Origin of the sequence: Microcoleus sp. PH2017_24_DOB_U_A (assembly GCF_020738205.1) — a bacterium.
In the GTDB taxonomy this organism is placed as follows: domain Bacteria; phylum Cyanobacteriota; class Cyanobacteriia; order Cyanobacteriales; family Microcoleaceae; genus Microcoleus.
On sequence record NZ_JAEQCT010000107.1, the window covers coordinates 27298 to 76905 of the forward strand.

Sequence of the window (49608 nt, forward strand, 5' to 3'; positions counted from 1 at the left end):
GCTTCAGCGCTCTTTCCTAGATCTCAGCAAAGAGTGCTCCCATCCCAACAACATACCAAAATTATCGATCGAAGATTGGCTCGTGCTTGGGCCAAGGTATGTAGTTGCGCTTCAGCGCTCTTTCATAAGATCTAAGCAAAGAGGGCTCGCATCCCAACAACGTACCTAATTTGTGTAATGACTGCTGATTTTTGGGACGGGTTCTGGGGATCTTCCCAGCTATTTTTGCAATTTTGTATAGGCTTGTTGCAACCAGACACTCAATCAGCAACCGGGTTTCTCGGGCTTGGGCGCAAATCTTGGAAAAATGCCGGTGCCCTATTGGTGTTGGTTTATTGTAAAAAATTGTAAACTGTAACGAGTGCTTTCTGCATCTAATATTTTTTCGAGGAGTCCCATGAAGCAACTTTTGATAGCTGAGCGCTTTTGCCTGATTGCCCACGTCTTGTCAATGGCCTTTGGATTGGCAGGGTTGCTGCTGATTTTACCCCATCCCGAATTCGTGATGAATTTATCGCCCGCCGGACAAACTTTGTTCCAATGGGGGATGGCTGGGGGTGGAGTAGTTTATATCATTTTTGGCGCAGCAGCGGTTGCTCTCTATGCCTATCGGACGTTGGGGCTGGGTGCAACTCTGACATTTTTGCTGCCTTCTGTGTTTTTATCTTTGAGTAGCGAGTTGTTGGGAACGAGTACGGGTTTTCCCTTCGGCCATTACCACTATTTAAGCGGGTTGGGCTACAAAATTGCAGGGCTGGTGCCGTTTACAATTCCCATGTCGTGGTTTTATCTAGGACTGGTTTCATATATAATTGCTCGCGCTGGGCTGGCTGGTGGTAAAGGCGAATTGAATTGGGTGCGCCAAATAGGCGCGATCGCCCTTGGCGCTCTATTATTGACAGCTTGGGATTTTGTACTAGATCCGGCGATGAGTCAAACTTCTGTACCTTTTTGGGAGTTTGAGGAACTTGGCGCTTTCTTTGGGATGCCTTACCGCAATTTGGCGGGCTGGATGGGTACCGGGGCGCTGTTTATGTCTGTAGCAGCTTTCTTTTGGAGAAAAACTTCGATAAAATTAGAGCGATCGGAATTGAGTTTGCCTTTAATTGTTTATTTGGTAAACTTTGCTTTCGGAGCGATTATCACTGTCACTTCCTTGGATTCTCGGTTCTGGTTCCCGACATCGCTAGCTGTGCTTCTGGGTGTAGTTCCGGCGATCGTATTAAGCTCGATCGCTAAACCCGCAGCAGATGACATAACAGAAGCAATTCCGTCTTTGGAATCTGCTCTCAAAGCTGAAATTCCATCTCAGCGCGTAGGCGCTTTGCGGAAGTAAGCGGCTGATGAGGAATCATATCGTTTCCGGTCGATTGACTGCAATAATATTCGTTCGTAGTGCGGACTTAAGTCCGCAGCCTGAGTGCGGACTTAAGTCCGCACTACGAACCGTTTTTGTTATGGTAATTGAGCGGACACGAGCTCACTGCTGATTTGGCAAAAATTCACAGGAAATTTTGAGCTAATTTAAAAACCCGGTTTTAACAAGAAACCGGGTTTTTCAGCAATTATATTTTCATGCCAAATTCCTGTAATATGTTTGAGGTCATATCGTGTCCGATCGTCAATTAACCGCAATAATATTCGTTCGTAGTGCGGACTTTAGTCCGCTCCGATCTTGAGGACTAAAGTCCGCACTACGAACCGTTTTTGTTGTGGTAAGCGACAGGACATGATATCAAAAGTTGATTAAATTTTTCAAATTGACACCAGCCGTAATTCCAAATTATTCAATTGAAAATCTAAAATCTAAAATCTAAAATCCTATGATCGATCCTAACCACCTGACAATCATCATCCCTGCCGCACTTTTGCTGTTGCAATTACCCGCTACCGCCCTTTTAATGTCGCGGTTAATTAAAGGCCCCTCGCGCATCCCGCCCCTGGAACCAGATTCCCCGACGCTGGACTTGTTGGGTGCTTGTACTGCGGTGGTGCCGACTTTGAACGAAGCAGAAAGAATTGCACCTTGTTTGGAAGGATTGAGTCACCAAAGTTACGAGCTCCGAGAGGTGGTAGTTGTTGACAGCTATTCGGTAGATGGAACAGGGGATTTAGTCAAAGCTGCCGCCGAAAAAGACCCCCGGTTTCGCTTAATTAACGACGATCCGTTACCGCCTGGTTGGGTGGGGCGTCCGTGGGCGCTGAATTGGGGTTTTTTGGCAACTTCCGAGAAGTGCGAGTGGATTTTGGGGATAGATGCGGATACTCAGCCGCATCCGGGTTTGATCGCAAGTTTGCTCAAAACTGCTGCTGCTGGAAATTACGATTTGATTTCGCTATCGCCGCAGTTCATCCTCAAGTATCCGGGCGAGTTGTGGCTGCAACCTGCGCTGTTAATGACTTTGGTGTATCGCTTCGGCCCCACGGGAACCGGCGGGGATGTGCCGGAACGGGTGATGGCAAACGGTCAGTGTTTCCTCTGTAAGCGCGAGGTTTTGGTGGCTTTAGGGGGCTATGAAGTCGCAAAAGGTTCTTTTTGCGATGATGTGACTCTGGCTCGCTATGCTGCGGCTCAGGGCTTTAAGGTGGGCTTTTTGGATGGGGCGAAAGTCTTGAAGGTGCGGATGTATGAGGGGGCGATCGAGACTTGGAATGAATGGGGGCGATCGCTCGATCTCAAAGATGCTGCTTCTAGCGGTCAAATTTGGGGCGATTTGTGGCTGTTGTTGGCGGTTCAAGGTTTGCCGGTGCCGATCGTCCTTTGGTATTTGCTATCGGGTTCCCTACCTGCGATCGCTGTATCTGGGCAGTTTGGGCTGTGGGGATTGAATGTATTTTTGGTTGCGGTGCGATCGGCTTTGTGTTTTGCGATCGCTCCGAGTTACGATCGCACCCAAGCTTCTGGTAAATGGCTATTTTGGCTGTCACCTTTAGCCGATCCGTTAGCGTTTGTGCGGATTCTAATTTCTGCGTTTAATCAGCCGACTCAGTGGCGCGGCCGCAAGTATAGTTAGCTTATGAGAGGCGGATCGCGATTGGAATGGGCGATCGAATTTACATTTGTGCGATCGGCTGATTTGATATTACACTCGCGACTCAGTTTCAATTATAATAGTATGTATCGATATGCTGCCAATCTGGCGATCGAAAAGTATTTGTTCTAGACTGAGGGTCGGAGCTATGATCGACTGTCTCAATTTGGCTCGCTACTTCATTATCAGAGCTTATGAAGATGGTATAGAAGCTGACATGACTAATATGAAGATTCAGAAGCTTTTATACTACGCACAGAGCTTGCATTTGGCACTCTATGATGAGGCCTTCTTTGGAGAAGAAATCCAAGCATGGCGCTACGGCCCTGTTTGTCCTCCTGCTTATAGGTTTTACAGTGAGTTTGAAGCTAGCCAGCTACCTATTCCTAACAAAGAATCCTTATTGCAGCTTACCTCTGATAAGCAAGAGCTTTTAGAAGAAATTTGGGGATATTTCGGTGGTTATCATGCTTATGGATTAAGCAATATGACTCACGGTGAATTTCCTTGGAAAAAAGCTCGTAAAGGTCTACTTCCTGAAGCAAGTTCAACGGAGCCAATTCTTCTCGAAGACATGAAAGCATTAGGTTATCAGAAGCTCGATTTGATAGAGCGCAAGCACCCCGCATACGAACTAGCAATGTCTGAAGTTTTGAAGGATACCTTTGATTCCGAATCATCAAATCGTATTGAAAAAGGAGAAGTCCATGAGTGGCTCAACTCCCTTCTCGATTGAAGCTTCCGACAATTTCAACCGTTCCTTTAAAAAACTTGCAAAAATTCACGGAGCTAGCTTTGTTGAAATAATTTCAAAAGTTTTGGAAGAATTAATTGATTACCAATATCCAAACAATTCCCGTAATGAGCCTTTACCGGGAAAAATTAAGTTGCCAGAAGAATGGACATTTCACAAGATAGATTTTAGGATTGCTAAAGGAGCTTCGGGACAGATTAGACTAATGTACTTAGTTAACGCAACTACTTGTATTATTAAACTCGTTTGGATTTACAGTCACGAGCAGTTTTCAAAACGTCCTGCTGATGCGGATTTAAAGAGTGTACTTAGAGAAATTTTAGAATTTTAAATCAACAAACTGAACAAGACTTCGGAGAGTTTAATTGCCGCTCCAAAGATAGCTTTAAACCCGGTTTCTACGAGTTTTGCGTTGACGATAAATCTACAAAGAAACCGGGTTTTTGAGGTCAGGAATGCCCACCGATTGCGATCGGGGCGCACTGCATTCTCCCTTTTTCAAGCCTTCAGCAAAGCTTTAGATGCCGATTCCCCAGCGATTCGGAGTTGCCTCCTCAATTGCAGATTCAGCAGCACCAACACAGTCCACTGGCAGAGTATCGAGACACAAATGTCATATATTGACTGGTCTCTCAAGGCAGATGAAGATCCAAAGATGGGAAATACTAAAGACAGCCAAATGAAAGGAGCTTTTGCTGGGTAGAGGGAAAGCACAGACAAAATAATTGGTGGTAAAAGGATAGCCCCTCCGACTGTACAAGTCGCCCAAACTGCTTGATTTCGGATTTTTGCGAACATGAATAGCTGAGTGAGGCCGGCGTAAATCAGGATAAGATTGATAAACGCAATCATCGCAGGAAAAGCGGTGTGATTCACCAGCAGCCAAGGTGTTAAAATCACTGTCGAACTGAGGAGATTGATTGCTATTGCAATTGGTGCTGGACTTTTTTCGCTCCAAATTAAATCGAGTATTGGGTATTTGCGCCACAACTTCTGACTACTCGGAACGATTTGTTTCCGATACCTCGCCCAATCATACAAAGCTTGTCTTTCCGAGGTTAAAGCCGCAATCAAAGCTAAAAAAACCATCAAATTTGGGATCGACAAACAGACGATTTCATCAAGGGAGTATTTATTTGATTGGAGTGCAAATCCTAAAATTATTGACTGATAGGAAATCACCAGCAAATAACTTTGTCGCTTGCTCAAAACAGTGGCGGTGGGGTTGGGAAAGCGACGCTGCCATCCCTGGTATATCCAATAGGTTGCCACTGCACAAATCAATAAAGATAAGGCGGTAGAAGACACAAGATTTTTGCCAATCTGCAAATGGAACCATTCCAGACTATCGAACTCCTCAGTTAACCAGTTAAGGTTAGAATGGGATGACTCATTAACTTGATAAGCTACCTGTTTCAAGACAGCAGCCGGAGAGAAAAATGCTAACAAGTCCGCAGCATTGCCGACTGATGGTGCCTTAAAAGCTGTGCTAATAAAACCCAAAACCGCAGCACTAGCCAGCCAAGGCTGAAACCCTCCCAACCAACTGGTTGTTAAACCAAATAGCATTGCACCGCTGTAAAATAAAGCACAGCTAGCTACCATTGCTATGTCGAAACATAAAATATGATGCAGAGGTATTTGAGCTGCTAATCCGCTGTACAGGTGCAGCGGTACAGCAAGAATTGCTGCCAGATACAGTAAAATTGGGACGCCGAGAATTTTACCCAGAAAAATTGTGTTGGCAGATTGGGGGCTGAGGCGAATAAAGTTAAGTGTGCCTCGGCGTTCCTCTTTGTCTAAGTCGCTCACCAGCATATAAGTGCCGGCTACTAAAAGTGCGATCGCACTAAATATGCTCAGGTAAACGAATATTTCTAGCCACCAAGAGGGCCAGTTAATGATGAAATTTCCTGCCGCATCTTGGATACACTTGATTGCATCACTTTTGGGATTGCCATCAAATCCAGTGCAGAATCTGTGATGAATGGGGTACTTGTAATCGCTGGGAAGAGGCGCAACGGGTATCTGGCTCCTCGACGACAAAAACAGCACCAGTTGACTGCTGAGGGAAAGGACGCTGGCGATCGCAATATTGCCCATTTTCAGCCGGCCTTTAAGTTCTCGAAATAACTGGGAATTCCAGTTACCGATTGTGTCTAGCAAGTTGAGAGTCATAGATAATTGTTTTGAGTTGTGAGTGAACAATTGGAAATCGGGTGATTTATTTAATAGTCTTGAACTGGGTGCAGCGACCTGTGCAAGGCAAATATGTTTGTAGGGGCGAAGCATGACCGCAGTCAATATGGGATTATAACTAATAACTTATATGCGGTCATGCTTCGCCCTCTTCAAAACCCAGATGCACCCATTGAACGCATTTAGACCACAGAAACCGGGTTTTTTTGTGAGTCTCGTGGCTCCGATGAAAGATTTTGGTAAAAACCAGGTTTTTGACCGCCCGTGCGTCCAAGGCTATTTAAGATGCTTGTTTGTGTCCCATTTTCAGAAAGATAGTTTCTAAGTCTTCTTGAGTGCAGTGAAATTCTGTGAGGGGAATATTGGCATTGACGAGCGATCGCAATAAATTCGCTGCATCTTCCCGGCTTCCTGAAAAATGAACGCACACCTGCTGAGTTTCCGGCACTATTTCCCAACTTTCAACCCAAGGAAAGTTCTTGAGTTCGGATGTCAACCCTTCTAAATTGCCCAAAGTTGACAGGAAAATTTGCTGTTTCCCGAGGCGTTTGTAAAGTTCTTGTAAAGGGGCGCTTTCCACAAGATAGCCCAATTCCATAATCCCTACCCAGGTGCAAAGTTCGGCTAAATCGCTGAGAACGTGGGATGATATGACTACGGTCATGCCGGCTTGTTGCAAGGATTTGATGATTTCGCGAAATTGCGATCGCGCGATCGGATCTAAACCCGAAACTGGTTCGTCTAACAGCAACAACAGCGGTTCGTGAATAATCGTGCGCCCCAAACTCAGGCGCTGCTTCATTCCCCGCGACAGAGTGGAAATTAAGCTGTTGCGCTTGTTGGTTAATTGCACGAGTTCTAAAACTGCATAGATGCGCTCTCTGCGCCGGGGTTGTCGCAGGTTGTAGAGTCTGGCAAAGTAATCTAAATAATCGCAAACAGTCAAATCGTCGTAAAGCGGAAAATCGTCGGGAAGAAAACCGATGCGCTGTTTGAGAGTGGGATTAGATCGATCGCGCAACAAGCGTTTGCCGTTGATGTAAATCTCCCCTGTAGTAGGTTCTTCAGCGGAGGCCAACATTCGCAGCAAGGTAGTTTTGCCCGCACCGTTGGGGCCGATGAGTCCGCAGATTTCGCCAGCGGCGACTTGCAAGTCGATGTCATTGACGGCAATATGGCGATCGAATTGTTTGGTAAGTCCGCGAGTGTCTATTGCTAATTCTTTTGCCATAGTTAAAAGGCGAGTGAAATTGGCTGCGGTTTGTCTCTAGAAAAGGAAGTTTAAGCTTGTATCTAGCTTAGCCTTTTGATACAGCAGTTGTCAGGGGGATTGCGGAAAATTAACTGTTAAATTTTAAAAAGATTACGATTTATGTTTAAAAATAAGCTCGCTCAGTATTTAAACTAAATCTCAAAAATAATCCAACTTTTGTGGCCTGGGGACGCGAGTCAGTCCAAAATGTAAAAACTAAAACAGCTTATTATTATACCAGCCAAAGATTGCTAACGCGATTCCATAATTTAGGTTGGTTAGCGAAATCACAGACAGTAATTTTAGACGATCTATAGACTTGTAAGTAAGGTGCGTCAGACTTAGGCTGCGTGCGAAATAATTAGATTGTGGGCTTGACGCACCCTACAATATATGTGTTCGTTGTGTAAGTCATCAACTACAAAACTGCCATAACAATTAAGGCTAACAAGCAGCTTAACTGCATCCCTAAGCTTAATACCCTAAACATGGGATTGAGACTGGCGATGTGAATCATTGAATGCAGCAGCCGAAATACAATGTAGGCAACAATCAGCGAATCTACGGCTATTCCAGAGACGCCCCTAACTGTTAGCATAAAAAAAACTCCCAAATACAAAGGCAGGTTTTCTATCAAGTTAGATTGTACTCTAAATAGTCGCCACAGCAAGCTTTCATCGTTTTGTGTACCAAAATCTTTGGGAGATCCGCCCGCAGATAGATGCCGAATCCTGACTGCTATGAGGGCGATGACAATTGCGATCGTCCACAGGATGAAAATTACCAAACCCCAGAGAGGGAGGGTCATATTTGTCGTTTGAATTTGGATCATCTTTCTACCTGGCGAAACTGCTGCTAATACTTTAGAAAAGTTACCACTCAGGAATCTAGGAGAAAATTGCAGAATTTTAGTAAAAAATTGCCTTCGCCTTGCACTTATTGCAGCAACAGCAGGATCTCGTCACACCAAGCTAGCCAGCCTGTTTCGTAGTGAATCCCGCGCAGTAAAGTCATGTACTGAAATTTTAGGCTGTTTGACAACTTTTGGGGATTTGTAAATTCCTGGGTTTTAATTTGTTGATAAATCATTAATCGCTGCTGATGTTGCTGGCGGTGCACTTCGAGTTTTGCCACGATTATCTGAGGAGACACCAGATAGCCAGCATAGAGTTTGACGAGTAACTCATCTTTGATTGGTGCCATCTCCTCCGACTCAGCAATCCATTGGCACAACTGCTGTTTGCCCAATCCCGTCACGGTATAGATACGTTTGTCGGGTCGATTTTCCTGCTGTACGGATTCGGCTTGCAGCCACTGCTTTTCTTCGAGGCGGCTCAATTCTCGGTAAATCTGCTGGAAGCTGGCACTCCAAAAAAAACCAACCGATCCTTCCACAGAGGGATTGAAGCGCTTGGCTAGGTCGTAGCCACTGCTGGGGGCGCTTACTAAGACTGACAGAATGGCATAGCTAAGAGACATAGGCTAGGGGTTGACATACTCACTAAGTTGAATATATCATAAATTGTATATTCAATTTAGTGAATAATCGTGAGATTGAATATGTAATTTCCAGGTAGTAAGATTTTCAAGGAGTTTGAAGATGGCAAATGCAAACAGATATTCGATTTACCAGATCGATTTGCCCGATCGCGCGGAAGCAGTGGTGTTTGTCAACGGCTTTGTGGCACGCGATCGCGCGGGGTTTTTCTGGATGTGGAAAAATCTAGTGTCGATCGGCACTTCGACTGGTAAAGCTGAAGGCTGCGTGCAAGTGAAAGCAGGAATTTGTGGGCCAAAGGAAGTGATTATGGTGAGTTACTGGCGTTCAGAAGCCGATCTGAAACAGTTTTTCCGAGGTGAAGCCCATCGGCGGATGATGCAGTTTGTGTTGAAAAATCCTGATAGCCTCTGTTTGTATAACGAGACATACACACCTTCGCAAAGTGGGAAATACAGCCACGAACCGCAAGGGATGGCAACGCTTTATCCTAGTTTTGCAAAATGAGCAATAACGTGCCAAGTAGCTTGATGTTCGGGCAGCATCCCAATTTGGTAAAAAGCATTTTTTACGCAGTGCGAGCGTCTCGCTCGCGTGCTTTATAAAGCACGCGAGCTCCCGACAGCACTACAAATGCAAAACTGAGATGCTCCCGCTGAGGTAACAGAAAATCTGATGTCAGTTCTCGGCTAAAATCAATTAGCTCGATCTGCTTTTGCTGTGGTATTCTCATCTTTCGCTAAAAAAAAGTAAATCTAAAATCTACCAGAAAGAATTGGTTGAAAGCCGGAACCATTTGAGGGAGAAATTAAAAAGACGATTCATTACTCCAATTCTCTGACTTAAGGGTAGAGGTAGCTCTCAAACTGTCAACTGTCAACTGTCAACTGTCAACTGTTGAAAATCTACAATCGACTGAGGGCCGCACCATTCGATCGAGCAAATGTTCGATCGCACTTGGGAGATTCTCGCAAAAACCAGTGTGTACCGGTTTTCTTGAGGAATTACCGTAATCGCGATCGCAAGTGCGATCGACTCGTCATTCGTCTGGGCGATCGAATCATAATCTTCTGGATTCACAAGATTTGACATGATTTTTAAATCACCTAAAGTAACCAAAGAGAGATAGAAATCGATTTTGGAAAATGAGCCGATTCTACTAAGAAGCCGGAATTCTTATCCATCCTAACAACTCCTTTGGGAATACAATCAGTAAATTCCCACTTTAACGAAGTTTCCCAAGCTGTTTCAAAGCACTTACTACCGCCTCCGCACGAGTTTGTACTCCCAGCTTTGAGTAGATATGTTCTAAATACTTTCTGACTGTACCAATGCTCAGACTCAGTGTTGCCGCAATTTCTGGATTAGTCTTACCTTGCGTCACCTCAAACAATACTTCTGTTTCCCGCTTGGTTAATCCTAGGAATTCCAAAGATACGGATGATAGAGTTAAAAACTCCTCTTCTTCAAGCAACAATAGATATCTTTCCAGCGGTTGCTCAGTCAGAAAGCGTACAATTAATTGTTTTCCTGCTTGTTCTAATTTCAGCGGTAAATGAGGTGCAGGGATTTCATCACTTGGTGTTACCAGCGACAACTGATATTTAACCCATCTCTGCAAATTGTCTGGCAAACATTTTGTTGAAAAATGTGAGTCTTGAAAATACTGTTTCAGCCAATGCAAAGCTCGTTCGCTCATGAATTGAACTTGCCCATCTCCGTTGAGAGAAATAATTCCTAATGCCTCCAGAGTATGACGCTGTTCTACCCACTCCTGTTCTATTTGGGTAAACTGATTCATGTTTTGCTGGGCTTGTACCAGATGAGGGTGCAGTAAATTGAATAAATAGCGATCGCGCTCAGTAAAAATCCGATCTCCCAAAAGTGTAATCGCAATAATATCATCTTGTCCAGAGTAGAGCTTGCTCGCAGATTTAGCAGCCAAAGCAAGAGGTAGTGAAACTGCGATCAGATCCTTGATTCCTCTAGGCTGCATCACCTTTCCATACAATCCTTCCAGACGGTGCAGTTGCTGCTCGTTTAAGAAGTCTGAAACCTTATGCGCTCGATTGTCACGAGTTCGGAGATAATTACCGACTAGAGGGTTTTCGTAAAAATGCTGGTGAGCAACTTTCTCAAAATTCACTGTATCAAGGCGATCGAACCCAGGGGCGGGTTTATAGTCGAGGGAGGTAGTCTTGCTATTCTCGAAGGAGAGGGTGGTGTAGGTGTAATCTACTGCGGAAATAACCTTCGAGACGATCGCCAGCAGATGAGATGAGAAATCCTCAACGCTACAAGTTTTGTATAGTTCCTGTAGGCATCCTGAAAAAATTTGAAAATCATGCTGAGTTAAGTGTTGCATTGTCCCTGATAAAATAGTCGCTAATCATTCGGACTCGATATAGAGTAAGACGAGTTGCGAGGAGAAATAGATGCTTTTGTATCTTTTTTGTAACAATTGACTACGGCAAATGACGGGTTGAATCTAGATTTGAGATATGACAAGCTTTAAAAACAGTTGACAGTTGACCTGGGACAGTTGACAGTTGACCTGGGACAGTTGACAGTTGACCTGGGACAGTTGACAGTTGATTAACATAACAAAAACGGTTTGTAGTGCGGACTTCAGTCCGCAGCTTGAGAGCGGACACTCCCGACGCACGCGCGATCGAATCTTATAGCGGTTAAATGACACTACGAATGTAACAACAAGTCCTAAGTTCAAGTTGGAATAGTTGAAATAGTTAAAATGTCACTAACCCCTGCCTTAAGGCATGGGGCTTGAAAGAGGGAGATTCACCAACTTCTTAATTTGAGACTAAAATAGTGTCTAGACGCCAACCGCATCGTTGGGACAAAAAACTGAACAGCCTGGGCGTGGTAGCTCGAAATACGTCAAGAATGCCTCCCTAGTTTTTAACCTCTATAGCTGTCAGTGTCGAAGGGAAATATATACTCGCAAGAGACTTACCGTAAATGTTTGTACCAGTTCTAGATAGTGAAAACAGACCGCTAATGCCTACTACGCCAAGTCGTGCGCGGCGTTGGATTAAGGCGGGCATCGCCACCCCATTTTGGAAAAAAGGAGTGTTTTGCGTTCGACTCAATGTAGAACCATCAAACACGCACCGCCAACCAATAGCAGTTGGTATTGACCCAGGTTCAAAGCGAGAAGCTTTTACAGTCAAATCCAAAGCTCATGCCTACCTCAACGTGCAAACCCACGCCGTCGATTGGGTGAAAGACCATATTGAGACACGGCGAAATATGCGACGCGCCAGACGTTTTCGCAAGACGCCATGCCGCCAAAACCGAGCAAACCGACTGGTCAACAAACATCGCCTGCCCCCATCGACTAAGGCGAGGTGGCAGTGGAAATTAAGAATAGCTAAATGGCTAACCTTGATGTTTCCGGTATCAACTTTCGTCGTCGAAGATATCAAAGCCCGAAAGAGGAAAAACGCACGCAAGTGGAACGTGTCGTTTAGCCCTCTGGAAGTAGGCAAACGCTGGTTTTATCGGGAACTTACTCGTATTGCACACCTTGAAATCAAAACGGGTAACGATACCTACAATCTGCGTCAAAGTCTGGGACTCAAGAAATCAAAGCAGAAATTGTCAAACAAATTTGAGGCTCACTGCGTTGATTCTTGGGTGCTTGCTAATTGGTATGTTGGAGGACATTTTGAACCCGATAACACAGTGTTGATAGAAGTGATGCCTCTGGAGTTTCACAGAAGACAGCTACATCGATTGCAACACGCTCCCGGTCATATTCGTTCTAGATATGGCGGTACGATTAGCGCAGGGTTTAAACGCGGCTCAATCGTCAAACATCCCAAGTATGGGTTTTGCTATGTCGGTGGCTGGCAAGCGTCACCAACGAAAAAAGACCCAAACCGGAAAACAATTAGTTTGCACAGTTTAGGGACTGGCAAGCGGTTGTGCCAAAATGCGTTGCCGGGAGATTGTAAGTTTTTGTCCCCGAACTCGTGGCGCATTGCCAATTAATTGTAAAGCCGTCCTATAAGGACGGGGTTTCACACCGATTTTTCTGATGACTAAACTGCCGCAAAAGCGCAAGCGCCGAGGCGTGATTCTTTCAGATTGGGGTTTGCAGCGTCTACAGAATACCCAGGAACAATTAGCCATTGCTGAAAATGGCGGTTCTGCTTACACATTAGAGCGATTAAGCAATTTGACAGGGCTCAGTGCTCGATCGATCGGACGGCTGCGAAGTGGCAAAGCAGCAGTCGATCGCCAAACCCTAGAAGAGTTATTTCGCGCCTTTAACCTGACTATAACCGAGCAAGACTACATCCAGCCAGAACCAACAACCGCAGAACGCCAGCCTGTAAAGTCGATCGCCCAAAATTGGGGAGAAGCCATAGATGTTTCCCGCTTTTACGGGCGTACCGCAGAACTTACCACCCTCACCCAATGGATTCTGCAAGATAATTGTCGGTTGGTGTGTATTTTTGGGATTGGTGGCATCGGGAAAACCGCTTTATCTGTCAAATTAGCAGAACAGCTACAAAACCAATTTAGCTACGTCATTTGGCGAAGCCTCCGCAATGCCCCGCCGCCGGAAATTTTCTTAGCAGAATTAGTCTCATTTCTCTCAGGACAACAGGATACAAAAGCAGAAATTAGCAGCTTGATTCAGTGTCTGCGGAATCATCGCTGTCTGATCGTTATAGACAATACCGAAAGCCTGTCACAACCAGGGGATCAGAGTGGACAATATCGTCCCGGCTATGAAGCTTACGGAGAAATGTTGCGCGCGGTGGCCGAAACTCGCCATCAAAGCTGTTTGGTGTTAACCACCAGGGAAAAATGCCCTCAATTTGCTCAATCGGAAGCGGGCGACTTAGCAGTACAAAGCTTGTCCTTGGGCGGTTGTCCAGAAGCCTCCGAAGCATTGATTGAGGCGACGGAATTAACTGGATCGGACAGTCAAAAACAGGATTTGTGCGATCGCTATCGATGCAATCCCCTGGCCTTAAAAATCGTTGCCACCACCATTCGAGATTTGTTCAGCGGCAATATTGGTCTTTTCCTAGCACAAAATGTTACTGTATTTGGCGATGTTGCAGATTTAATTCAACAACAATGCAATCGTCTGTCAATCTTAGAGACTCAAGTCATGTGCTGGTTGGCGATCGATCGCGAATGGGTTTCCTTTACCGAACTTCGAGAAGATTTGAATGCTGGCGTATCCCAAACGCAGTTGATGGAAGCCCTGCAAAATTTGAAATGGCGATCGTTGATTGAAACCAACGCAGGTCAGTTTACATTACAACCTGTGGTGATGGAATATGTCACGCAGACACTGATCGATCGCATTTGTGACGAAATTGCCGATCGCTCATCGCCGACTCCATTGTCAAATTCTTCCCTATTGCAAACCCATGCCTTAATCAAAGCACAGGACAAAGACTACATTCGCGACAGCCAAAATCGCATGATTTTAAAGCCACTGAGCGATCGGTTGCTGAGTCAATTGGGTTCTCAAAAAGACATCGCATATCAACTAAAACAAATTCTATATCGCCTGCAAACCGAGTGTCCGAATCAGGCTGGATACACTGGTGGCAATATTATCAATCTATTACGCCACCTTCAGATTGACCTAACTGACTACGACTTTTCCTATCTCAGCATTTGGCAAGCCGATCTTCAGGATGTGAACCTGCATCGAGTCAATTTCACCCATTCTGACCTATCAAAATCGCGGTTTACCCAACCGTTAGGCAGTATTTTAAGGGTTGCATTTAGCCCCGACAGTCAACTGCTAGCAACTGGAGATAGCAATAATCTGGTGTCCCTATGGCAAGTTTCTAACGGACAATCCAGAGCCATATTTAGATCGCATCACGGTTGGGTTTGGGCGCTGGCTTGGAGTCTCTTTCCCTTGCCTCTTAACGGGGGAAACGAAGCAGGGTATGTCCTCGCCAGCGGCGGTGCCGATCGAACTATCAGACTGTGGAGTATTGAATCAGAAAGTTGTTTGGCAATCTTGCAAGGACATCAGACTACCATCAGAACCCTAGCATGGCAGCCGCACGGACACATCCTTGCTAGCGGGGACGATCGCCAGATTCGACTGTGGGATACTCGTACCAAAGAATGTTGCCAGATTTTGCAGGGCCACAGTAATTGGGTGATGTTTGTTGCTTGGAGTCCCGACGGTCAAATCCTCGCCAGTGCTTCCTTAGATGGAACGGTTCGAGTCTGGGATATACAGAATGGTGAGTGCCTGAAAATCTTATCCGAACATACTAATGGAATTTGGTCAATTGCTTGGAGTCCCAACGGAGAACTTCTCGCCACAGGGAGTCAAGATCGAACCGTGAAGATTTGGGATGCCGACAGCGGTAAATGTCTCAAAACTTTGCAAAGAGACGATCGGGCAGTCTTTTCCCTCGCCTGGAGTCCCGATAGCAGAATGCTCGCCAGCGCTAGCGGAGACCAGAATATCGCGATCTGGGATATAGAAAGCAGTCAATGCTTGCAAACCTTACAGGGAGACAGCAATTCGATTTGGAACGTGACTGTAGCTTGGAGCCCAGATGGGAAAACGATCGCCAGTGGTTCCCACGATCAAACCGTGCGACTGTGGGAGGTCGATCGCAGTCGATCGAATCAGTGCCGAAATTTCAAAACATTGCAGGGATACAGCAATTCTATGTTTGCGGCGGTTTGGAGTCCCGATGGTACGATCCTTGCCAGCAGCAGTGGCGATCGTCTGGTTCGGTTGTGGAATCCTCGCACAGGTCAATGTTTGAAAACATTAAAGGGTCACACCAATTGGATTTGGGGTTTAGCCTGGAGTCCCGATGGCACTACCCTTGCTAGCGGATCCGATGACTGCACGGTTCGACTCTGGGATGCCAGCAGCGGCCAATGTTTGGCAACCCTCGAAGGACACGCAGCCTGGGTTTGGGCTGTCGCTTGGAGTCCCGACAGTCAAATTCTTGCCAGCGCGGCGGGCGGCCTGAATATTCGGTTGTGGGATGTTAAGCACCGGAAATGCCTGAACATCTTGCAGGGAAATGACAGTTGGGTTGGGAGTTTAGCCTGGAGTCCCCACGGCAAAATCCTTGCTAGCGGTTCCCACGATGGAAATCTGCGACTCTGGGATAGCAGCACCGGTCAATGCGTGGATGTCTTGCAGGGACATGAAAGTTCCATTAGATATGTATCTTGGAGCCCGGATGGCCAAACCCTTGCTAGTGCTTCCCAGGATCTGAGCATCCGACTCTGGGATAGCTGTACTGGCAAGTGTCTGAAAATTTTGCAGGGACACAGCGATATGGTAAAAGCAGCAGTCTGGAGTCCTGACGGTGAAATGCTGGCCAGTTGTTCGCACGATCGAACTATTCGACTCTGGGATGCGGGCACGGGAGAATGCACGAAAATTCTACAGGGACATACAAGTCAAATTTGGTCTGTTGCTTGGCGTCCTGTTGTCTCGAATGAGGCAGAAAATCGCGACTTTGTTCTTGCAAGCACCAGCGCTGATGAGACGATTAAGCTGTGGGATGTCAACACAGGTGAATGTTTGAAAACTCTCAGAGCCGATCGCCCCTATGAAGCTATGAATATTACCGGAGTCACGGGTATTACACAAGCTCAGAAAGCCACTTTGGAGGTGTTGGGGGCACACAGTTGACAGTTGACAGTTGACAGTTGACAGTTGACAGTTGACAGTTGACAGTTGACAGTTGATACCCGGTTTCTTAAAGAAACCGGGTTTCTATGTACCTCACTTACCACCAAACCAGATTTGGGATCTAAACCAAATTGTTAGCTACCGAACTGTCTACTGTATCGTTGCCTCCGAGCATCGAAACTCCCAAAGGAAAATTATTGGCATCTGCGATCGACAAAAAAACTGTTTCGGATGTATTGTCGCCAATTAAGCGGCGCGGTTCGGATGGATCTGTTTGTAAAGCCATGATGTCTTACCTGATAAAAAATCTCGGTTTTGATGCAGAATTTTTGCTAGAAACAGGGTTTCTATGTACCTCACTTACCACCAAACCAGATTTGGGATCGTGGCAAATTAAAATCCTTGAACCGAGATGATATTGCCTTGAACCTGGGCTGGAGTTACACCATCAACAAAACCCAATATATTGCCGGAATTTTTAACTTTGATGAGAGTTCCTGTCGTTACAATAGGGCCAGGATTTAGTAAACTTGTCAGACCTTGGTCTTTTAAAACTTGTGGCCCGTCAAACCCCAATATAATTGTCACATTTGTCAGGTTTTCCAAAACTACATCGCCAGCAGTCAAACCCCCTGCTAATCCAATTCGATCGAAACCAACTCTGAAAAGGCTAATCAGATCCGCATTATTGATATCTGTAACTCCGGGTTCTGCTTGCAAGACATACAAGTTGCTGCCGATTTTAGGCCCAGAAATATTGTCATCAAATCCCAATAAAATATCTCGTCCCAAACCCCCAATAAGAGTGTCATACCCATTACCGCTAACTAAGAAATCATTGCCTCTACCGCCCAATAAAATATCGTTTCCCCCAAACCCATAAATCAAATCTGCATCTTGCCCTCCGCTGAGATAGTCATTTCCAGCCTCTCCACCTAGTAAGTCTTTCCCCCTGCCTCCAAATAAGGAATCATTACCCGAGTTTCCCCTGAGAACGTCTTCTCCTTCATTGCCATACACCAAATTGTTAGCTGCTGAAATGTTAACTGTATCGTCACCTTCGAGCATCCAGACTCCCAAAGGAAAATTATTGGTATCTGCGATCGATAAAAAAACGTTTTCGGATGTATTGTCACCAATTAAGCGGCGCGGTTCCGATGGATCTGGTTGTAAAGCCATGATGTCTTACCTGATAAAAAGTTGTCATTGAAATAATGAACCTAGAATTGTTTAACAACAATTAAAATTCAAATAATTACAATTTTTGGAGTTAAACAAATAGGTAAAGTCGCATGAAATTTGCAAGCTGACTATTTATGGGTCGCAGTGCCTATAAACAGACTCAAGCTTTTGATTAAAATTCTTACAAATTTAAACAGTGCTGCGACTTATCAGCACATTAACAAAATAACTCAACTCCATGAATCATGTCCAGGACAGTTAGCCACTTAAGCTAGCCACTTAAGAAAGGCTACCAAACAAAAGATTTTTTAATTTTCAAAGCGCCGATGTTAATTTTTTATGTTCCGGCACACAAATAATCAAAGACCGGGTTTTTTACCAAAATCCTTGGTTGAAGTCCATAGATTAGGTAAAAAACCCGGTTTTTTTTAGCTAATTTGTCCAGGAATGTCCTAGCAAGCGCGACAAGTCCTAAGGAACAAAGACGATATCCGAATCGGGACGAAATCCACCCGGTATTTTGGCAAATTGCTGGTTTTTAAACGACAGCGCACCAGTGCTGTTATTGTATTGAAATTCACTGACTGAAGACACTCCCATTCCACTTACCGAGACTTGGACTTTATCACCTTCCCAGTAATGAAAGTCTTGGATTAAATCAATGCCTTCATAGGCGGGGGTGGAGTAAAAAATGAAATTATCTGCTCCACCACCACCATAGAGAGTGTCATTTCCTGGTTCACCAGAAAGATTGTCGTTGCCATAGTCACCGTCGAGGTAGTCATTACCGAAGGAACCAAGCAAAAGGTCGTTGTCATATCCACCGTAAAGGGTGTCGTTACCAGTCCAACCATCTAAGGTATCGTTACCCCCCTCGCCGTAGAGTTTATCAGCAGAATCGGTACTATTGAATAAACCATTGCTACCGTTGATATAATCATTACCTGCACCTCCCCAGACGGTATCCGCGCCTTGTTCGCCATAGAGGTAGTCATTATCCTCTTCACCGAAGATCAAGTCATTGCCCGAGTATCCCCACAAGGTATCATTTCCAGACCCTCCATACATCGTATCGTTGCCCGCCCCGCCAGATGAAGAGTCGTTACCCGCCAAGGCATAGATAGTATCAGCCCCGCTAGTACCATCCAAATACGTATCGTTGAATGATGTACCGATAATTGGCTTTGCCATCGGAATTTCTCCTAAAATTTGTAGTTTGTTTGCTTGTTTTCTCTGGTTCTCAAAGTTCAGAACCAATCTGCAAATTGCGAATTAGATTCACAATCGATCGATTTTGCGATCGCACAGATACAAGCTGTCGCGATAGGTGAGCGTCGCACTAAACACATTGCTGTGAATCTGAGTTGAATGCGAATTAGAACAATCGGAAATGCCACAATAATTAAACATTATTTAGGTAATTTCCTGATTGGTTGAAATCTAACGCTGCACGCTGATATATCTACTTTGTCCTGAGTGACAGCTAATGTCCAGGACATTTAGACAGTTAAGCTAGCCACTTAAGCTAATATCAAAAAACTACCTATAGATTAAGATTGAAAGATAAATATTACTAAGATTTAATTTTTTTTTAGCAGGGTTAGATTCAGCCATTCAGTCAGTTATGCTGTCATCTAAACAAACAAAAGAGTGCCCAATGGGTACTCTTTTGTTTGCATCCGGTATTGTAACTAGCACGCTACTATAGACTTGTAGGGTGCGTCAGATTTTTATGTTTCCCAAAAGGTACGTTGTTGCGCTTCAGCGCTCTTTCTAAATATAACACTGCGAGCGAAAGATTCGCGGACGCTGTTGGGATGAACTCACTCCTGAGAGTTATTGTGTAGCAAGGTATGCGCCTAACAACTCGATTTACAGTCATACCTCATCTATCGCTCGAAAGGCTATATAAAAGAGCGCTTAAGCGCAACTACGTGCCTTTCCGGAGCGCTGAAGCGCAACTACGTGCCTTTCCGGAGCGCTCAAGCGCAACTACGTGCCTTTCCGGAGCGCTCAAGCGCAACTACGTGCCTTTCCGGAGCGCTCAAGCGCAAGCGCAACTACGTGCCTTTCCGGAGCGCTCAAGCGCAACAACATACCTTTCCGGAGCGCTCAAGCGCAACAACATACCTTTCCGGAGCGCTCAAGCGCAACTACATACCTAAGATTTAGTGGGGGCAGAACATCCTGTCTGCCCCGTAAATTGCTGATTGAAAATGGTGTAATATCTGAGTTAAACGGACTTAATGTCAAGTCTGTTTAACTCAGATACAATTCAATTCATCCTCATGGCAATAGCACAATATCTCGGGATACTAAGAAGTCTGCTGGCTTATTCTCAAGAGTGGCAAACTTAACTTGACCGAAGAATAAATCACCAGTAGTCTTGCTATAGCTGAATTGGTTTAGGGAAGTAGCACCAAAACTGCGGTGAATTTCAATTTTGTCAACTTCACTTTTCTGGAAGTCTTTGATGGTGTCAATGCCTGTGGGAGCAAAATAGAATCTGAATCCATCCGCCCCTGCACCACCCCAAAGAATGTTGTTGCCGGCAAGGTCAATATCGCCACCACCAGCTAAGACATCATTGCCATTACCACCATTGAGGATGTCGTTACCACCACCACCAAAAAGTTGATCGTTATCATCGTTGCCGTAGAGGATATCGTTACCTTTCATGCCTTGTATGTCATCATTTCCAGCATCACCTAAAAGCGTGTCAATTCCATTACCACCAAGAATGATATCTCTGCCACCTCTACCATTGATTAAATCGTCTCCATCCTCACCTTTGAGGAAGTTCTTGCCAGCGTTACCCAGCATATAATTATTCAATTCGTTACCAGTGCCATCGATATCAGCAGCATCACTCAAGGTGAGGTTTTCGACGTTTGCACCCAAAGTATAGCTGATAGTGGAAGTGACTACGGTATCAGTACCTTCGGCAGCTTTCTCGGTAACTAAATCAGCAACATTATCAACCAAATAAAGGTCATTACCGCTACCACCATTCATGTCGTCGGCACCAGCACGACCATATATGATGTCGTCGCCTGCACCACCATAGATTTGGTCATCGCCATCACCACCATCTAGGAAGTCGTTACCACCTCCACCAAATAAGTAATCGCGATCGCCTAAACCATAGAGAGAGTTGTTCGCATCATTACCTAGAATAGCATTGTGCGCGTTGTTTCCCGTCGCATCAATGGCAGCGGTTCCCTTCAAATGCAGGTCTTCGACGTTCACTCCTAAAGTGTAGCTGACGGTAGATTCTACCAGATCGATACCTTCGGCAGCAGACTCAGTAACTACGTCAGCAATATTATCGACAATGTACTTATCATTACCGCTACCACCATACATTTTGTCTGCACCAGAACCACCATCAAGCTCATCATCTCCTGCTTTACCGTAGAGAGTGTCGTTGCCTGCTAAACCTGTGAGAGTATCGTTATCAGGAGTGCCATGTAGTAAGTCGTCTTTGGGAGTACCTGGAATCTTAGCCATGTTAAATTTCTCCAAAAAAAATGATGAATTTGTCTGAACTGTATCGGGCACTAGAAAGTGTCGCGATACGTTAAGAACTTATCTACAAATTGCAAATCTAATTGGCTATTTGCAGATGCCAGATGCGGCGATAGGTGAGCATTGCACTCAAGACTTTGCTGTGAATTTGAGTGAAATGTGAATTGAAATAATAGGACAGATCGCCATACTTAAATAGCATGGGGTTGATTGCCTGATTGGTTGAAATCTAACGCTGCACGCTGATATATCAACTTTGTCCTGATTTATGGTGAACGTCCAGGACAGTTAGACAGTTAAGCTAGCCACTTAAGAAGTAAAGTAAGAATATCTAAAAATCTCTAAGTTATTTTAGGATTGAAATTGAGGGCTGATGTACAAGTTTGCGGCGGCTGCGGAGGATGAATTAGTTGTGTTTGGTGCGGCCAAACCGGGCTACCGCGATGAGGAAGTTGCTGGCTGGATTGATTTTATGCGGCGACAGAAGATCGATCGAGTTTGTTGCTTGCTTCCCCAGACACAACTCATCGGCTATGGTGACTTGTTGGGAAGCTATGGAAATGTTTTTGGGTGCGATCGCGTTTGCTGGGCTCCGATCGCAGATTTTGAATTGGCCGATCGCGAAATTTTAGTCGATCGCATTTTACCGTTTTTGACATCTGCAAGTCGATCGGGCGATCGGGTGGTGGTTCACTGTGCTGGCGGGATTGGGCGCACAGGACAGGTTTTGGCTGCTTGGTTGGTTAGCGGGCGGGGTTTTTCTAACCAAAAGGCGATCGCGGCTGTGAAAAAAACTGGCAGAAATCCTTATGAAGCTGCGATCGCTGCTGTTTTCAAGGGTCGAAATCCGTGGAAAGTCGCTGCTGAACTTGATGCTTTGTTGGATGATTGTCGTTGACAGTTGACAGTTGACAGTTGACAGTTGACAGTTGACAGTTGACAGTTGATCGCTTGAGTGCACTTGATAAAGGAAGGAGGAGGATTGGAGTAATGATATCGTTTCCGGTTACATCGATATTGTTTAAACAGTCACCGGAAAAGGGTTCCGGCTTTCAACCAATTCTTGGTGGTTAAAAAGTCGGTTTCTGATCTCGCAAATGCCTAAATGGTGTTCAACATAGGAGATCGATCGCCTTCAATGACTATTGACTATTGACTATTGACTGCTGACTACCCTTCGGCTTCGCTCGGGGGGCGAGCTGACTACTGTCAACTGACTACTGTCAACTGTCAACTGTCAACTGTCAACTGTCAACTGATTTGTCACTGCTTCGGCGAAGGGAACCGGCGCATCAAGCTGCAACCAGTGGCTGGTTTCTGGTATGACTGTGGTGGCAATTTGGGGGCGCAGTATGTGGAGGCTGAAAGGCCAGGAGTTGGCCGGCGCGAGGACTGCTGAGATTTGGGTGCCCGGAGTTGCAAGGATGCGATCGATCGCACCAACTGCATCGTAAGCAAACATACCTTTGTACATACCGATGAGACGATCGCGCGGCGTGGCTGCGAGGCGTGCGATCGTGGTTTCGCGCGTCGCAGTTGTACCGCCGTCGAGGGCTTGGGAGAACTTTTCCTCTGCCGCAGCGCGGTAGCTGTCGCCCGCTAGCGCTGCGAGGAAGGGAACCATCTGTTCTTCGTACACGGAGGGCGGCAGGTAGTTAAAGTCACCGGGGGGATCGGCTAGGATGACGCGGGTGATGCGAGTTGGGGCGCAGTCGGCGGTGGCGAGGACGACGAGGGAACCGAAGCTGTGTCCGACGAGGGCTACTTGGGGGATATTCAGCGCGTCGAGGATGGCGATGATGTCGGTGGCGCAGCTATCGGGGGTGTAGTCGCCGTCTGCGGGCGGTTCGGAGGCGCCGTGGCCCCGGAGGTCGATCGCCAAAATGCGCTGGTTTTGGCCGAGATTGGCGCGCAAAAGTGCGATCGTCTCGTCCCAGACTCCGAGGTGGTATGCCATACCGTGTACGAAGAGGACGGGGATGGGTTCTGCTTCTGCGCTGCTTGCTGCGCCCGTGTCGGTGAGATTGAGTCGCCCCGCTGGGCCGGTGACAGTTGCAATGTGCATAAAATACCTGGACTTTAACGTTGTTCGGATTGGTTCGTAGTGCGGACTTCAGTCCGCATAATGCTACGGACTGAAGTCCGCACTACGAACCGTTTTTGTCATGGTAATCGACCGGAAGCGATCTGCGCGATCGCAAATATGAATCATAATTGGAACCTGCGGCATGAATAATTTGCAGTCGCCCCTCAACTTGTTTTACTCAAAGATAGCCCCATCCAAGCAAGCTTTTTTCAAGTCTACTTTACCTAAAGTTGCACCTCTTAAATCAGCATTTGTTAAGTCAGCATTACTTAAATCTACATTAGTCAAATCGGCACCTCTGAGATTAGCATTGCTTAAATTTGCCCCAGCTAAATTTGCCCTCACAATTTGTGACTTATGCAAGTTGCAGCCACTCAAATTAGCCGATTGCATCTGTGCTGCTGCTAAAATTGCTTTATTTAAATTAGTGCCGCTCAGGTCAGCCAAATTCAATTTGGCATAACTCAGATCGATGTTTTCCAAACAAAGTTGGCTCAATTGAGCGCATCTCAAGTTAGCATTAACAAAATATCTGTCTCCCGCCGCATAACGGCGCAGCAATTCGTCAACTCCCAGCCGAGTTAAAACCGGTTCGGCCGCCTTTTGATAGCACCACGATGTCTCCAGCAAACTCGCGGCTGTTTCAATTGCTACCTTGTCGGATTTAGGTAGAACCAAGCTATTGCAGCCATCCCACTCGCCGCCTAGCATAAATGCCATTTCAGAAGCTGCTGCAATTGAGTCGCAAAGCAAAACGGTTTCTGGTTTGGGTGGCAGCCAGTTCATTAAAGCGATCGAACTCTTGTTTTTCACTGTTTATTCAGGATTTGTTCGCGTTTCTTAAATTATAAGTTAAATTATTTTTCCTCTCTGGAAACAGGTAAGGTGCGCTGCGCGCACCTACCGTTTGAGTTCTTGCAATTAGTCCTAGATATTGCAGCAGTCAGAAGGCCTTTGTCACAATCTGACTGAGGACTTATGACTGATGATTAATCAGTCGTACTAACGTGGTCGATGCGCTCTAATTGCCAGAGAATTTGGTTGCCCTCGCGGCGCACGCGAGAAACTACCCAGTTGCGCCAAACCCAGTTGTCTCCGCGGCTGGTGACAGCGCTGGCATTTACATCCATCAAATCAGCCAGTTCAGAACTGGTAATCAAGTAGCCTTTGGTGGCAACTTCGTCAGCTATGTGCAACGTCTCGATCAGGTTGCGGAGTTCCTGAACCCTCACCTCGCGGGGTAAGTTCTCCAGGGTATCGGCAGTTGAATCCATCATGGTAGAGTTGGAGATCGGAAGGTCAGAAGTTATGACATAGGATTCTATCGTTTTGTTACCAGTTGTGTCCGTTTCTTCCAAAACAATTGGGTTTTCAATGTCTAGCGGCGATGACCCAGACTCATCTGTTGTTGGTCGATGCTGTTGCAGGGCGGGAGTGCGATTGTGAGAGAAGCTGCGGGCAATTTCATCGCATCTGTCGTTGTAGAAGTCGCCGGAGTGGCCGCGGACGTGTTCCCACTTGATTTGTCGGGAATTCAGCTTGTCTAGCAGGTGCCAAAGGTCTTGGTTGACGACATCTTTGCCTGTTGAGGTTTTCCAGCCTTTGTTTTTCCAGCCTTGAATCCATTTGGTGATGCCGTTTTTAACGTATTCGCTGTCGGTGTAAACGGTGACTGGTTCGGTTTGACCGGAATTGGCAAAAAATTCTAATGCAGCGACGGCCGCCTGCATTTCCATGCGGTTGTTGGTAGTTTGAGGGTCTGCACCTCCGAGTTCGTGACATTTGCCGTCGGCGAAGCAGATGACTGCACCCCAACCGCCGGGGCCTGGATTGCCGGAACAAGCGCCGTCTGTGTACAAGCTTTTGATTGTGGGAGTTGTCATGAGTTAATTAATTTGTTATTTACGATTATTTTGTTCGCGGGTGCGATAATTGAGGGAAATTGCGATCGACTGTAGATGCCCATGAAAAACGTCAACTTAAAGATTAAAAAGGTCGGGCTATTTGTTTGTCCGTTTTCTTTGTTAATTTTTAATACTTTCGCCCAGGCGCAAACAGTTGTGCCTGCTGCTGACGGTACTGGCACTGCTGTCATCCGCAATGGTAACCGCTACGATATTAACGGTGGCAGTTTGTCGGGAGACGGGGCGAATCTTTTTCACAGTTTTGGGCAGTTCGGCTTGAATGAAGGTCAAGTTGCTAATTTTCTGACTAATTCGGCTATTCAAAATATATTAGCTCGCATTGCTGGTGGGAACCCTTCGCTAATTAATGGTTTAATTACGGTCACGGGTGGCAATTCTAATCTGTTTTTAATTAATCCTGCGGGGATTGTGTTTGGCCCGAACGCGAGTTTGAATGTGCCAGGTGCTTTTACTGCGACTACTGCTAATAATGTGGGTTTTGGTTCTAATTGGTTTAATGCGGCAGGTACAAATAATTTTAGTGCCTTAGTTGGTGCGCCAAATGCTTTTTATTTTGGGGCGAATCAACCGGGAAGTATTGTTAATGCTGGCAATTTGGCTGTGACTCCGGGCCAAAGTTTGGCTTTGCTGGGCGGTACGGTTTTGAGTACGGGGCAGTTGTCGGCACCGGGCGGGCAAATTACTGTTGCTGCTGTTCCGGGCGAGAATGTTTTGCGGATCAGTCAACGGGGGCTTTTGTTGAATTTGGAAATACCAACTGACCAGAATTTGCGTAATTCTCAACAAAGTTTAAATCCTGTTTCTTTGCCGCAGTTGCTGACAGGTTCTGCACAAAATCAGGCGACGGGTGTTGCTGTTGCTGCTGATGGTAGCGTGCAGCTTGTGGACTCTGGTTTGCAGGTGAATTCTGGGGATGTGGCGATCGCTGCTGGGAATATATCTGTACTTCCGCAGGTGAATGCGGGAAGTGCGACTGTTTCGGCGGCGGGAAATCTGACGTTAGCGGGGGCTAGGCTGCAAACTGCGGGGGATTTGAACTTGCTGGCACGGGATGCGGTGCGGGTTCGCGATCGCGTGCAGAATCCTTTTTTGGCCCGGGCTGGGGGGAATTTAGAGATTCGGGCCGATCGCGCGATCGACATTCTCACCTTAAACGCTACCGGCGGCTTATCTCTTCCCCCGCAATTTCAAAGCGGTGGCTTCAAGGGGCAATTTTTTGGTGCGGAATCTGTCGGGAAGGCCGGGAAATTTTGTCAGTTTATTTGACCCGATTATCAGTTCCGAAGGTGATGTTTTATTGGGAGATTATACTGGGGTTTCGCTGAAAGTCGAGGCGAGGGGTAGCATTGTTGCGGAGGATATTACAATTACCGGCCCGGATGTTGGATTGCGGACTGAAAATGCGACTTCAGATCCAGATATTGCTATTTTAACTAGCAGTCCAGCCTTAATTCTCCGGGCGGGAGTAGCAAGTTTGGCAAATCCGGTGAGTATTTCTTCTGACAGTGTAGATGATGATAGTATTTTCACTTCGACGCCAATTTTGAGTGGCAGAACTTTGATTTCTGTGGACAACATTTCCGCAGGCGGGCCTGTGATTTTGTCGGCGGCGCAAGAAGTGGTAACTAGAAATATTAATGGCGGTCAAATTAATCTCGAAAGCAGGGAAGGGGCTGTGATAGTTGGAGGCAGATTAACGTCTGCTTCGACGATTAATATTCAGGCTGCTAACAATATTAATTTGACAAATGACATCGTTCCGGCTGATATCAACGGCAATATTACTCTGAATTCGACTGGGGGCAATATAGTAACTCGCGCGATCGACACTGGGAATTCTGGGGCGATCGCACTTACAGCATTCGGCAATGTCAATTTTGGGAATTTGCGGGGTTCTCAAGTTAATGTTATCAGCAACTCCGGCGCTCTGGGAGTGTTGAACGATCCCAATACAATCGTCCCAAATACTACACCTGCCAGCGTTACAGCAACCGAGAATGTCACTTTGGCAGCTCCTGGGGACTTAAACGTGGGGAACCTCACGGGTTCGACTGTCGGAGCTACCAGCCGCACCGGAAATGTCGCTACGGGTGCGATCGCCTCTACGGGAGATGTCAGAGTTGTAGCGGGACAGCAAATCATTACAGCGCCAATCACTGTTAATCCGATCGCAGCAAATCCAGTTAATCCTACTACTCCCACAGTCAATCTGGACGCGAACACTAATATTAATGTAGCATCGGTTAATGCTCCCACTGCCACCGTTGCTTTGAGAGCAACCAACAACTTAACTGCCGGAAATTTGCAGGGGGGAGCAGTGGATGTTTCCAGCACCACGGGGAATATTACAACTACTAATACTGCATCAACAGGAAATATCAATATCAGGGCTCCTGGAAATGTAATAAACTCAGGAAATTTGCAGGGTATCGGAGTTAATGTTGCCAGCAATTCGGGAACTGTTACCACTGGTAATACCAACGCTACAGGTAATGTAGATTTGACAGCTTTTGGCAATTTAAATGCCGGGAATTTGCAGGGAGTTGGGATTAATCTTAACAGCACTACCGGAAATGTCACCGCTGGTAATCTCACCGCTGCCGAACAAGTTGGGATTTCGGCGGGCCAGCAAATTCAAACCGGGACAGTTAATATTACTCGCCCTACCACACAGCCAGTTAATCCCCTGTCGGCGGTAACTCTCAATGCTGGAAATAATATTAGCGCGATCGGGATAAATGCTCCTGCTACAAGGATTGTTTCGAGAACACCGACTAACTTTACTGCGGGAAATTTGCAAGGAAGTGCAGTTGATGTTAATAGCGGTGGCAATATTGCGATCGGCAATACTTTGTCAACGGGCAATATTAATTTAAATGCGGTGGGAAATGTGACTGCGGGTAATTTGCAGGGAGTAGGAATTGATTTAACTAGCCGTAGGGGAAATGTCACTACTGGTAATATCAATGCTACGGAAGTTGTGGAAATTTTAGCGGGAAGGCAAATCAGAACCGGGGCAATAAATGTTAATCCTGTGGTTGTCGATCGCACTTCTGGAGTAAATCTTAACGCTCAAAATGATATTAGCATTGAATCTGTTAATGCTCCGGGCGGTACGGTGAATATCCAGACTCCGGGTTTGGTGCGGGTGACGGGTACTTTTGACCAAAACGGTACTCCTGTGAGTGTCTCGACTGTTGGCGGCACTCAACCGGGTACAGTGAGGATCGCCCACGGCGGCGGTGATGTCAATCCGCCGACACCTTTTGTGGTGGGAAATCCGATGAATAATGGAACGGCTGGGGCGATCGCGAGCAATGCGGATGGTACGATTACTGAGGGACAATCTTTCATAAATTCTTACACTCAGGGCAATAGTGCGATCGTCACTACCAACCAGCCAATTAATCCCAACCAACCAATTAATCCGAATAATCCGAATAATCCCAACCAACCAACTAATCCCGAGAATCCAATTAATCCGAATAATCCCGAGAATCCAATTAATCCGAATAATCCAATTAATCCGAATAATCCCGAGAATCCAATTAATCCGAATAATCCAATTAATCCGAATAATCCCGAGAATCCAATTAATCCGAATAATCCGAATAATCCGAATAATCCAATCGATCGCAATAACCCAAATTCGTTGCCACCATCGCTAATCGATAGATTTCCATTAGATAAATCGCGATCGATTTTTCCCGATTCCAACCAACCCTTTAACCCCGAACAGCGGCAGAATCAAAACAGAATATCGCGAGATATAGGAAAACCCGGAGACAGGCTGCCACCCGAAAGAATGCAATCTCCGAGAGGACTCAGAAATTTCATCGTTGGAAATCCCAGAGAACCAGTTTTTGAGGCAGCATTTCGCAGCGACATCGGCAGGAACTTGGATGCAGGGAAATTATCAGCAGCTTTACCTCTGCTGGAGAAATCTTTTGGTCAAGAATTCGAGGAATATTTCGGTCTTAACATCAGCAAGGATTTACTATCGGTAGACGACATCAAGAAAAAATTAGTATCGGTGGGCGCAGAAACGAAAACGAAACCCAGCTTAATATATCTGTTTTCGCGATCGGAAAAATTAGATTTAATGTTAGTAGATTCTTGCGGTGCAGTAGTTCACAAAACTGTGCCGGAAGCGCACCGGGAAGAATTGCTGAAAGTTGTAAAGGAGTTCAGGAATGAGATTACTAATCCAGCCAGACGTAATACTACGAGTTATCTATCATCTGCCCAACAGCTTTATAAGTGGATGGTTGAGCCTTTGGAGGAGAATTTGAAGAAGTGCGAAACAGATACTATTTCTTTTGTAGTCGATCGCGGTTTGAGAGGTATGCCCTTTGCTGCTTTGCACGACGGAAAGCAATTTTTGATCGAAAAGTACAATCTCAGCCTGATGCCCAGCATTAATTTAACAGATACTCGCTACGTGGATATCAGGAAATCTGAAGTTTTAGCAATGGGTGCGGATCAATTTTCGGAATTGAATCCTTTACCAGCGGTTCCTGCGGAAATAGCGGCTATTTCGCGAGAATGGCCGGGAATTAGTTTTCTGAATGAGGGTTTCACTTTCGATAATTTGAATCAACAGCATAAAAGCCGACCTTTTGGGATTATTCACTTAGCTACTCACGGCGAATTTCGTCCGGGACTGCCGAATAATTCTTTTATTCAGTTGTGGGATAGTCGGTTAAGACTGAATCAATTGCGTGACTTGAGATTGAATAATCCGCAGGTAAATCTATTAGTTTTAAGTGCTTGTCGGACTGCGGTGGGTGATGACAGTGCGGAGTTGGGTTTTGGGGGTTTGGCGCTACAAGCTGGGGTGCAAACGGCTTTGGGGAGTTTGTGGTATGTTTCGGATGAGGGTACTTTGGGATTGATGGCTGAGTTTTATCAGCGTTTGAAGATTGCCCCAATTAAGGCGGCGGCGCTGCGAGAAGCGCAAATTGCGATGTTGCGGGGAGATGTGCGTTTGGAGGGCGGCAAGTTACGGGGTTCGAGTCGGGGTGAGGGAGTGGAGTTGCCGCAATCTTTGCAAGGGTTTGCAGATTTGAAGTTGTCGCATCCTTATTATTGGTCGGCTTTTGTGATGATTGGGAGTCCGTGGTGACTGGTAATCGGTAGTCAAGCCTTCAAATCTGAAAACCAAATAGAAACCTCAGCATCTGGATTTTCGGGTAGCCGAGTCCATCCAGTTGATTGGGCAAATCTCTGCTTGACTAGCGCCAGTTGATTTTCATTTTTATCCAAAGCATTGGAGACAACAAGTATGACTCTCAAATCTTGCGCTGTTGTAATTTTACTCTTAGCTTCTTCACCGTCAACTATTGGGAGTGAGAGGATTCTGTGTCTCATTTCCAGCCACGAACCAAAACGCAATTCATCGGTATCTTTAGTTAAAACGACAACATCTTTAGGTGATTTAACGGCAGATTTTATCTGAGTAACTACCGATTTAACATTCTTTTTTGACAAGATATCGACATAGAGAAAATTCTCTGTTGTTGCGTAATTTTTCCGCAAAATTATAGCCTCAGCCCAATCAACTATATAATTGAGCGGGGGCAGCAATACAAAGAATACCAATACAACAGACAATACAATTTTTGACAGTATAGATTTTTCATGATTTGAAATCCAGTAAATGTAGTAAGAAATCACAAAGAAGACAGTAAGTATAAAGAAAGGATTGCTGTAACGACCGATGCCTGCCATTAATAGATTTATTCCAGTTTTATAAGATATATATGCAATGAATATAAAAGGAATCGTTGTAATGCAGCCCCAAAGAATAATAAGTTTTTTATTGTATATATTTTTGCGAGCAGACTCTGCAACAAACCAAAAAGCTGCTAAGGTTCCTGCCAGACCTACAAATATTTTAAAAGTTTCTGCTTTCCGTGAAATATCTAAGGTAAATAACTGTTTAAGAATAGTGCTTGTAAACGTCAACAGCCTACCTTGAGTAAAAATTTCTGAATTGAATAGACCTAAACCTGGAGCTCCTATTAAACTCAATAAAAAACGCATTCCTCTTGTAGAAGGCGATGCCACAGGAATAGCAGCTTCAAATTGGTCTATAGCACTATTGACTCCAGAAAGTGCATGGTGAATAGCGCTCAGACCAATTACTGGCAAAAGGGTGAATACCGTACAAACTGCTAACAGGATAAAACGGTTTTTCAAGGTATATTGTTTGCTGAAAAACCATAAAAATACAGCTAGATATGCGAGAATTCCTAGAGAAACTAAAAAAGCAGAGTATTTTAACCAGTAAATTCCTCCTAAAAGTAGACCTAGTAGAGCTGCATGAACTAGAAAGCGACTGTCAAATTTATTCCCTGAGTCTAAAATTGAGCACAGATACATTGCGTACAGTAATACCCAAGGCATGACTGCCCAAGGAATCACATCTCCTGCTGTACAAACCAATAATGAGCCAATTTCTATATAATAGATAGATAACAGGACAGCTATAATTATTTTGATTTTCTGGTCAGAGGTGAGAGTATCTATTACCTTTATCCACCCCAGACCGCCTGAAACAAACAAAAAGTATGCGGTTGTTCTGACTGCGATTCCTAAAGGCAATCCGAGGGCGATTAAAGGTAAAAATGCGAAGGTGACGCCGGGAGCGTGCCAGACTATCCAGGTTTGTATATCTTGAGAGATATCTTTTTGATTTACTGTGACAACTGAGTTGATCAAACTAGATCCTCCGCTTAACCACTGGTTGATTCCTTTGATTTGAGGGATTGGATCGAACTCTATTTGGTAAGGAAATACTGAGGCGATCGCAAAAAAGACAGTGACTATAAATAGAAATATTAAATATGGCGCTAATTTCTGATAACGAGAATTTGTTAAATTCATAATTATAGTTTTAATTAGGTGAAAAATAAACTATAAGTCACCTGTCTAAAAACTGGCGATAAATGTGATATTTCTTAATAGTTATGAAAGTTTTCGCTGGTAGGTATGTTCGCCAGCAAGAGGTGGGAGTGTTGGGTGGGACGATCGCACTTGTTGTCGATCGCGCTTATTGTCGATCGCACTGCGCTATCATTCGGATCTAAGCGGATTTGAGATCGATGATTTTTTGGGAAAGGTCGATCGCCCTTTTGACCTATTTTTTCGGTTTGGTGCGCCACCAGGTGATGCCGGCTGCGAAAAGGGCGATCGCGCAACTCAACAAAAAGGAGAATGCAAAGGGATGCAGGTGCATTACAACTGGGATGTGATGGTTTTGCACTGTCTCGAAGAGTTTGTCTGTACCGCTGGATGCGGCGATGCCTCCGGCTGCTAAACCTACGCCGATCGCCTGTACTGTGCTCTCTAGGCGATCGTCCCGATCTTTCTCTTTGTCCTCGCTGTTGCGGAGTGCGAGTTGATTGGTGCGATCGCTCCTAGCTTGTTCTATTTCTACTATGCCGCGTATTGAGGCGATCGCCTGGTCGATTAAGTTGGTGCCGTGGCGGAAATATCCTAAGTCTCCGGCTATTTGCGATCGCATATAAAGAGCACTTTTTCTACTGAAGTGATTTAATATAGATAGTTCTTCCTTATCGATTCCTAGTATATCACAAATTGTTTGCAAAATGTCAATGTAATTGTTAAGATTTAGGACGATTGTATTGTCATAATCTTCGAGTTTCCGCAGCAGACAAGTATAAGTTACAGCTTTACTGAAGAGTTGCTTTAGCTGTTCCTGAAATTCCTGCAATTGGGCGGCAGTTAAGACGGTTCCTCTGGAAAATTGAGCCTGCAATATCTCCACATTTTTCTCAATAATGCGGTATTCGCGATCGAGTTCGCGGTAAATCAGGCGGCTGTCTTGAAAAACTTTGATGATTTTGTTGCGGTAAAATAGTAGGTCAAATATTTCTTCTTGGCAAGTGTTAAAATCCTTGTCGGTTTGTTTGTCAGCCAGCAGCCAGACAAGCAAATGGCGGTAATTTGCTATATCGGCAATTGAACCGTATTCAAAAATCGGACTACCAAATAATTTACCTGAACGATAAAATACAGGTGGCGAGTCGCCTTGGAATAAAGCATTGCGACATTCATCGGCGAGGGGTTTGAGGGAATCTAAATTATCTGAAGAGTTTTCGGGAAGCCCGGTGGTAATTAGGAGAGTTTGACCTAAAAAGTTGTCGTCGCCGTTGATAAGTAAGACTCGATTGGGGTTGAATTTCTGGATGAAATCGACACCTAAATTATTAGCGGTGCCGTCTTCCGGGCAACCTATATTTAAGCATAAAGCATAGCTGTCTTGAATTTGTAGCGGTTGGGCAAAACCTTCTATGGGTTGATTGCTGTTGAATTTTAGTGCGACATTTGGCAGTAAATCCTCGCGGTAGCTGTGAGAATTTGGCGGAAAAACTAGATTTGGTGTCAGCTTTTTATCGGTGAAGTTGGCGAGGATGTTGTCGCAGTGTTTCCAGAGAGGATTATGGCGGCCCTGACTGTCATCGTGCAGTTGGAAAGCGTATAGATAAACATTGGGGGCAGAAATTTTGTCGCTCATATTATTGGCGCGGGGGCTGTGAATTGGGAAGGCGTTTTTTGAGGTTTTCGGGTAACTCTGGATAGCGGTTTAATAGCCTTGGTTCTTGCTCTTCTTTTTTGGTGGGTTGCGGTTCTGGTTTTCTCTCAAATTTATTGATTTCATCTGTTATTTTAGGATAGTTTGCACACCAATCGCCAATGGCATCAGCTACTTCGTTGTTCGATTTATCAGCCATCTGGGATATTGTATTGCTGAGATTTGCTAAATCCTCAACCGCCCCGACTTGTTCAAATACTTCGGGTTTAGTTTCAAAGACTGCTAGGAAACCAGAAATAAATTCTTCATCTGTCATTGCCAATTTCTCCTTTGATTGTATTGTAGTTAGCCGGGGCGGGTTTTTGGGATTTACGGTGTGGTTTCACAGATAGTCGCGAACCCGCCCCTACAGCAATTATATCTGTTTCATACAAGATTAAATTCCCAATTTCAACAATTTTGTAGGGGCGGGTTCGCAGAAATTTATGACTCAAAACCAACCAACTAATAAACCCGCCCCCACCCCATGAAAAGACAGTTTATATTATTGCCCAACTGCACAGAAAGCCGCCCAGTATACGGGAGACTCATAAGGTTGATAATCCTGTTTGTAACCGCGCCTGTATTTGCCTTGAATTTTCTGTTTGTGTTCGCGACTCAGCAACTGCGACGCTTCCACCCATTCTAGCAAACTTTTAACAGTCAAACTCCGCAGCCACAACTGAGACTCCCGCAAAGCAACAGCCACAGGCGGGCGAGTTTTAGACAAGAAAATCTCATAAAACTTAATCATCAAAATCGCCGTAGATACATCATTGACAGCCCACAAAGTGCTAATCACATTCGTGGTTCCGGCGTACAAAAAACCGCTAGGCAATCCGATATACTCATCTGTGCTATCTCTAATATCCGTTAACCCAGTTTCGCAGGCGGAAAGCGTCACTAAACTGCACTTACTCAGGGGCAAATCAAAGATTTCTTCCAGCGTCAGACATTTTTCAATATCCCACAATTTGTCTTGAGGGGAACGAATATAACTTTTGTTCTCGGAGTCCACGTTATCGGTGGCATTTTTCGCACCAGCTAAGATTAAAGCTGATTTCCGAGGATTGTTAAAGTCGAAAAAGCCGTGACAGGAAAAGTGGGCGATCTCGGCATTTTGCAACGCTTCAAGCTGTTGCTGCAATCCTGTCTTACTTGCCTTTTCCCGAATCAAAACTTCCGCTGGATTAAAGGATTTGGCAATTGCTTCAACTTCGATGTCGGTGAAGTCTAAATCTTCTGTCGGGTTTTGAATGGCAAACAATCTTGTGGGTGATGACTCTTCCCCAGTCGGATTTACCCGCTGAGATAATTGTAATAGCTGACAACTGGGAGTATATCTCACGCCGCCAGGGAAAAGATCGAGGAGACATCCAGTTTCTTCTATATTTTGTCTTAGTCTTCGGCTGGTTAATGCGTGAAGCGGTAACAAGTGCAAATATCGGAAGGGAACTAATATTAATTTTTGGCATTTTTCTGGGAGGCGAGAGATTATTTCATCGAAATGCAAGATTTTAGCTAATTTTTCCAGGCGGGTTTTTAGCTGATTTCTCCAGTTTTCAGGTTGATTGATATAGTCACCGATATATTCATTCATAAACTCCACTAATGCTTCTGAGTCTGTATCGGAAGATTGCCAGACATCAGGTTGGGTGGAGTCGCGGGTAATAATGAAAACTTTAAAACCGTTAGAGGTGATGTACCATTCCAAAATTGCCTCATCTTCACCTAACAGACTGCGAATTTCCTGAAAACTAATCTGCTGCACATTTTCCGGGAGGCTGCGGGCCTTGTGAAACAATTCTACTAGGTTTCTGGTTTTGCTGCGTTCGAGGTATTCTAGGGCGACAGTGTTGTTTTCCATTTCCAGGCAAACTGCTACCATATTATGATAAAGCATATCCCATTCTTCGGCTAATTTCTGTCTGTCTGCTTCGCCACCGATAATAATTTCACTCCGCATTAATTCTACTGTATTAATGGCGGATTTAAAGGTATTGTAAGCTTCTGGTAGTTGGGAATTATCCCAGTAAGCAAGTCCGAGATTAGATAGGCTTACAATATTATCTATAGGAAATGCCTCGCGGGTGTAAACTGATAATGATGCTTGAGAAGCAACGATTGCGATTTCGAGATTATCGGCTTTTTCACCTCGAATTCTGTTGCGGTAGGCAAGCCCCAAATTATTTTGACTCCGGGCCCATTCAAAGGGAAATGCCTCACGGGTATAAACTGATAATGATGCTTGATAAGCGGCGATCGTGAGTTCGAGATTATCGGCTTTTTGGCCTCGGATTCTGTCGCTGTAGGCAGCCCCCAAATTATTTTGAGTCCTTGCCCAATCAAATGGAAATTCCTCAGAGGTATAAACTTCTAATAATTCGTCAAAAGCAGCGATAGCCAGTTCGAGATTCTCAGCTTTTTCGCCTCTGATTCTTTTGCTGTAGGCAAGCCCCAAATTATTTTTACTGGTTGCCCATTCAAACGGAAATGCCTCGCGGGTGTAAACGGACAAAGCTGCTTGTGAAGCGGCGATCGCCATTTCGAGATTCTCAGCTTTTTCGCCTCTGATTCTACTACAGTAGGCAAGCCCCAAATTATTTTTACTCATTGCCCATTCAAACAGAAATGCCTCGCGGGTATAAACGGACAAAGCTGCTTCTGAAGTGGCGATCGCCAGTTCGAGATTCTCAGCTTTTTCGCCTCTGATTCTGTTGCTGTAGACATTCGACAAAATATTTTGAATACCTGCCCATTCGCTGGGAAATGCCTCACGGGTGCTAACTTCTAAAGCTGCTTGAGAAAACTCGATCGCCCTTTCAAGATTATCGACTTTTTCCCCTCTAATTCTGTCAAAATAGGCAACCGCCAAATTATATTGAGTCATTGCCCAATCCTCTGTATATTCTTGACGGTTAAAAACAGTCAGGGCAACTTCATAACCTGCAATGGCAATTTCCAAATTACTCTCTCTGTTTAAGGAAAATTGCCAGATTGCATTACTAAACTGGACAACAAGTAATATTATAAAAATGCAGTCTTGTTTCCTATCTAAGTTTTGCAAAGTTTGCTTCGCCCAATTTCGGAAAACTACAGCAAAATTATCATTAATTAAGTTGAGATTATCCCGCAGCAGGGGATAGATTACATTACGATAGTCGCCACTTTCTGCCGTACTTTTTGCCGTACTTTCTGCCGTTACCTGCAATACTTGCTTCAAAAATTCTAACTGATCATTAAAAGAGGGCAATTTTAATATGAGATAGCTTGCCCAATTCATTAAAAAATCTGCTTCATTCTCATTGCCTTCCTCGCGTTTAATTTCTGCCAGCCATTGCGTTACCTGCACCAACCCCGCATCAACTAACTCGGGGTTTGCCTGCAAAATTTGGTTTCTTTCCCCGCTGGGGCAATTCACTAGCGATTGAATCAAATTGAGATAAGCTTGGATTCGTTGTTCGTCCATATCTGGTGGCGGGGATTGCGCGGCGAGGGTATTATTATTTAGCCGGATGTAGCACAATACTGAGTCCGACTTATAATATCCGCATAATTTCTCAGTCTCGCGTTGCGGGAACTTCGTTTGTATAGATGCGATCGCAATCGCCGAATTCTCTGGGGCAATTCAGTAGGGATCGAATCAGATTTTGAGCTAATTCGACAAATTGTTCGGGTTTCATAAAACTATTCCCTCTTTACGAATGTTCCTCAACAAAGGCCCGTTGTAGTGCAAAAACCGATTTTCATCCATAAACAAACAGCTAATCACTTCATCATTTTGGAGAGACAAGTCAGCCCGAATATGGCTAATTCTTTTGATTTCTTCGCCGGGATTGACTTGTCCTTTGAGAACTACCAAAACATCAATATCTGAGTCGGGATCTGCGTCGCCCCGCGCTTGGGAACCGTAGAGTACCATTTGGGTGAGCCGATCGCCGTAGAGTTGCTCGAAGTGCGATCGCAACTGAGTTAAAATAGTCTGGAGCTTATTGTTGACGTTCATATTCGTTGTCGTGGATGCTGGAAGGGCGATGGGGCTTGTCAATCTACGTACATAGTCTAGTCTAAATGCACAAAACTCGGCACAAAACTCCGCACTCTTCAACCCGCGGAGGCGGGTTTCGTATGTGTAGACGCGGTTTCAACCGCCGTCTCAACCGCCGAAAAAACCCCGCACTCTTCAACCCGCGGAGGCGGGTTTCGTATGTGTAGACGCGGTTTCAACCGCCGTCTCAACCGCCGAAAAAACCCGCCGAAAAAAACCCGAATTATCTACGAGAAATATCCCAACATTCCCGCGCAATCTCCCAATCTTCCTGAGTATGAATCACCAAAACCCGCACCGCAGAATCAACCGCCGCAACATCATCATCAACCGGCCAATTCAAATTCTTCTCCCCATCCAACCTTAACCCAATAAACCCAAAAACCTCGCACACAGCAGCCCTGACAGCAGCCGAATTTTCCCCAACACCAGCCGTAAAAATCAAAGCATCCAACCCTCCCAAACTCGCCAACATCGCCCCAATTCCGGCGCGCAAACGGTGGATGTAAATATCCAATGCAAGTTGAGCCCGAGAATTGCCATTTGCGATCGCCTCCGCAACCAGCCGCATATCGCTAGAAACCCCAGAAATCCCCTTCAAACCAGAATTTCGATTGAGAATATTATCGAGTTCCTCAGCAGTAAAGTGCGATCGCCTTAACAGATGAATTATGATACCAGGATCGATCGCACCCGATCGACTCCCCATCATCAAACCATCCAAAGGAGTAAAACCCATCGTAGTGTCAACACTCAGGCCGTCGCGAACCGCCGCCAGAGAGCATCCGTTGCCCAAATGACAGCTAATCAGCCGCAAATCGGCAGAATCGCGGTTCAGAATTTCGGCAGCCCTGCGAGCGCAATATTGATGGCTAATGCCGTGGAAACCGTAGCGGCGAATCCCGTCTTCCAGCCATTCGTAGGGGCCCGGATAAACAAACGCAGCGGGCGGCAAATCCGAGTGAAAAGCTGTATCAAAAACTGCAACTTGCGGCACATTACCGAGGATTTTTTCAACGGCTTCGATACCTTCCAAGTTAATCGGATTGTGAATGGGAGCAAACTCAGATAAACGGGCGATTTCCTGTTTTACTTCCGGCGAAATTCGCGTACTTTGCTGATAGTTTCCCCCCCCATGTACGACGCGATGACCGACAATATCAATCTCGTTTAAACTGTTAATAACTTGAGTTTCACCCTGCCACAGAGTCTCTAGCATTCGAGCGATCGCCCCAGCGCGATAATCCGAGGCAATTTCTTCCTCAAACCTATGACCAGCAGCAGTTGTGACTTGCAACTCCCCCGCACCTTCGCGGTGAGTCCAGTCTATTTTTGCTTCCCAGAGAGGTTGTGGCGGGCGATCGGGAAGCGTGTCATTTAGTTCGTAAAAGCAGCTTTTTTGACTGCTAGAACCTGCATTTAAAACTAAGATTTTCATGGTAATTGGTAATTGGGAATTGGTAATTTAGGACTTACTCACTCCAACCTCAGAAACCGGGTTTTTACCTTTTCTGCTGGTTGGAACCTGTGTATTTTGCTCAAAAACGCGGTTTCTGGCTACCCGTATTGATTGTTAGCTATTCACTAATGACGACTTTATTAAGGAATTTATCAAAATGTTAAGTATTAATGCAATCTGTAGTCAAGCGTTACGGTTATTTGATATATCTTCGTCATCAGATTTTCATTGATTAAAGTTTAAGGAGCCGATCGCCATGTTGACAACTATTTTATTAACCGTTGCGCCTCGTACCGTAGAATGGAGCCCCACCATTGGGCTGATTATGATTGTCTGCAATATTCTAGCCATTGCTTTCGGCAAATTAACAATCCAGCATCAGAGCACAGGTGGGGCAATGCCTTCAGCGAATATGTTCGGCGGTTTTGGTTTGGGTGCAGTCTTGGGAACCACCTGCTTTGGTCATATTTTGGGCGCAGGTACGATTTTAGGATTGTCTTACATTGGCGCGATTTAGAATCTAGGTGGGGACTGCACACCTTTTCTAAGTACCGGGTAAATTGCGGAGGTTTTCATCCAAGTGCGATCGATCGCCCAAAACCTCCAGCATCGGCCCGCGCACATCAAACTTAACTATACTAATAGAAGCGGCTAAAGCAGCAATGCGATTGCGATAACTTCCCAAATCAATCCCCAACAAACCGCACAGAATAATCCGAATAGTCGCCTTGTGGGAAACCACCAAAACATTTCCGCTCTTGTATTTTTCCTGAATTTCTGCAATAACTAAGGAAGCTCTACTAGAAATCTGCACAGAAGTTTCCCCCTCAGTCGGTGCATTCCAAGCCGGTTCCGTCAACCAATTCATGTAATCTTCAGCATATTTTTCGCGAACATATTCAACCGTTTCGCCTTCCCACTTGCCGTACTTAATTTCCTTAAGTCCGTCGCGAAGCTGCATTTCAATCCCCACAGTATTGCACAAAGGTGTTGCAGTTGCGATCGTGCGCTTCATCGGGCTGACATAAACAGCATCCCAAGGCAATTTTGCGTAAGTTGCGCCAAATTGTTCGGCCATCATAGAACCTTCGGCTGTCAATTCTGGATCGAGGTCGCCGCAGAAACCGCCACTTTTGCTGTAAACTGTTTCACCGTGGCGCAGAAAGTAGATTTTTAAGCTCATATCAATATCTTATTTGATTGCTGAACAGGATTTTTTTTATTAACCACAGAGGGCGCAGAGGGCGCAGAGTCAGAGAAGAGAGAGATGAGTAATTCCGATACCTACGGATTTGATATGAGATCATCCCGTTTTTGTAGGGGCGAAGCATTCGCGCTAAAAATCTCTCATATAGTCGATAGGATACAGGCGCGAATGCTTCGCCCTTGCGGATATGTTTGCATTGTATGTGAATTTTATCATTTTAACAAAAAAGCCTAAAAAAATCTTTCAAATCATCAAGAGCAGAATTATCCCAATCCCAAATATCTTTTTTGTGTTCCATAACATAATCAAACTCAGACATACTGCATTTCCTTCCAGCTTGTTTCTGTTCCTTATTTGAGCAAGTATCAAATCTAATATAGTTGCTAACCCAGAATTTATCAAACTCTTTCTGGTTGATTTTCTTTCCCTGACTTTCAAGGCAAGTTTTCCAGCTATCCAAACAATCAGCATAGGTCGAATCTTTAGCTTTTATTGCCTTTAAAAGTGTTTCCAGTTCACCTTTACCTCCCACATTTGTAAAGTAACAAGCCAATTTTGCATTTGTTCCATGATCTGTTGTACAAATATCGATAAATTGTTTAGTGCTTGACAAGCTTTCAGCTTCAAACACTTGTTTTATACATCTATCTACGAATTGCAGCCGTTCTTGCTCTGAATAGTTATCAATATCGATAATAATCCCTATTTTTTCTATATCTCTTTTTTGCAGGTCGGCTTCTAAAGCTTTTAATGTAGTGATTAACTTGGTTTCGCTCAAACCTTCCAAACATTCATAATCATCTATATAGATAGGTGGTTCTACCTGGATATCGCAGTTAATAAAATCAACCATTGCCTTCATAAAAATTGCATCATTTTTACTTTCTACTATGACAATATTACTCACCTCTCACTCCTTTTTGATGCTCTAGTGCGTAATTCAATGTTTCCAAATCGCGTCGGATACCGATTATTTGATTTGTTTTGGGTTTCTTTGCTAGTTCAAAATAGGCGCTGCTGCATTTCTGATTAGGTTCCAAACCAACATCAGCAAATGCTTGAAGCATCTCTAAACTGTGAGTTGTCGCAAAAATCTGGGTATCCAGTTCAACCGCTAATCGGAATAACATTCTCCAAAACTCTCGCTGGTTTGTATAGTGTATGCCATTTTCGATTTCATCGATCAGGAGAATTTTATGCTCGCTATTTACCAGTTTCAAGATAATGTCTGCAACTCGGTTAATGGCATCTCCGAATAATGGAAGAGGCAAACGCTTTTCGCCTTTTCTTCTCAAGTATAGTGTTGGTTCCCCAATATAAAAACTCTCTACTGATTCGATTGCAGGGTCGATAATTTGAAAAGCTTTCAAAACTTCGCTATCTTTTTCATTCAAACGCGCCAGATCAAATTCTTCCGTAAGATTGGCTCCAGAAGACCTCATACAAGATGCCATAAAAAGTTGTTCAAAAAAATAATTATTGCCTTGAGACATTAAGGAGTTTGAAGTAGCTATTACAGGGGAACTAACTGTTTCTTTATTACCTTGACTTAATTTAATATTTAAGATTAACAAATCATCTTTATGCTTCAAAAATGACTCTCTTAATCTTTCTACATTTTGGGAAGAAAAAATATTTTCCACATTGCCAGATTCATCTAACCAAATTTCTATTTTATGTACGAGATTACTCTCATTTTTTCCATAAATTGCTATAATAGCATCTTTATTAAGCGAATAGAAAAAGTTATCCCATGCACTCTTATATCTTAATCCTACTGATTCTGAAGATTCCATTCTAAGAGTCTTTAATGCGGATATACTTCCAGCATCTTGAGCAACATTGAGAAAAATTGCTTCTAGCAAAGTTGTCTTACCAGCATTGTTTTTACCGCCGATTAAATTGACTCTTTCAAACCCAGAAATTTTGATTTGCTCAAAACACCTAAAATTTTGGATTTCTATTTCTTTCAGCATTACTTATCCTTTTGAATTAATCTAACTCATCTGCGTTAATCTGTGTTCATCTGCCTGTATCTGCGGTTAAAAAAAGAGAATTTTGCAACCGCAGATGACAATAGATTAACGCGGATTCACGCAGATAAAGAGAAGCCGCGCCTAACCCGGTGCACCCGATCGCACACCCTGATCTCCCGTCACCGTCGGATCCTTAGTTTCCTTCGGCATTTCAGACGCAACAGCACCACCATGCGGCCACTTCCAATCGCGGATTTCCGGCATATCGTCGCCGTGTTTAGTGATATATTGCCTGTGTTCGATCAGCTTGTCCCGCAGCGCCTGTTTCCCATAAGCCGCAGCATAACTCAGTTTCGGAACGCGGTCAATTACATCACCAACTAAATGGAAGCGATCGAGATCGTTCATCACCACCATATCAAACGGCGTGGTAGTTGTTCCCTCTTCCTTGTAACCGCGAACATGAATATTCGGGTGATTTTTGCGGCGATAAGTCAATCGGTGAATCAGCCAAGGATAGCCGTGAAAAGCAAAAATTACAGGCTTATCCTTCGTAAACAAAGCATCAAAATCCTTGTCAGACAAACCGTGAGGATGTTCTGTCGAAGGCTGAAGCGTCATCAAATCCACCACATTCACCACCCGCACTTTTAACTCAGGATAATCTCGGCGCAGAATGTCAACAGCCGCCAAAGTTTCCAGGGTTGGAACATCACCCGCACAAGCCATTACCACATCCGGTTCGCCACCTTTATCATTGCTAGCCCACTCCCAAATCCCGAGGCCCGCCGTACAGTGTTTAATCGCAGCATCCATATCCAAATATTGCAAAGCCGGCTGCTTTCCAGCAATAATCACATTCACATAATTGCGACTGCGGAGACAGTGGTCAGTTACAGACAGCAAAGTGTTCGCATCGGGCGGCAAATATATCCGCACCACCTCCGCTTTCTTGTTAATTACGTGGTCGATAAAACCCGGATCTTGGTGCGAAAAACCGTTGTGGTCTTGCCGCCAAACGTGAGAAGTTAGCAGGTAGTTGAGAGATGCGATCGGTCTGCGCCAAGGAATTTCGCGAGTCGTTTTCAACCATTTAGCGTGTTGGTTGAACATCGAGTCAATGATGTGAATAAATGCTTCGTAGCAGGAGAAAAATCCGTGCCTTCCTGTTAGCAAATAGCCTTCCAGCCAACCCTGACACAAATGTTCGCTGAGGACTTCCATCACCCGCCCGTCGGGAGAAAGGTGCTCGTCATCCTCCGGCAAAATACTACCAGTCCACGCGCGGCCAGTTACGTCAAATACCGGATCGAGGCGGTTTGAAGCAGTTTCGTCCGGCCCAACAATGCGGAAATTGGCGTTCTCCTGATTCAGTTTCATCACATCCCGCAGAAAGCGTCCTGTCACCCTGGTTGCTTCTGCCATCACAGTGCCTGGTTTTTGCACGTCAACGGCGTAGTCTGCAAATTCTGGCATTTTCAAGTCTCGCAGCAGCAGACCGCCGTTAGCGTGGGGATTTGCCCCCATCCGTCGATCGCCCTTCGGTGCAAGTTCCGCCAATTCTGCAATCAATTTACCCTTGTCATCAAACAGTTCTTCCGGCTTATAGCTTTTCATCCAATCTTCCAGGAGTTGGACGTGGCCAGGCTTAGAAGCCATTTCAGCTAATGGAACTTGGTGCGATCGCCACGAACCCTCAGTTTTCTTCCCGTCAACTTCTTTCGGCCCCGTCCAACCCTTGGGACTTTTAAGTACAATCATCGGCCACTGAGGGCGATCGGCATAGCCCTTCGTGCGCGCTTCCTCCTGAATCGACTTAATTTCGCCGATCGCCGTATCCATCGTTGCAGCCATCAACTGGTGCATCGTTTCCGGGTCTGAACCTTCGACCCAATAAGGTTTGTAGCCATAACCGACCATCAAACTCTCTAATTCCTCGCGGGGAATGCGCGCCAACACCGTCGGATTCGCAATTTTGTAGCCATTCAGGTGCAAAATCGGCAACACAGCCCCATCCCGAACCGGGTTGAGAAACTTGTTAGAATGCCAGCTAGCAGCCAGCGGGCCAGTTTCTGCTTCCCCATCCCCGACAACCGCCGCCACAATCAAATCGGGATTATCGAAGGCCGCCCCATAAGCGTGGACAAGGGCATAGCCAAGTTCCCCGCCCTCGTGAATCGAACCCGGAGTTTCCGGCGCGACGTGGCTGGGAATACCGCCGGGAAACGAGAACTGTTTGAACAGCCGTTGAATTCCCTCTTCATCTTGGGAAATGTTCGAGTAATATTCGGTATAAGTTCCTTCGAGATAGGTGTTAGCCACCAAGCCCGGCCCGCCGTGTCCTGGGCCTGCGATGTAGATAGCGTTTAAGTCTTGGGCTTTGATGACTCGGTTGAGGTGAACGTAGATGAAGTTGAGGCCTGGAGTGGTGCCCCAATGTCCGAGGAGTCTGGGTTTGACGTGTTCGAGTTTGAGGGGTTCTTTGAGTAGGGGATTGTCGAGGAGATAGATTTGTCCGACGGAAAGGTAATTTGCCGATCGCCAGTAAGCGTTAATTTTGCCTAGTTCTGAGTCGGAAAGCGGCTTTAATTGGGGGATTTCGGTCGTTGCTAGCATCATAAGTTTTTCAATCCTGAGTTTTGTTTGTTTTTTGGTTAACTTTGTTTTGAAGTGCGATCGAGGCCGAGAAACCGGGTTTTTTACAAAAATACTTGATTGCAACCCGCAGATTCGGGAAAAAACCCGGTTTCTTTGTCGGAGTCCGTAATTTATGTTTACTCCATATTTTTCAAGCAAACAATTGAATTGTATACCAGTTTTATCTAAATCAAACTTTAAATCAACGTTAATTTTTGAGTAACAAGTCAGCTATTATCGCGGCAGAAAAGCTGGAGGTTGTGAGGGGTGAAAGCCAGCAATGAAAAATATACTTCTCTAGGTAGAGGTGAGAATAATTTATATTAGATATGCAGATTTTTAATTGTGGAGCTATAATGAAAAAGTTCGACATTGAATCTGAAGGGAGCCTTGATGCTACCTGTTAAGAAAAAACTTTTCACCATAGATTCTATGACAATCAAAGAATTAGAAGCACAACTTTTGGCCTTAACGCCAACCGAGAAAGCTCAAATCATCCAATTATTAACCCAAAACTTAGCTAACACCTGGCAAGGAATTAGCAAAACCCCCGGTGTCTGTGGCGGTGATGCTTGTATCAGACAGACTCGCATTCCTGTTTGGGTGCTGGAGAGCTTTCGTCGGTTGGGTATGAACGAGTCTCGACTTTTAGATAACTATCCCACACTAACGGCTACTGATTTAGCAAATGCCTGGGCTTATGCGGCAGTTGTTCCAGATGAAATTGAAATAGCTATCCGCGAAAATGACGAGGCAGACGCAATTTTAGATACACCGGAAAATATCAAATAGTAAAATATGGCATAATATAAATATTCGTTTCATAGCCATTCGACCTATGACCGCCCAAATCACCCTGAATTTGCCAGATGAAGTCTATCACCAAGCAGAATTACTAGCGCAGCAACGCCACCGCAGCGTGAGTGAGATTATAGTAGAAACTCTGGAAATTTTCCTTTTACCAACCACTAAACCAGTATCAGAATTGTCTGATTCTGAAGTAATCAGTCTGACTCAACTCCGGCTGCAACCAGTCCAAGAACAACGATTGAATGAATTGCTAGATCGCCAACAGTCCGGTACGATTACCTCTGTAGAACATCAAGAATTGCAAGCATTAATCCACATCTATGAAGCTAGACTATTACGACAAGCTCAATCCTTAAATGAAGCTGTGCGGCGCGGGTTGCTCGAACCATTAAAAGGATAATCAAAATGGCAATTTCTGAACAAGTTAGAGCCAGAGTTCGCACACAAGCTCAAAATCGATGCGGTTATTGTCGCAGTTTACAAATGTATGTCCTGGGAATATTGGAAATTGACCATATTATTCCTAAAGCGACGGGCGGTACTGACGAGGAAGAAAATCTCTGGCTGGCTTGTAGTCTGTGCAATAATTACAAAGGAACCCAAACTGACGCATTAGATGCGGTCACGCAAACGCGCGTTAAGTTGTTTAATCCGCGCACTCAACAATGGTCACAATATTTTGCTTGGAGTGAAGACTCTACAGAAATTATTGGACTTACAGACTGCGGTCGCGCAACAGTAACAGCACTACAACTCAACAATAATATTGCTGTTACTGTCAGGAGTCAGTGGGTTAGTGCTGGATGGCATCCGCCAACAGAATCAAGTATTTCATAACAAAATTCAAGTCCAGAGCCATTCATAAATCAAATAGATTCTATGACAATCCCAGAATTAGAAGCACAACTTTTGGCCTTAACGCCGATCGACAAAGCTGAGGCAATCAGCATCTTAACCCAGAGTCTCAAAAACAGCGGCCGCCCGATCGCAAAAACTCCCGGTGCGATCGGCGGTGATGCTTGTATTGACAAAACTCGCATTCCCGTTTGGTTACTCGCCAGCTATCGCAATGACGGCGCTACCGATGCTTTTATCCTAGATTGCTATCCCCATCTCAGTGCTGCTGATTTGGTAAATGTTTGGGCTTATAGTGAAGCTTATCCAGACGAAATTGAGTCAGCAATTCGACAGCAAGATGAGGCTGACGAAATTTAGCGAGTAAAGTGCATCAGCTATTGAAGCCCTCATAACTCGCTAAACTCTTATCTTTCCGACTGCTGCACCTCCAGCCAAGCCTCCAAATCCGCCATAGTAGCAAAATCCAACAGCGCCTCACTCAAATCTTCGAGCACTAACAAGGGCAGATTGGCAAGGCGCGATCGCATTTCCTCAGAAATTTCTTGCCGCAACCGACGGGTTAATTGTCGAACAATCAGGGCACAGGCTTCTGCCTGCCGTCCTTCCTGCCGTCCTTCCTGCCGTCCTTCCGCCTTAGCTTCTTGATAGAATCTCGTTTCCTGTAATGTAATTCCCAACATTGATTCCACCTCGGCTCGACTCAACGATGTAAATTTGTACGACAAAATAGTAGCTAATAGGTCTATTATGTCACGACCTGCTGCTGGTGGAACTTCTTGCTGCACTCGGCTCAGCAAATATCTTGCTTCTGCTGGTGCTTGAGTCTCCCCGACAGTCGTCAACACCATCAGCGCAATCCCTAAAGGCAAAGCGCGAATATCCCCCAACTCATCCAAGCATACCCGATGCACCTGATTGCTGTTGAGCAAAGCTCGATAAGGATAAACATCGCTTTGTTCGACGCTGCGTGATGGATAAATCACTACAGCCTGCCAATCCCTATAACGACTGCGATTGCGGTAAAAATATAAAAACGATTCGCCAAACAACCTTTCGTAAAGCTGTTCGTCTTTCTGAAACTGAACTTCACAAAAATAGACAATGCCCGGTTCCTCAGATTCTGGGGGCAAAAATACGCCGTCAATTTCAAACTTAGGTTCTTTGACTGCAACCGAGTCAAAGCGATAATTGGCAGCATTTGCTGGAGTTGTCGCTAGTAGATCGAACAGCAAAGTGGGCGCTTGTCCGAACAGTTTGTAGAAGATTGAATCCCGTCGCATGAAAGATTTGCAAAGAAAGAGAGACAAATTAATACTACTGCATAATGGTTCGCGCAAAATATGCGATCGGCCTCTATCGAAATCTCGAAATATGCGTTAGCGAAGCCCTCGAAGAGGATCGCCCTTAATTCAAATTTTATTAAAAGTTCGGCAAAAACCGAAGCCCTAAAATAACAAAGGCTCGTTAATGAGCCTTCGCCAAAATATAAATCTTGGTATTCAGAACGTCTTTACCGGAATTCCTCGACCCTCGTGGGTAACGGGATGTCATGATTAGATCATGTCTGCTGCATCCATGTCTTTAATATAGTTCATGGTTTAGATATGGGTCAATTTTTACCCAGAAAACGATGAATATTTTCCAGTGTGGGCAATTTACGGTATAGTATGCTTTCTATTTCTGGATTACCGCAGTTTTTTCGTTTGGTCGATCGCGCATATCGTCTTTTTGGTGGCTGAGGAGATTTTAAACCAACGCGAGGTAGGGATAGGGTGGGTTTGTGCGATCGATCTTGGGCGATCGAAATTTGTGATAAACTTTCAAATCCAATCTAAAATCTAGATTGTGCTTTTGGACTATCAACCAAGCAGTAAACAAGCCTTATGACTTCACAAGTACAACTTGAACAGGTAAAGCCAGAGCTAGTTTGGCGATCGCATGATGGACTGTCTCACCTTTATCATGGCGATACTTTGGAACTCATGGCTTTGCTGCCTGCTGAAAGCGTAGACTGCATCTGGACGGATCCGCCTTACAACCTTTCCAATGATGGTATTACCTGCGTTGCTGGTCGTATGGTCAAGGTAAACAAGGGGGAATGGGATCGCAGTCAAGGTGTTGAACTAGACCATGAATTTAACAAAGCATGGTTGGCTGCTTGTTATCGGCTTCTTAAACCAACTGGTACCATCTGGGTAACGGGTACTCTCCATGTGTATCCATCAGTCGGATTTGCTATGCAGCAGCTTGGCTTTCGTATTCTCAATGACATTATTTGGGAAAAACCTGCTCCACCTCCAAATCTGGGGTGCCGCTGTTTCACTCATTCAACAGAACTAATACTATGGGCAACAAAAGCACGTAAAGGAAAAGAACGTTACACATTCAATTATGAGGAAATGAAGGCTGAGAATGGCGACAAACAGATGAAGAATGTTTGGCGAATGTCTACTCCTGGCAAACATGAAAAACTCTATGGTAAGCATCCGACACAAAAACCTATTGAACTTGTTGCGCGTTGCCTTCGAGCAAGCACAAACCCAGACGATCTAGTTTTTGATCCTTTTTCCGGTTCTTCCACAACTGGAGTTGCAGCTTTATCATTAGGGCGAAAATTTATTGGTTGTGAAGCAGATGCGGGTCATGTTGAACTCTCGATTAAACGCTTAACCGGAAGTACCCCGACCGGGGATAACTTCGGTTTAATTAATCCCAGTCAAGTAGAGTTACCAGTGGCATTTAAGTAAGGTTATCTATGGAGAGAGTAGAGGCAATTACAAGGGCTCTCCTGACTTTATGGTGTATAATGTAACAAACAATACATTTACTGTCATGGACTTTTATTTAGACTATATATTAGACTTGCCTGGAGTCAAGATT

The 49608-nt window shown here is 45.0% G+C and carries 41 protein-coding genes and 1 pseudogene; 16 read left to right on the plus strand and 26 right to left on the minus strand.

Going from position 1 to position 49608, the window contains the following annotated elements:
- The first annotated feature begins 397 nt into the window (after positions 1 to 397).
- From cruF to JGK07_RS26465, 5 genes are all read left to right on the plus strand, one after another.
- The gene (cruF, locus tag JGK07_RS26445; RefSeq protein WP_293179163.1) at positions 398 to 1336 is read left to right on the plus strand and encodes a gamma-carotene 1'-hydroxylase CruF; all 939 of its coding nucleotides are present in this window, start codon (positions 398 to 400) and stop codon (positions 1334 to 1336) included.
- Positions 1337 to 1823: 487 nt separating this feature from the next.
- On the plus strand, positions 1824 to 3014 hold the full coding sequence (gene cruG, locus JGK07_RS26450) for a 2'-O-glycosyltransferase CruG (protein ID WP_293179160.1): 1191 nt from the start codon (positions 1824 to 1826) through the stop codon (positions 3012 to 3014).
- Positions 3015 to 3017: 3 nt separating this feature from the next.
- Positions 3018 to 3164 carry a hypothetical protein gene (locus JGK07_RS26455; RefSeq protein WP_293179157.1) on the plus strand — a complete coding sequence of 49 codons (147 nt, stop codon included), beginning with the start codon at positions 3018 to 3020 and terminating at the stop codon, positions 3162 to 3164.
- Positions 3165 to 3180: 16 nt separating this feature from the next.
- Positions 3181 to 3768 (plus strand): type II toxin-antitoxin system antitoxin SocA domain-containing protein, encoded by a 588-nt coding sequence (locus tag JGK07_RS26460; protein WP_293179154.1) that lies wholly within the window; start codon positions 3181 to 3183, stop codon positions 3766 to 3768.
- Positions 3740 to 4117: a hypothetical protein gene (locus tag JGK07_RS26465; RefSeq protein WP_293179151.1), complete on the plus strand. Its 378-nt coding sequence runs from the start codon at positions 3740 to 3742 to the stop codon at positions 4115 to 4117. The genes JGK07_RS26460 and JGK07_RS26465 overlap by 29 nt, the downstream gene beginning before the upstream one ends.
- 167 nt (positions 4118 to 4284) lie before the next feature.
- Here JGK07_RS26465 and JGK07_RS26470 read toward each other — a convergent pair whose 3' ends face one another.
- The 4 genes from JGK07_RS26470 to JGK07_RS26485 form a co-directional block, all read right to left on the minus strand.
- Positions 4285 to 5964: a hypothetical protein gene (locus JGK07_RS26470; RefSeq protein WP_293210186.1), complete on the minus strand. Its 1680-nt coding sequence runs from the start codon at positions 5962 to 5964 to the stop codon at positions 4285 to 4287.
- A gap of 301 nt (positions 5965 to 6265) precedes the next feature.
- On the minus strand, positions 6266 to 7216 hold the full coding sequence (locus JGK07_RS26475; RefSeq protein ID WP_293207233.1) for an ABC transporter ATP-binding protein: 951 nt from the start codon (positions 7214 to 7216) through the stop codon (positions 6266 to 6268).
- A 439-nt stretch (positions 7217 to 7655) separates the two neighbouring features.
- Positions 7656 to 8045 carry an MAPEG family protein gene (locus JGK07_RS26480; RefSeq protein WP_293179142.1) on the minus strand — a complete coding sequence of 130 codons (390 nt, stop codon included), beginning with the start codon at positions 8043 to 8045 and terminating at the stop codon, positions 7656 to 7658.
- Between the two features lie 128 nt (positions 8046 to 8173).
- Positions 8174 to 8716: a PadR family transcriptional regulator gene (locus tag JGK07_RS26485; protein WP_293179139.1), complete on the minus strand. Its 543-nt coding sequence runs from the start codon at positions 8714 to 8716 to the stop codon at positions 8174 to 8176.
- A 121-nt stretch (positions 8717 to 8837) separates the two neighbouring features.
- On the opposite strand from JGK07_RS26485, the gene JGK07_RS26490 reads away from it, so the two are divergent.
- The gene (locus JGK07_RS26490) at positions 8838 to 9242 is read left to right on the plus strand and encodes a DUF4188 domain-containing protein (RefSeq protein ID WP_293195781.1); all 405 of its coding nucleotides are present in this window, start codon (positions 8838 to 8840) and stop codon (positions 9240 to 9242) included.
- Between the two features lie 369 nt (positions 9243 to 9611).
- Here the strand turns inward: JGK07_RS26490 and JGK07_RS26495 are convergent, their stop codons facing one another.
- Together JGK07_RS26495 and JGK07_RS26500 are read right to left on the minus strand one after the other, a co-directional pair.
- The gene (locus JGK07_RS26495; protein WP_293179133.1) at positions 9612 to 9827 is read right to left on the minus strand and encodes a hypothetical protein; all 216 of its coding nucleotides are present in this window, start codon (positions 9825 to 9827) and stop codon (positions 9612 to 9614) included.
- 133 nt (positions 9828 to 9960) lie between these two features.
- The gene (locus tag JGK07_RS26500) at positions 9961 to 11100 is read right to left on the minus strand and encodes a helix-turn-helix transcriptional regulator (protein WP_293217899.1); all 1140 of its coding nucleotides are present in this window, start codon (positions 11098 to 11100) and stop codon (positions 9961 to 9963) included.
- 614 nt (positions 11101 to 11714) lie between these two features.
- Here JGK07_RS26500 and JGK07_RS26505 point away from each other — a divergent pair.
- Both JGK07_RS26505 and JGK07_RS26510 read left to right on the plus strand, forming a co-directional pair.
- Positions 11715 to 12749: an RRXRR domain-containing protein gene (locus JGK07_RS26505; protein ID WP_293179127.1), complete on the plus strand. Its 1035-nt coding sequence runs from the start codon at positions 11715 to 11717 to the stop codon at positions 12747 to 12749.
- A 46-nt stretch (positions 12750 to 12795) separates the two neighbouring features.
- On the plus strand, positions 12796 to 16413 hold the full coding sequence (locus JGK07_RS26510) for an NACHT domain-containing protein (protein ID WP_293179124.1): 3618 nt from the start codon (positions 12796 to 12798) through the stop codon (positions 16411 to 16413).
- A gap of 121 nt (positions 16414 to 16534) precedes the next feature.
- On the opposite strand, the gene JGK07_RS26515 is transcribed toward JGK07_RS26510, so the two are convergent.
- The 5 genes from JGK07_RS26515 to JGK07_RS26535 form a co-directional block, all read right to left on the minus strand.
- Positions 16535 to 16699, minus strand: coding sequence for a hypothetical protein (locus JGK07_RS26515; RefSeq protein WP_293179121.1), 165 nt, complete (start codon positions 16697 to 16699; stop codon positions 16535 to 16537).
- A gap of 107 nt (positions 16700 to 16806) precedes the next feature.
- Positions 16807 to 17592: a calcium-binding protein gene (locus JGK07_RS26520; protein ID WP_293179118.1), complete on the minus strand. Its 786-nt coding sequence runs from the start codon at positions 17590 to 17592 to the stop codon at positions 16807 to 16809.
- Between the two features lie 474 nt (positions 17593 to 18066).
- A complete protein-coding gene (locus tag JGK07_RS26525; RefSeq protein ID WP_293179115.1) occupies positions 18067 to 18852 on the minus strand; it encodes a calcium-binding protein in 786 nt (261 codons plus the stop codon).
- Positions 18853 to 18873: 21 nt separating this feature from the next.
- Positions 18874 to 19005, minus strand: coding sequence for a hypothetical protein (locus JGK07_RS26530; protein ID WP_293179112.1), 132 nt, complete (start codon positions 19003 to 19005; stop codon positions 18874 to 18876).
- 876 nt (positions 19006 to 19881) lie between these two features.
- Positions 19882 to 21105 carry a calcium-binding protein gene (locus JGK07_RS26535; RefSeq protein WP_293192457.1) on the minus strand — a complete coding sequence of 408 codons (1224 nt, stop codon included), beginning with the start codon at positions 21103 to 21105 and terminating at the stop codon, positions 19882 to 19884.
- A gap of 391 nt (positions 21106 to 21496) precedes the next feature.
- Here JGK07_RS26535 and JGK07_RS26540 point away from each other — a divergent pair, with 391 nt between their 5' ends.
- Positions 21497 to 22021, plus strand: coding sequence for a dual specificity protein phosphatase family protein (locus JGK07_RS26540; protein ID WP_293185276.1), 525 nt, complete (start codon positions 21497 to 21499; stop codon positions 22019 to 22021).
- Between the two features lie 339 nt (positions 22022 to 22360).
- On the opposite strand, the gene JGK07_RS26545 is transcribed toward JGK07_RS26540, so the two are convergent.
- The 3 genes from JGK07_RS26545 to rnhA all read right to left on the minus strand — a co-directional run bounded on the left by JGK07_RS26545 (position 22361) and on the right by rnhA (position 25092).
- Positions 22361 to 23188, minus strand: coding sequence for an alpha/beta fold hydrolase (locus tag JGK07_RS26545; protein ID WP_293185274.1), 828 nt, complete (start codon positions 23186 to 23188; stop codon positions 22361 to 22363).
- A gap of 195 nt (positions 23189 to 23383) precedes the next feature.
- Entirely contained in the window at positions 23384 to 24022 is a 639-nt protein-coding gene (locus tag JGK07_RS26550) for a pentapeptide repeat-containing protein (RefSeq protein ID WP_293192459.1), read from the minus strand.
- A 176-nt stretch (positions 24023 to 24198) separates the two neighbouring features.
- Positions 24199 to 25092 carry a ribonuclease HI gene (rnhA, locus tag JGK07_RS26555; RefSeq protein ID WP_293185270.1) on the minus strand — a complete coding sequence of 298 codons (894 nt, stop codon included), beginning with the start codon at positions 25090 to 25092 and terminating at the stop codon, positions 24199 to 24201.
- An 81-nt stretch (positions 25093 to 25173) separates the two neighbouring features.
- On the opposite strand from rnhA, the pseudogene JGK07_RS26560 reads away from it, so the two are divergent.
- Positions 25174 to 30259, plus strand: a pseudogene (locus JGK07_RS26560) (CHAT domain-containing protein).
- A gap of 14 nt (positions 30260 to 30273) precedes the next feature.
- Here JGK07_RS26560 and JGK07_RS26565 read toward each other — a convergent pair.
- The 7 genes from JGK07_RS26565 to JGK07_RS26595 all read right to left on the minus strand — a co-directional run bounded on the left by JGK07_RS26565 (position 30274) and on the right by JGK07_RS26595 (position 39219).
- Positions 30274 to 32022, minus strand: a complete 1749-nt coding sequence (locus tag JGK07_RS26565) for a hypothetical protein (protein WP_293225342.1) — start codon at positions 32020 to 32022, stop codon at positions 30274 to 30276.
- 253 nt (positions 32023 to 32275) lie between these two features.
- Positions 32276 to 33676, minus strand: a complete 1401-nt coding sequence (locus tag JGK07_RS26570; RefSeq protein WP_293185265.1) for a hypothetical protein — start codon at positions 33674 to 33676, stop codon at positions 32276 to 32278.
- Between the two features lies 1 nt (position 33677).
- Positions 33678 to 34010: a hypothetical protein gene (locus JGK07_RS26575; RefSeq protein WP_293185264.1), complete on the minus strand. Its 333-nt coding sequence runs from the start codon at positions 34008 to 34010 to the stop codon at positions 33678 to 33680.
- A gap of 228 nt (positions 34011 to 34238) precedes the next feature.
- Positions 34239 to 37202: a CHAT domain-containing protein gene (locus tag JGK07_RS26580; protein WP_293185263.1), complete on the minus strand. Its 2964-nt coding sequence runs from the start codon at positions 37200 to 37202 to the stop codon at positions 34239 to 34241.
- Between the two features lie 91 nt (positions 37203 to 37293).
- The gene (locus JGK07_RS26585; protein ID WP_293185262.1) at positions 37294 to 37416 is read right to left on the minus strand and encodes a hypothetical protein; all 123 of its coding nucleotides are present in this window, start codon (positions 37414 to 37416) and stop codon (positions 37294 to 37296) included.
- The gene (locus JGK07_RS26590; protein WP_293185260.1) at positions 37413 to 37739 is read right to left on the minus strand and encodes a nucleotidyltransferase domain-containing protein; all 327 of its coding nucleotides are present in this window, start codon (positions 37737 to 37739) and stop codon (positions 37413 to 37415) included. Before JGK07_RS26590 ends, JGK07_RS26585 begins: the two co-directional genes overlap by 4 nt.
- Positions 37740 to 38004: 265 nt before the next feature.
- Positions 38005 to 39219, minus strand: a complete 1215-nt coding sequence (locus JGK07_RS26595; protein WP_293243170.1) for an acetate kinase — start codon at positions 39217 to 39219, stop codon at positions 38005 to 38007.
- 277 nt (positions 39220 to 39496) lie between these two features.
- On the opposite strand from JGK07_RS26595, the gene psaK reads away from it, so the two are divergent.
- Positions 39497 to 39757 carry a photosystem I reaction center subunit PsaK gene (gene psaK, locus JGK07_RS26600; RefSeq protein WP_293185258.1) on the plus strand — a complete coding sequence of 87 codons (261 nt, stop codon included), beginning with the start codon at positions 39497 to 39499 and terminating at the stop codon, positions 39755 to 39757.
- Positions 39758 to 39784: 27 nt separating this feature from the next.
- Here the strand turns inward: psaK and JGK07_RS26605 are convergent, their stop codons facing one another.
- The 4 genes from JGK07_RS26605 to JGK07_RS26620 form a co-directional block, all read right to left on the minus strand.
- A complete protein-coding gene (locus JGK07_RS26605; RefSeq protein WP_293219605.1) occupies positions 39785 to 40423 on the minus strand; it encodes a histidine phosphatase family protein in 639 nt (212 codons plus the stop codon).
- Positions 40424 to 40664: 241 nt separating this feature from the next.
- A complete protein-coding gene (locus tag JGK07_RS26610) occupies positions 40665 to 41354 on the minus strand; it encodes a DUF3226 domain-containing protein (RefSeq protein WP_293243167.1) in 690 nt (229 codons plus the stop codon).
- Positions 41347 to 42423 carry an ATP/GTP-binding protein gene (locus JGK07_RS26615; RefSeq protein ID WP_293243164.1) on the minus strand — a complete coding sequence of 359 codons (1077 nt, stop codon included), beginning with the start codon at positions 42421 to 42423 and terminating at the stop codon, positions 41347 to 41349. Before JGK07_RS26615 ends, JGK07_RS26610 begins: the two co-directional genes overlap by 8 nt.
- A 141-nt stretch (positions 42424 to 42564) precedes the next feature.
- Complete coding sequence (locus JGK07_RS26620; protein ID WP_293243161.1) at positions 42565 to 45042, minus strand: phosphoketolase; 2478 nt, start codon at positions 45040 to 45042, stop codon at positions 42565 to 42567.
- A gap of 450 nt (positions 45043 to 45492) precedes the next feature.
- Here JGK07_RS26620 and JGK07_RS26625 point away from each other — a divergent pair, with 450 nt between their 5' ends.
- The 4 genes from JGK07_RS26625 to JGK07_RS26640 are packed head-to-tail and all read left to right on the plus strand — an operon-like array spanning position 45493 to position 47085.
- Entirely contained in the window at positions 45493 to 45852 is a 360-nt protein-coding gene (locus JGK07_RS26625) for a DUF433 domain-containing protein (RefSeq protein ID WP_293187022.1), read from the plus strand.
- 46 nt (positions 45853 to 45898) lie between these two features.
- Positions 45899 to 46270 carry a hypothetical protein gene (locus JGK07_RS26630; protein ID WP_293187021.1) on the plus strand — a complete coding sequence of 124 codons (372 nt, stop codon included), beginning with the start codon at positions 45899 to 45901 and terminating at the stop codon, positions 46268 to 46270.
- A 5-nt stretch (positions 46271 to 46275) separates the two neighbouring features.
- Positions 46276 to 46707 carry an HNH endonuclease signature motif containing protein gene (locus tag JGK07_RS26635; protein ID WP_293187020.1) on the plus strand — a complete coding sequence of 144 codons (432 nt, stop codon included), beginning with the start codon at positions 46276 to 46278 and terminating at the stop codon, positions 46705 to 46707.
- A gap of 42 nt (positions 46708 to 46749) precedes the next feature.
- On the plus strand, positions 46750 to 47085 hold the full coding sequence (locus JGK07_RS26640; RefSeq protein ID WP_293225348.1) for a DUF433 domain-containing protein: 336 nt from the start codon (positions 46750 to 46752) through the stop codon (positions 47083 to 47085).
- A 47-nt stretch (positions 47086 to 47132) separates the two neighbouring features.
- Here the strand turns inward: JGK07_RS26640 and JGK07_RS26645 are convergent, their stop codons facing one another.
- Complete coding sequence (locus JGK07_RS26645) at positions 47133 to 48008, minus strand: Rpn family recombination-promoting nuclease/putative transposase (protein ID WP_293225350.1); 876 nt, start codon at positions 48006 to 48008, stop codon at positions 47133 to 47135.
- 603 nt (positions 48009 to 48611) lie between these two features.
- Between JGK07_RS26645 and JGK07_RS26650 the strand changes: the two genes are divergently transcribed.
- On the plus strand, positions 48612 to 49475 hold the full coding sequence (locus JGK07_RS26650; protein WP_293187017.1) for a site-specific DNA-methyltransferase: 864 nt from the start codon (positions 48612 to 48614) through the stop codon (positions 49473 to 49475).
- The last annotated feature ends 133 nt before the right edge of the window (positions 49476 to 49608 follow it).

What these genes read in the sequence shown, in the direction of transcription:
- cruF (WP_293179163.1), top strand. Translation starts at nt 398, where the DNA reads ATGAAGCAACTTTTGATAGCTGAGCGCTTTTGCCTGATTGCCCACGTC.
- cruG (WP_293179160.1), top strand. Translation starts at nt 1,824, where the DNA reads ATGATCGATCCTAACCACCTGACAATCATCATCCCTGCCGCACTTTTG.
- JGK07_RS26455 (WP_293179157.1), top strand. Translation starts at nt 3,018, where the DNA reads ATGAGAGGCGGATCGCGATTGGAATGGGCGATCGAATTTACATTTGTG.
- JGK07_RS26460 (WP_293179154.1), top strand. Translation starts at nt 3,181, where the DNA reads ATGATCGACTGTCTCAATTTGGCTCGCTACTTCATTATCAGAGCTTAT.
- JGK07_RS26465 (WP_293179151.1), top strand. Translation starts at nt 3,740, where the DNA reads ATGAGTGGCTCAACTCCCTTCTCGATTGAAGCTTCCGACAATTTCAAC.
- JGK07_RS26470 (WP_293210186.1), bottom strand. Translation starts at nt 5,964, where the DNA reads ATGACTCTCAACTTGCTAGACACAATCGGTAACTGGAATTCCCAGTTA.
- JGK07_RS26475 (WP_293207233.1), bottom strand. Translation starts at nt 7,216, where the DNA reads ATGGCAAAAGAATTAGCAATAGACACTCGCGGACTTACCAAACAATTC.
- JGK07_RS26480 (WP_293179142.1), bottom strand. Translation starts at nt 8,045, where the DNA reads ATGACCCTCCCTCTCTGGGGTTTGGTAATTTTCATCCTGTGGACGATC.
- JGK07_RS26485 (WP_293179139.1), bottom strand. Translation starts at nt 8,716, where the DNA reads ATGTCTCTTAGCTATGCCATTCTGTCAGTCTTAGTAAGCGCCCCCAGC.
- JGK07_RS26490 (WP_293195781.1), top strand. Translation starts at nt 8,838, where the DNA reads ATGGCAAATGCAAACAGATATTCGATTTACCAGATCGATTTGCCCGAT.
- JGK07_RS26495 (WP_293179133.1), bottom strand. Translation starts at nt 9,827, where the DNA reads ATGTCAAATCTTGTGAATCCAGAAGATTATGATTCGATCGCCCAGACG.
- JGK07_RS26500 (WP_293217899.1), bottom strand. Translation starts at nt 11,100, where the DNA reads ATGCAACACTTAACTCAGCATGATTTTCAAATTTTTTCAGGATGCCTA.
- JGK07_RS26505 (WP_293179127.1), top strand. Translation starts at nt 11,715, where the DNA reads ATGTTTGTACCAGTTCTAGATAGTGAAAACAGACCGCTAATGCCTACT.
- JGK07_RS26510 (WP_293179124.1), top strand. Translation starts at nt 12,796, where the DNA reads ATGACTAAACTGCCGCAAAAGCGCAAGCGCCGAGGCGTGATTCTTTCA.
- JGK07_RS26515 (WP_293179121.1), bottom strand. Translation starts at nt 16,699, where the DNA reads ATGGCTTTACAAACAGATCCATCCGAACCGCGCCGCTTAATTGGCGAC.
- JGK07_RS26520 (WP_293179118.1), bottom strand. Translation starts at nt 17,592, where the DNA reads ATGGCTTTACAACCAGATCCATCGGAACCGCGCCGCTTAATTGGTGAC.
- JGK07_RS26530 (WP_293179112.1), bottom strand. Translation starts at nt 19,005, where the DNA reads ATGTTTAATTATTGTGGCATTTCCGATTGTTCTAATTCGCATTCAACT.
- JGK07_RS26535 (WP_293192457.1), bottom strand. Translation starts at nt 21,105, where the DNA reads ATGGCTAAGATTCCAGGTACTCCCAAAGACGACTTACTACATGGCACT.
- JGK07_RS26540 (WP_293185276.1), top strand. Translation starts at nt 21,497, where the DNA reads ATGTACAAGTTTGCGGCGGCTGCGGAGGATGAATTAGTTGTGTTTGGT.
- JGK07_RS26545 (WP_293185274.1), bottom strand. Translation starts at nt 23,188, where the DNA reads ATGCACATTGCAACTGTCACCGGCCCAGCGGGGCGACTCAATCTCACC.
- rnhA (WP_293185270.1), bottom strand. Translation starts at nt 25,092, where the DNA reads ATGACAACTCCCACAATCAAAAGCTTGTACACAGACGGCGCTTGTTCC.
- JGK07_RS26565 (WP_293225342.1), bottom strand. Translation starts at nt 32,022, where the DNA reads ATGAATTTAACAAATTCTCGTTATCAGAAATTAGCGCCATATTTAATA.
- JGK07_RS26570 (WP_293185265.1), bottom strand. Translation starts at nt 33,676, where the DNA reads ATGAGCGACAAAATTTCTGCCCCCAATGTTTATCTATACGCTTTCCAA.
- JGK07_RS26575 (WP_293185264.1), bottom strand. Translation starts at nt 34,010, where the DNA reads ATGACAGATGAAGAATTTATTTCTGGTTTCCTAGCAGTCTTTGAAACT.
- JGK07_RS26580 (WP_293185263.1), bottom strand. Translation starts at nt 37,202, where the DNA reads ATGGACGAACAACGAATCCAAGCTTATCTCAATTTGATTCAATCGCTA.
- JGK07_RS26585 (WP_293185262.1), bottom strand. Translation starts at nt 37,416, where the DNA reads ATGAAACCCGAACAATTTGTCGAATTAGCTCAAAATCTGATTCGATCC.
- JGK07_RS26590 (WP_293185260.1), bottom strand. Translation starts at nt 37,739, where the DNA reads ATGAACGTCAACAATAAGCTCCAGACTATTTTAACTCAGTTGCGATCG.
- JGK07_RS26595 (WP_293243170.1), bottom strand. Translation starts at nt 39,219, where the DNA reads ATGAAAATCTTAGTTTTAAATGCAGGTTCTAGCAGTCAAAAAAGCTGC.
- psaK (WP_293185258.1), top strand. Translation starts at nt 39,497, where the DNA reads ATGTTGACAACTATTTTATTAACCGTTGCGCCTCGTACCGTAGAATGG.
- JGK07_RS26605 (WP_293219605.1), bottom strand. Translation starts at nt 40,423, where the DNA reads ATGAGCTTAAAAATCTACTTTCTGCGCCACGGTGAAACAGTTTACAGC.
- JGK07_RS26615 (WP_293243164.1), bottom strand. Translation starts at nt 42,423, where the DNA reads ATGCTGAAAGAAATAGAAATCCAAAATTTTAGGTGTTTTGAGCAAATC.
- JGK07_RS26620 (WP_293243161.1), bottom strand. Translation starts at nt 45,042, where the DNA reads ATGATGCTAGCAACGACCGAAATCCCCCAATTAAAGCCGCTTTCCGAC.
- JGK07_RS26625 (WP_293187022.1), top strand. Translation starts at nt 45,493, where the DNA reads ATGACAATCAAAGAATTAGAAGCACAACTTTTGGCCTTAACGCCAACC.
- JGK07_RS26630 (WP_293187021.1), top strand. Translation starts at nt 45,899, where the DNA reads ATGACCGCCCAAATCACCCTGAATTTGCCAGATGAAGTCTATCACCAA.
- JGK07_RS26635 (WP_293187020.1), top strand. Translation starts at nt 46,276, where the DNA reads ATGGCAATTTCTGAACAAGTTAGAGCCAGAGTTCGCACACAAGCTCAA.
- JGK07_RS26640 (WP_293225348.1), top strand. Translation starts at nt 46,750, where the DNA reads ATGACAATCCCAGAATTAGAAGCACAACTTTTGGCCTTAACGCCGATC.
- JGK07_RS26645 (WP_293225350.1), bottom strand. Translation starts at nt 48,008, where the DNA reads ATGCGACGGGATTCAATCTTCTACAAACTGTTCGGACAAGCGCCCACT.
- JGK07_RS26650 (WP_293187017.1), top strand. Translation starts at nt 48,612, where the DNA reads ATGACTTCACAAGTACAACTTGAACAGGTAAAGCCAGAGCTAGTTTGG.